The 57,671-nt window shown below is 60.0% G+C and carries 44 protein-coding genes and 2 tRNA genes (2 of these 46 only partly in view); 22 read left to right on the forward strand and 24 right to left on the reverse strand.

Going from position 1 to position 57,671, the window contains the following annotated elements; genetic code table 11:
- The 6 genes from leuB to ilvA all read left to right on the forward strand — a co-directional run.
- Positions 1 to 418, forward strand: the 3' portion of a protein-coding gene (gene leuB, locus DDQ68_RS20785; RefSeq protein WP_109658011.1) for a 3-isopropylmalate dehydrogenase. Its footprint begins 704 nt before the window's first position; only the last 418 of its 1,122 coding nucleotides appear in the window; the start codon falls outside the window, past its left edge; its stop codon occupies positions 416 to 418.
- A 241-nt stretch (positions 419 to 659) separates the two neighbouring features.
- Entirely contained in the window at positions 660 to 2,381 is a 1,722-nt protein-coding gene (gene ilvD, locus DDQ68_RS20790; protein ID WP_109658012.1) for a dihydroxy-acid dehydratase, read from the forward strand.
- Positions 2,344 to 4,089 carry a biosynthetic-type acetolactate synthase large subunit gene (ilvB, locus tag DDQ68_RS20795; protein ID WP_109658013.1) on the forward strand — a complete coding sequence of 582 codons (1,746 nt, stop codon included), beginning with the start codon at positions 2,344 to 2,346 and terminating at the stop codon, positions 4,087 to 4,089. Before ilvD ends, ilvB begins: the two co-directional genes overlap by 38 nt.
- 139 nt (positions 4,090 to 4,228) lie before the next feature.
- The gene (ilvN, locus tag DDQ68_RS20800; RefSeq protein ID WP_109658014.1) at positions 4,229 to 4,834 is read left to right on the forward strand and encodes an acetolactate synthase small subunit; all 606 of its coding nucleotides are present in this window, start codon (positions 4,229 to 4,231) and stop codon (positions 4,832 to 4,834) included.
- Between the two features lie 103 nt (positions 4,835 to 4,937).
- Positions 4,938 to 5,999, forward strand: coding sequence for a ketol-acid reductoisomerase (gene ilvC / locus DDQ68_RS20805; protein WP_109658015.1), 1,062 nt, complete (start codon positions 4,938 to 4,940; stop codon positions 5,997 to 5,999).
- A gap of 139 nt (positions 6,000 to 6,138) precedes the next feature.
- The gene (gene ilvA, locus DDQ68_RS20810) at positions 6,139 to 7,422 is read left to right on the forward strand and encodes a threonine ammonia-lyase IlvA (protein WP_109658016.1); all 1,284 of its coding nucleotides are present in this window, start codon (positions 6,139 to 6,141) and stop codon (positions 7,420 to 7,422) included.
- An 81-nt stretch (positions 7,423 to 7,503) separates the two neighbouring features.
- Here ilvA and DDQ68_RS20815 read toward each other — a convergent pair whose 3' ends face one another.
- The 7 genes from DDQ68_RS20815 to DDQ68_RS20845 all read right to left on the reverse strand — a co-directional run bounded on the left by DDQ68_RS20815 (position 7,504) and on the right by DDQ68_RS20845 (position 13,759).
- Complete coding sequence (locus DDQ68_RS20815; protein WP_109658017.1) at positions 7,504 to 8,361, reverse strand: dienelactone hydrolase family protein; 858 nt, start codon at positions 8,359 to 8,361, stop codon at positions 7,504 to 7,506.
- Positions 8,362 to 8,764: 403 nt separating this feature from the next.
- On the reverse strand, positions 8,765 to 9,577 hold the full coding sequence (locus DDQ68_RS20820; RefSeq protein WP_109658018.1) for a molybdopterin-dependent oxidoreductase: 813 nt from the start codon (positions 9,575 to 9,577) through the stop codon (positions 8,765 to 8,767).
- An 11-nt stretch (positions 9,578 to 9,588) separates the two neighbouring features.
- Positions 9,589 to 10,311, reverse strand: coding sequence for a cytochrome b/b6 domain-containing protein (locus DDQ68_RS20825; RefSeq protein WP_109658019.1), 723 nt, complete (start codon positions 10,309 to 10,311; stop codon positions 9,589 to 9,591).
- Positions 10,312 to 10,374: 63 nt separating this feature from the next.
- Positions 10,375 to 11,700: a Xaa-Pro dipeptidase gene (locus DDQ68_RS20830; protein WP_109658020.1), complete on the reverse strand. Its 1,326-nt coding sequence runs from the start codon at positions 11,698 to 11,700 to the stop codon at positions 10,375 to 10,377.
- A 309-nt stretch (positions 11,701 to 12,009) separates the two neighbouring features.
- Positions 12,010 to 12,426, reverse strand: coding sequence for an ACT domain-containing protein (locus tag DDQ68_RS20835; protein WP_109658021.1), 417 nt, complete (start codon positions 12,424 to 12,426; stop codon positions 12,010 to 12,012).
- On the reverse strand, positions 12,426 to 12,800 hold the full coding sequence (locus DDQ68_RS20840) for a cupin domain-containing protein (protein ID WP_109658550.1): 375 nt from the start codon (positions 12,798 to 12,800) through the stop codon (positions 12,426 to 12,428). The genes DDQ68_RS20835 and DDQ68_RS20840 overlap by 1 nt, the downstream gene beginning before the upstream one ends.
- A gap of 20 nt (positions 12,801 to 12,820) precedes the next feature.
- Entirely contained in the window at positions 12,821 to 13,759 is a 939-nt protein-coding gene (locus DDQ68_RS20845; protein WP_109658022.1) for a GNAT family N-acetyltransferase, read from the reverse strand.
- A gap of 169 nt (positions 13,760 to 13,928) precedes the next feature.
- Between DDQ68_RS20845 and DDQ68_RS24485 the strand changes: the two genes are divergently transcribed.
- Together DDQ68_RS24485 and DDQ68_RS20855 are read left to right on the forward strand one after the other, a co-directional pair.
- Positions 13,929 to 14,363 carry a CsbD family protein gene (locus DDQ68_RS24485; RefSeq protein WP_109658023.1) on the forward strand — a complete coding sequence of 145 codons (435 nt, stop codon included), beginning with the start codon at positions 13,929 to 13,931 and terminating at the stop codon, positions 14,361 to 14,363.
- Positions 14,364 to 14,523: 160 nt separating this feature from the next.
- Complete coding sequence (locus DDQ68_RS20855) at positions 14,524 to 14,796, forward strand: YtxH domain-containing protein (RefSeq protein ID WP_109658024.1); 273 nt, start codon at positions 14,524 to 14,526, stop codon at positions 14,794 to 14,796.
- 273 nt (positions 14,797 to 15,069) lie between these two features.
- Here DDQ68_RS20855 and lysS read toward each other — a convergent pair whose 3' ends face one another.
- The 6 genes from lysS to DDQ68_RS20885 all read right to left on the reverse strand — a co-directional run bounded on the left by lysS (position 15,070) and on the right by DDQ68_RS20885 (position 23,226).
- Positions 15,070 to 16,599, reverse strand: coding sequence for a lysine--tRNA ligase (gene lysS, locus DDQ68_RS20860; RefSeq protein ID WP_245897149.1), 1,530 nt, complete (start codon positions 16,597 to 16,599; stop codon positions 15,070 to 15,072).
- Between the two features lie 275 nt (positions 16,600 to 16,874).
- Positions 16,875 to 17,966 carry a hypothetical protein gene (locus DDQ68_RS20865; RefSeq protein WP_211320185.1) on the reverse strand — a complete coding sequence of 364 codons (1,092 nt, stop codon included), beginning with the start codon at positions 17,964 to 17,966 and terminating at the stop codon, positions 16,875 to 16,877.
- A 231-nt stretch (positions 17,967 to 18,197) separates the two neighbouring features.
- Positions 18,198 to 20,315: a carboxy terminal-processing peptidase gene (locus DDQ68_RS20870; RefSeq protein WP_245897151.1), complete on the reverse strand. Its 2,118-nt coding sequence runs from the start codon at positions 20,313 to 20,315 to the stop codon at positions 18,198 to 18,200.
- Between the two features lie 279 nt (positions 20,316 to 20,594).
- Entirely contained in the window at positions 20,595 to 21,320 is a 726-nt protein-coding gene (locus tag DDQ68_RS20875; protein WP_342767419.1) for a hypothetical protein, read from the reverse strand.
- Positions 21,321 to 21,463: 143 nt separating this feature from the next.
- Positions 21,464 to 21,832, reverse strand: a complete 369-nt coding sequence (locus tag DDQ68_RS20880; RefSeq protein WP_109658553.1) for a hypothetical protein — start codon at positions 21,830 to 21,832, stop codon at positions 21,464 to 21,466.
- 200 nt (positions 21,833 to 22,032) lie between these two features.
- Positions 22,033 to 23,226, reverse strand: a complete 1,194-nt coding sequence (locus DDQ68_RS20885) for a proline dehydrogenase family protein (RefSeq protein ID WP_109658026.1) — start codon at positions 23,224 to 23,226, stop codon at positions 22,033 to 22,035.
- A gap of 121 nt (positions 23,227 to 23,347) precedes the next feature.
- Between DDQ68_RS20885 and DDQ68_RS20890 the strand changes: the two genes are divergently transcribed.
- Positions 23,348 to 24,469, forward strand: coding sequence for a chorismate mutase (locus DDQ68_RS20890; protein WP_109658554.1), 1,122 nt, complete (start codon positions 23,348 to 23,350; stop codon positions 24,467 to 24,469).
- A gap of 89 nt (positions 24,470 to 24,558) precedes the next feature.
- Here DDQ68_RS20890 and DDQ68_RS20895 read toward each other — a convergent pair whose 3' ends face one another.
- A complete protein-coding gene (locus DDQ68_RS20895) occupies positions 24,559 to 26,169 on the reverse strand; it encodes a SusD/RagB family nutrient-binding outer membrane lipoprotein (RefSeq protein WP_109658027.1) in 1,611 nt (536 codons plus the stop codon).
- 13 nt (positions 26,170 to 26,182) lie between these two features.
- Complete coding sequence (locus DDQ68_RS20900) at positions 26,183 to 29,452, reverse strand: SusC/RagA family TonB-linked outer membrane protein (RefSeq protein ID WP_109658028.1); 3,270 nt, start codon at positions 29,450 to 29,452, stop codon at positions 26,183 to 26,185.
- 281 nt (positions 29,453 to 29,733) lie between these two features.
- On the opposite strand from DDQ68_RS20900, the gene DDQ68_RS20905 reads away from it, so the two are divergent.
- Complete coding sequence (locus DDQ68_RS20905; protein WP_109658029.1) at positions 29,734 to 30,774, forward strand: 3-dehydroquinate synthase; 1,041 nt, start codon at positions 29,734 to 29,736, stop codon at positions 30,772 to 30,774.
- A gap of 147 nt (positions 30,775 to 30,921) precedes the next feature.
- Positions 30,922 to 32,085 (forward strand): 3-phosphoshikimate 1-carboxyvinyltransferase, encoded by a 1,164-nt coding sequence (locus DDQ68_RS20910; protein ID WP_245897153.1) that lies wholly within the window; start codon positions 30,922 to 30,924, stop codon positions 32,083 to 32,085.
- On the opposite strand, the gene DDQ68_RS20915 is transcribed toward DDQ68_RS20910, so the two are convergent.
- The 6 genes from DDQ68_RS20915 to DDQ68_RS20940 all read right to left on the reverse strand — a co-directional run bounded on the left by DDQ68_RS20915 (position 32,063) and on the right by DDQ68_RS20940 (position 41,547).
- The gene (locus DDQ68_RS20915) at positions 32,063 to 32,878 is read right to left on the reverse strand and encodes an ABC transporter substrate-binding protein (protein WP_245897155.1); all 816 of its coding nucleotides are present in this window, start codon (positions 32,876 to 32,878) and stop codon (positions 32,063 to 32,065) included. The genes DDQ68_RS20910 and DDQ68_RS20915 overlap by 23 nt on opposite strands.
- Before the next feature lie 167 nt (positions 32,879 to 33,045).
- Positions 33,046 to 34,116, reverse strand: a complete 1,071-nt coding sequence (locus tag DDQ68_RS20920) for a M42 family metallopeptidase (RefSeq protein ID WP_109658031.1) — start codon at positions 34,114 to 34,116, stop codon at positions 33,046 to 33,048.
- Positions 34,117 to 34,238: 122 nt separating this feature from the next.
- Positions 34,239 to 35,807 carry an acyl-CoA carboxylase subunit beta gene (locus tag DDQ68_RS20925; protein WP_109658032.1) on the reverse strand — a complete coding sequence of 523 codons (1,569 nt, stop codon included), beginning with the start codon at positions 35,805 to 35,807 and terminating at the stop codon, positions 34,239 to 34,241.
- Between the two features lie 77 nt (positions 35,808 to 35,884).
- Positions 35,885 to 38,023 (reverse strand): S9 family peptidase, encoded by a 2,139-nt coding sequence (locus DDQ68_RS20930; protein ID WP_245897161.1) that lies wholly within the window; start codon positions 38,021 to 38,023, stop codon positions 35,885 to 35,887.
- 127 nt (positions 38,024 to 38,150) lie between these two features.
- Complete coding sequence (locus tag DDQ68_RS20935) at positions 38,151 to 40,754, reverse strand: ATP-dependent Clp protease ATP-binding subunit (protein WP_109658033.1); 2,604 nt, start codon at positions 40,752 to 40,754, stop codon at positions 38,151 to 38,153.
- Between the two features lie 157 nt (positions 40,755 to 40,911).
- Positions 40,912 to 41,547: a WbqC family protein gene (locus DDQ68_RS20940; protein ID WP_109658034.1), complete on the reverse strand. Its 636-nt coding sequence runs from the start codon at positions 41,545 to 41,547 to the stop codon at positions 40,912 to 40,914.
- A gap of 139 nt (positions 41,548 to 41,686) precedes the next feature.
- On the opposite strand from DDQ68_RS20940, the gene DDQ68_RS20945 reads away from it, so the two are divergent.
- Positions 41,687 to 42,547 (forward strand): hypothetical protein, encoded by an 861-nt coding sequence (locus DDQ68_RS20945; protein ID WP_109658035.1) that lies wholly within the window; start codon positions 41,687 to 41,689, stop codon positions 42,545 to 42,547.
- Positions 42,544 to 43,449, forward strand: coding sequence for a lysophospholipid acyltransferase family protein (locus tag DDQ68_RS20950; protein WP_245897163.1), 906 nt, complete (start codon positions 42,544 to 42,546; stop codon positions 43,447 to 43,449). The genes DDQ68_RS20945 and DDQ68_RS20950 overlap by 4 nt, the downstream gene beginning before the upstream one ends.
- Before the next feature lie 98 nt (positions 43,450 to 43,547).
- Here the strand turns inward: DDQ68_RS20950 and DDQ68_RS20955 are convergent, their stop codons facing one another.
- Positions 43,548 to 44,183, reverse strand: coding sequence for an L-threonylcarbamoyladenylate synthase (locus DDQ68_RS20955; RefSeq protein ID WP_109658036.1), 636 nt, complete (start codon positions 44,181 to 44,183; stop codon positions 43,548 to 43,550).
- Between the two features lie 183 nt (positions 44,184 to 44,366).
- Here DDQ68_RS20955 and mltG point away from each other — a divergent pair, with 183 nt between their 5' ends.
- The 9 genes from mltG (at position 44,367) to DDQ68_RS21000 (ending at position 53,373) form a co-directional block, all read left to right on the forward strand.
- Complete coding sequence (gene mltG / locus DDQ68_RS20960; protein WP_109658037.1) at positions 44,367 to 45,455, forward strand: endolytic transglycosylase MltG; 1,089 nt, start codon at positions 44,367 to 44,369, stop codon at positions 45,453 to 45,455.
- 310 nt (positions 45,456 to 45,765) lie between these two features.
- On the forward strand, positions 45,766 to 46,254 hold the full coding sequence (locus tag DDQ68_RS20965) for an acyl-CoA thioesterase (protein ID WP_109658038.1): 489 nt from the start codon (positions 45,766 to 45,768) through the stop codon (positions 46,252 to 46,254).
- 10 nt (positions 46,255 to 46,264) lie between these two features.
- The gene (locus DDQ68_RS20970) at positions 46,265 to 47,242 is read left to right on the forward strand and encodes a YihY/virulence factor BrkB family protein (RefSeq protein WP_109658039.1); all 978 of its coding nucleotides are present in this window, start codon (positions 46,265 to 46,267) and stop codon (positions 47,240 to 47,242) included.
- A 103-nt stretch (positions 47,243 to 47,345) separates the two neighbouring features.
- Positions 47,346 to 47,432: transfer RNA gene (locus tag DDQ68_RS20975), tRNA-Ser, on the forward strand.
- Between the two features lie 72 nt (positions 47,433 to 47,504).
- Positions 47,505 to 47,589 (forward strand) — tRNA-Ser (locus DDQ68_RS20980).
- Between the two features lie 207 nt (positions 47,590 to 47,796).
- Positions 47,797 to 49,068 carry a zinc dependent phospholipase C family protein gene (locus DDQ68_RS20985; RefSeq protein WP_109658040.1) on the forward strand — a complete coding sequence of 424 codons (1,272 nt, stop codon included), beginning with the start codon at positions 47,797 to 47,799 and terminating at the stop codon, positions 49,066 to 49,068.
- Between the two features lie 145 nt (positions 49,069 to 49,213).
- On the forward strand, positions 49,214 to 49,846 hold the full coding sequence (locus DDQ68_RS20990; protein WP_109658041.1) for a (2Fe-2S)-binding protein: 633 nt from the start codon (positions 49,214 to 49,216) through the stop codon (positions 49,844 to 49,846).
- 91 nt (positions 49,847 to 49,937) lie between these two features.
- Positions 49,938 to 50,921 carry an FAD binding domain-containing protein gene (locus DDQ68_RS20995; RefSeq protein WP_109658042.1) on the forward strand — a complete coding sequence of 328 codons (984 nt, stop codon included), beginning with the start codon at positions 49,938 to 49,940 and terminating at the stop codon, positions 50,919 to 50,921.
- A 115-nt stretch (positions 50,922 to 51,036) separates the two neighbouring features.
- Complete coding sequence (locus DDQ68_RS21000; RefSeq protein ID WP_109658043.1) at positions 51,037 to 53,373, forward strand: xanthine dehydrogenase family protein molybdopterin-binding subunit; 2,337 nt, start codon at positions 51,037 to 51,039, stop codon at positions 53,371 to 53,373.
- Positions 53,374 to 53,472: 99 nt separating this feature from the next.
- Here the strand turns inward: DDQ68_RS21000 and DDQ68_RS21005 are convergent, their stop codons facing one another.
- Positions 53,473 to 54,837 carry a TolC family protein gene (locus DDQ68_RS21005; protein ID WP_109658044.1) on the reverse strand — a complete coding sequence of 455 codons (1,365 nt, stop codon included), beginning with the start codon at positions 54,835 to 54,837 and terminating at the stop codon, positions 53,473 to 53,475.
- Between the two features lie 89 nt (positions 54,838 to 54,926).
- Positions 54,927 to 57,671, reverse strand: the 3' portion of a protein-coding gene (locus tag DDQ68_RS21010) for an efflux RND transporter permease subunit (RefSeq protein WP_109658045.1). 375 nt of this gene lie beyond the right edge of the window; the window shows 2,745 of its 3,120 coding nt (coding positions 376-3,120); its start codon lies beyond the right edge, outside the window; its stop codon occupies positions 54,927 to 54,929.

Consider the following 57,671-nt stretch of genomic DNA (forward strand, 5'->3'; position numbering starts at 1 on the left):
GTTTGATGTGATGCTGACCGAGAACATGTTCGGCGACATCATTTCGGACGAGGCTTCGGTGATTGCCGGCTCGATGGGCCTGCTGCCTTCCGCCTCGGTGGGAGCCGCCGTGGCAGTGTTTGAGCCCATCCACGGCTCCTACTCCCAAGCTACGGGCAAAGGAATTGCCAACCCGCTGGCGGCAATCCTCTCGGCAGCCATGCTACTTGACCACCTGGGCCTGGTGGCCGAAGCCGAGTTGGTGCGTGAAGCGGTGGACGAAGCGTTGACCAATAATATTTTGACCCCCGAGCTGAACCCCACTGCGCCCTACACCACCGAGCAGGTAGGCAGCTACGTGGCCTTTTGGATTGCCGACTCGAACGAGCAGCAGTGGAACGCCCATAACATCGCGGTGGGCGTGAGCACGATTATTTAAGTGTGGCGTGGACTCTGCGAGTCCGCGCGTTGAACGATACTAAAAACGACCTGCGCGTGGACTCGCAGAGTCTACGCTACTCTCCGCCATGCGCCCTTTCCTACTACCCGTTATTTCCGTGGTCATTATACCTATCCTCGCGGGCTAGCAGGTATTTCTTACCCCAAAGAAAACCTTCCTAGCTCGCGGCTCAGGAAGGTTTTTTTAGGGCCAAACCGAATTTATTTGCCGCAATAATACCATGATAATCAACAAATTCAGCCGTATCTACACCCAGGACGACAGTTTGCCGGCTTCGCAGGCCATGCTCATCGGCGCGGGCTTGTCGGATGCGGATTTGCGCAAGCCGTTCGTGGGAATCTGCTCCACGGGCTTCGAGGGCAATACTTGCAATATGCACCTCGACGGGCTGGCCGACGAGGTGAAGCGCGGCGTGACCGCCCAGGGGCTGGTGGGGCTGCGCTTCAACACAATTGGCGTGAGCGACGGCATCACCAACGGCAATCCTGGGATGCGTTTCTCGCTAGTATCCAGGGAGATAATTGCCGATTCGATTGAAGCCATGGCGGGCGCGCACTACTATGACGCGTTGGCCACGGTGGTAGGCTGCGACAAAAATATGCCGGGGGCCCTCATTGCCATGGCGCGGCTCAACCGGCCGTCGCTGATGGTGTATGGCGGTACCATTCGGGGAGGCGAGTTCAAAGGGCAGCAGCTCAACATTGTGTCGTGTTTTGAAGCTTATGGTAAGAAAGTTAACGGAAATATTTCGGAGGAAGACTACCAGGGTATCATCCACAATGCCTGCCCTGGGCCGGGGGCCTGCGGCGGCATGTACACGGCCAACACCATGGCCGCTGCCATCGAAACGCTGGGCATGACGGTACCCGCTTCGTCGTCGCTGCCGGCCGAGAGCCGCGCTAAAATCCAGGAGTGCCTCGATGCCGGGGCCTACCTGCGCAACCTGCTGGAACTGGACCTAAAGCCGCGCGATATCCTTAATCGTGAGGCGTTTGAGAATGCTATGGTGATGATAACCGTGCTCGGCGGCTCGACCAATGCCGTGCTGCACCTCATTGCCATTGCCCACGCGGCCGGTGTGCGGCTGACGATGGAGGACTTCCAAGCCGTGAGCAACCGCGTGCCAGTGCTGGCCGACCTCAAGCCCAGCGGTAAATATCTCATGGAGGACCTATCGAAAATCGGGGGCGTGCCCGCTGTGCAGCGCACCCTGCTCGACCTCGGCCTGCTGAATGGCGACCTGATGACCGTAACCGGCCGCACGCTGGCTGAAAACCTGGCCCATGTGCAACCACTTGGCCCTGAGCAGGATTTGCTGCGCCCGCTCAGCAACCCACTCAAGGCCGACGGGCATATTCAGATGCTGTACGGCAACCTCGCTACCAAGGGCAGTGTAGCCAAAATCAGCGGTAAGGAAGGGCTGCGGTTTGAGGGGCCGGCCATCGTTTTCAACTCGGAAGAGGAGCTGAACCAGGGCATTATAGCTCACAAAATCGAGGCTGGGCAGGTGGTCGTCATTCGATATGTGGGGCCCAAGGGCGGGCCGGGCATGCCTGAAATGCTCAAGCCGACCTCGGCCATCATGGGCGCGGGCCTGGGCGACAAGGTGGCGTTGATAACCGACGGGCGCTTTTCGGGCGGTACGCACGGCTTCGTTATCGGCCACATCTGCCCCGAGGCCTACGACGGCGGCGGCCTGGCCCTGGTGCAAAACGGCGACTGGATTATCCTCGACGCCACCAACAATACCATCGATGTGCAGCTCGACGAGGCTGAGCTGGCCGCCCGCCGCGCCGCCTGGCGGCGGCCGCCGCTGCCCGTCCGGCAGGGCGTGCTGCTCAAGTATATCCGCACTGTGAGCGACGCCAGCCACGGTTGCATAACTGATTTACTAGAAGAAGATTATGTTTCAGAACCTGCCTTCAGCCCTGCTCGCCGCTAGTCCAGCCGTGCCGGTCCTCGCGCCTGCCACAGGCGCGGTAGCCACGCTGCAAGCCCTGGTGGCCGAGGGCGTCGACACGATTTTTGGCTATCCCGGCGGGGCCATCATCCCGATTTACGACGTGCTTTACGACTTCAAGGAGCAGCTGAACCACGTGCTGGTGCGCCACGAGCAGGGCGGCATTCACGCGGCGCAGGGCTATGCGCGCAGTTCGGGCCGGGTGGGCGTGGTGCTCGCCACGAGCGGGCCGGGTGCCACGAACCTCGTGACCGGGCTGGCCGATGCGCTGATTGACAGTACGCCGCTGGTATGCATCACGGGGCAGGTATTTGCGCATTTGCTGGGCACCGATGCGTTTCAGGAGACGGATATCATCAACATCACTACCCCCGTTACGAAGTGGAATTACCAGGTAACCAACGCCGAAGAGATTCCGGAAGCGCTTGCCAAGGCGTTTTACATTGCGCGTAGCGGCCGGCCGGGCCCTGTGCTAGTGGACATCACTAAGAACGCGCAAATCCAGACGTTCGACGCGCCGGAGTATCAGCCGTGCCACCATATCCGCAGCTACCGGCCCGCGCCGGTGGTACGCCCCGAGTACATCGAGCAAGCGGCGGCGCTGATTAATAACGCCCAGCGGCCGTTTATTCTCTGGGGGCAGGGCGTGGTGCTGGGTTCGGCAGAGCAGGAATTCCGGGAGTTTGTGGAACACAGCGGTATCCCGGCGGCCTGGACCATCCTGGGCGTGGGGGCCCTGCCCACCGGCCACCCCCTGAACGTGGGCATGCTGGGCATGCACGGCAACTATGGCCCCAACGTACTCACCAACGAGTGTGACGTGCTGATTGCCATTGGGATGCGCTTCGACGACCGCGTGACCGGCCGGCTGGATAAGTATGCTAAGCAGGCCCAGGTCATTCACCTCGACATCGACCCGACCGAGATTGACAAAAACGTGAAGGCCACCGTGCCGGTGTGGGGCGACTGCAAGGAAACTCTCCCCTTGCTCACGGCACTCGTTGAGCCCAGGCAACATACGGCTTGGCTCGCCCGCTTCAACGACCATACGGAGCAGGAGGTGAATGCCGTGATTCGGGAGGAATTATTTCCGACAACAGAAGAGTTGACGATGGGCGAAATCATGCAGCAGCTCAACGAAATCACGCAGGGCGAGGCCATTATTGTATCGGATGTGGGTCAGCACCAAATGATTGCTTGCCGCTACGCGCAACTCAATCACTCGCGTAGCAACATCACGAGCGGCGGGCTGGGCACCATGGGCTTTGCGCTGCCGGCGGCCATCGGGGCCAAGCTGGGGGCCCCCGACCGCACCGTGGTGGCCGTCATCGGCGATGGCGGTTTCCAGATGACCATCCAGGAGCTGGGCACCATTATGCAGACGGGTGTGGACGTGAAAATCATGATTTTCAACAACCAGTTTCTCGGCATGGTGCGGCAGTGGCAGGAGTTATTTCACCAGCGTCGCTACTCGTTTGTGGATATTCAAAGCCCTGATTTTGTAGCTGTTGCCGCCGGCTACCGCATTGCCGGCCAGCGCGTAGACGCCCGCGCCGACCTGCGCCCCGCGCTGGAACGGATGCTGGCGCACCCCGGCTCGTTTCTGCTGGAGGTAATGGTCACCAAGGAGAACAATATCTTTCCAATGGTGCCGCAGGGGTGCAGCGTAGCGGAAATAAGGCTGCGGTGAGGCAATTGAATATAAAAAGAATGTCGTGCTGAGCGCAGCTGAAGCATCTCTACCGCGGCAGTAATCATGATCAGCTGAGCAGTAGCGATGCTTTGATAAGCTCAGCATGACGGCCCATACTGATTAAAACCTAATTGCCATGAGCACCGAACCCGTTGACCGCCAAGAGTACAACATCACCGCGTACACTGAAAACCAGGTGGGCCTGCTCAATCGCATTGCCATCATCTTTTCGCGTCGTAAAATCAATATTGAGAGCCTCAACGTGTCGCCTTCGGAGATTGAGGGCATCCACCGCTTCAACATCGTGATTGTGGAGACGGAGGAGGTCGTAGAGAAGCTCGCCAAGCAGATTGAGAAGCAGGTGGAGGTGCTCAAAGTGTACTACAACACCAACGCCGACGTGATTTGGCAGGAAATGGCGCTCTATAAAGTGCCCACCGACGTGATTGCCGAAAAAGTGCTCGTGGAGCGCCTGCTGCGAGAAAACGGCGCCCGTGCCGTGGTGATTCGCAAGGATTACACGGTGTTTGAAACCACTGGCCACCGCGAGGAAACCGACAGCTTAATCAAGGCTCTGCAGCCTTATGGGCTGATTGAGTTTGTGCGCTCGGCGCGCATTGCCATCATCAAGGCCAGCGACGGCTTTCACCATAAGCTCAAGGATTTTGAGCGCCGCGAGCCGAGCGAAGAAGTGGCCGAGAACGAGTTTTTGAATGACCGCGAGCAGGTTTTTACGATGTAAGAATGTAGCGTGGACGCTGCGAGTCCGCGCGTTGAACGACACCCTTTTTTAAACCCACGCGCGCAGACTCGCAGCGTCTACGCTACAACAACCCCCAATCCCCATGGCTACCATCAACTTCGGCGGTGTACCCGAAACCGTTATTACCCGCGATGAATTTCCGCTCGCCAAGGCCCTCGATTTCCTGAAGGACGACACCATTGCCATAATCGGCTACGGCGTGCAGGGCCCCGGCCAGGCGCTGAACATGCGCGACAACGGCTTCCACGTCATCGTGGGCCAGCGCGAGGGCACGCCGTCGTGGGAGCGCGCCCTCAAAGACGGTTGGGTGCCAGGCGAGTCGCTGTTCAGCATCGAAGAGGCGGCCGACAAGGGTACCATCATCTGCAATCTGCTCTCGGATGCGGGCCAGATTGCGCTGTGGCCCACGCTCCAGAAATACCTCACGCCGGGTAAAACGCTGTATTTCTCGCACGGCTTCGGCATCACGTTTAATGAGCAAACTAACATCATCCCGGCCAAGGATATTGACGTGATTTTGGTAGCGCCGAAGGGCAGCGGCACCAGTCTGCGGCGCCTGTTTGTGGCTGGCGGCGGCCTGAATTCGTCGTTCGCCGTGTTCCAGGATGCTACGGGTAAGGCCTGGGAAAAGGCCATTGCGATGGGCATCGGCGTGGGCTCGGGCTATTTGTTCGAAACCGACTTTAAGAAGGAAGTGTACTCCGACCTTACCGGCGAGCGCGGCGTGCTAATGGGGGCCCTGGCCGGCATCATCGAGGCCCAGTACCAAGTGCTGCGCCAGCGCGGCCACTCGCCCTCCGAGGCCTTTAACGAAACCGTGGAAGAACTCACCCAGAGCCTCGTGCCACTGGTGGGCGAAAACGGCATGGACTGGATGTTTAGTAACTGTTCGGTAACCGCCCAGCGTGGGGCCCTCGACTGGAAAGGCAAGTTCCGCGACGCTGCCCTGCCCGTACTTAATGATCTGTACGACAGCGTGGCCAGCGGTGAGGAAGCCCGCCGTACCATTGAGCGCGGCAGCACGCCCAACTACCGCGCCGAGTTAGAAGCCGAGCTGAAAGAAGTGCGCGACTCGGAACTCTGGCAGACGGGCGCCACCGTGCGCGAGCTGCGTTCGCGCACGAGCGAGAACGTGGAGGCGTAGTCCGCTTCTGCGCTGACTCAGAACGTCATGCCGAGCAAAGCGAAATAGCTCTACCGCGCCGCAGGGTTTTCCAACCTAACGAAGCGGTAGAGCTGCTTCACTGCGCTCAGCACGATGTTCTTTTTTAAGCTGTTAATCAATGCCCTACTCCATGCCCGACCTGGAAGCTCCGGCGGCTACCGCCGTTACCCTGGAAAATGTAGAACGTGCCGCGCGCCGTCTCAAAGGCGTGATTACCAAGACGCCCTTGATGTTGAATCTAGGGCTTTCGCGCACGTACGACGCTACTATTCTGCTCAAGCGGGAAGACTTGCAGGTGGTGCGCTCCTACAAAATCCGGGGGGCTTACAACAAGATTTCGACGCTGCCCACCACCGTGCCGGGCCGCCAGATAGTGTGCGCCAGCGCCGGCAACCATGCCCAGGGTGTAGCCTACGCCTGCCAGCTGCTGGGCTTGCAGGGCGATATTTTCATGCCCGCTCAAACGCCCGCGCAGAAGGTGGACAAGGTGCGCCTATTCGGCAAGGATATGGTGACGGTGCACCTCACCGGCCGCACGTTTGATGACTGCTACCACGCGGCGCAGGCGTTTTGCGACGCGCGCGGCAGCACGTTCGTGCACCCGTTTGACGACCTGGCCATTGTGGAAGGGCAGGCCACGGTGGGCCTGGAAATTCTGAAAGCCACCAAAGCGCCGATTGATTTTTGCTTCATGCCCATTGGCGGCGGCGGGCTGGCCTCGGGCTTATCAAGCGTGTTCCGGCAGCTTAGCCCGCAGACGCGGCTTATCGGCGTACAGCCACTAGGGGCCCCGAGTATGCACGATGCCCTCCGGGCCGGGCAGCGGCAGGCGCTGGCCAGCCTCGACACTTTTGTGGATGGCGCGGCCGTGAAGTGCCCCGGCGAGCTGACGTTTGGCATTTGCCAGGCCTTGCTCGACGAGGTACACCTCGTGCCCGAGGGGCAGGTGTGCGAAGATTTGCTGAAGATGTACAACGAGGAAGGCATGGTGCTGGAGCCGGCCGGCACGCTCGCCATCTCGGCCCTGCACGCCTACGCCGACCAGATACGGGGCAAAACAGTGGTGTGCATCGTGAGCGGCTCCAACAACGACATCACCCGCATGGAGGATATCAAGGAACGCGCCCAGCGCCACCAGGGCCTCAAACACTACTTTATGGTAACCTTCAACCAGGCACCGGGCGCGCTCCGCCGCTTCGTGAACAACGTGCTCAACGAGGGCACCGACATCATTCAGTTTCAGTACATCAAGAAGAACAACAAGGAAAAAGGCCCCGTCTTCATCGGCGTCGAGGTCAAAAACCCGCACGACGTAGAGGGTATTAAGGTCCGCATGGCCGACGAAGGGTTTGGGTTTGAGTACCTGAACGGCAAGCAGGATTTTCTGAGTTTGCTGGTGTGATTTTTATGGAATGGCTTATAAATCAGGGGCCCCGCTACTGCCAGCAGCGGGGCCCCTGATTTATAAATGCGGGAGAATTGCCTACGCTAGCTTATCCTTGAACAGTTTCAGCGTGCGCTCCCAGGCCAGCTTGGCGGCCTCGGCGTTGTAGCGGGCGGGGGAAGTGTCGTTGTTGAACGCGTGGTTCACATTAGGGTACACGAACAGCTCGTAGGGCGTGTGGTTAGCCTTGAGCGCGGCTTCGTAGGCCGGAATGCCGGCGTCGATGCGCTCGTCGAGGCCGGCGTAGTGAAGCATCAGGGCGGCCTTGATTTGGGGCACGTCCTCGGCTTTGGGCTGCTGGCCGTAGTAAGCCACGGCGGCGTTCAGCTTGGGGTCGTGCACCGCCAGTTGGTTGGACAGGCCCCCGCCCCAGCAGAAGCCCACGCAACCGGTGCGGCCGTTGCAATCGGGCCGGGCGCGGAGGTAAGCGAGGGCGGCGAGGTAGTTGTTCAGGTTTTTGGCGGGGTCGAGCTGGCCGATGAGCGTGCGGCCCTGGTCCTCGTCGGTGGGCGTGCCGCCCAGGGGCGACAAGGCATCGACGCCCAGGGCCAGGTAGCCGGCCTGGGCCACGCGGCGCGTCACGTCCTTGATGTGGGGCGTGAGGCCCCGGTTTTCGTGGATGACCACTACGGCCCCGCGCTTTTTGCTGCCTTTGGGGCGGGCCAGGTAGCCCTTCACGGGGTCCCCGTCGCCGGGCCAGGTCACGTCTTCGAGCACGAGGTCATCGGCCGAAGTGCTCACGGTGGCGGCCTGGGCGTAGCCGGGCTCTAGCACGGCCAGGGCTGCCAGGGCCAGGGCCGTGCCGCCGGTCAGCTTGGCCAGCCGGTCCAGAAAATTTTTCCGGGTGAGCGGAGCGTGAGTGTACTCGTCGAACAGGTTGATGATGCGCTGGTCCATACGGCGGAAGTAGGGTGAGAAAGAAAAGGAGGCTCCGGCAGGCGTTTCGCCAGGTAATAACTTACTGTGCAATAGTAGCTATTAATGTCTCAATTTCAATTGCTTAGAAGCTGCCCGAATAAACAAGAAAAGCGCCGCCGAAGCGCCGCCGCTGCACAACTATACTCGTCACGAAGTAGGGTGCGGGGTTTGTCCCTACCCGTCGTTGAACGAAAGCCGACCGAACCGTTCAAGGACGGGCGGGGGCAAGCCCCGCACCCTACTTCGTTTTCGCATTCCACTTCGTGAGCAGTATAATCCAGTCAGCAGGATTACTTGCGCGGGAGAGAGGCTTCGCCTGCGCGGACGCCAGATGAGCATAATAGTTCTTATTCGGACGGGCTCTTGGCAGAGGGCCCCGGCATCAGTGGCCCGAGTCCCAGTCGTAGCCTTGCTCGGCCCAGAAATCAGCCGGCCGCTCGTCCACGAAGGCAATGGTACCGATGCGCTTGAGGTGCTTGATGCCGTATTTGAGCGGGATGACCAGGCGTAACGGCGCGCCGTGGGGGCTCGTCAGGGGCTGGCCGTTCATCTCATAGCACAGCAGCGTTTGGGGGTGCACGGCGTTGGACAAATCCAGGCCCACGTAGTAAGCCTTGTCGGGCGTGACGACGCTGACGTAGCGGGCTTCCCGGCCGTTGGCGGTGGCCAGCGGGTACTTTTCGAGGAAGTCGGAAAACCGGGCCCCCACCCAATTCACCTTGATACTCCAGCCTTCGATGCACTTCAGCTCGGTGGTCATGTCCACGCGCGGCAGGGCTTTGATGTCGGCCAGCGTGAATTCCTGCACGCGCGCCGGGGCCCCGGCCGGGGCGTAGGCCTGCACCCGCATGCGCCAGTCGGCGGTTACGAAAGATTCCTTGAGGCCGATGTTACCGTTTTGGCGGCTAGTGGCCATCGACTTAGGAAACGTAGGCGCCAGCCGGGTTTCGCGGAAGTAGGCCTGCGAGAGACGCCCGTTGGCGTCGAGCACCCGGCGGAAGGGCCACGGCGTGCCCTCGTCGGCGGGGCGCGTGAGCAGCCAGCGCCAGCCGCCGACGCCAGCCAGGGCTGCTAGTCCGCCCACAATAAAGGCCCGGCGCGAGCGGCCGGCCGCTTCCCGGGCCACGTCGGTTTCGGGCGTGTCGGCGGATGAGGTGGGTAGCGGCGGGGCGGAATAATCGGGATTGTTGTCCATTACAAAACGAGCTAGGCGGGTAGGGTAGGAGAGGTAGGCCGGCCCGGGGCCCCGGCCACCGGATCACCGACCACCGGGTGCTGCGCGTCCACAATTTGGAAGCCGGCCACCATCGAGCGGAAGTTGTTCCAGCCGGCCCGCGTTACTTGCGCGATGTGTACCACAAAGAACAATACGTAGCCGATGGTGAGCGCGAAATGCTCGGCGCCGGCCCACTCGTAGCCGCCGAGTAACTTCGTGAGCCAGGCAAACTGCACCGGCTTATAAATGGCCAGGCCCGTGAGCAGTGAACCCACGCCCATGAGCACCACGGCGGTGTAGGCAATCTTCTGAGCCCCATTGTACTTCACCACCGGCGGCGCGCCCTTGCGCAGGCCCAGGTCGTGGAGCGTCACCAATATGGCTTCGCGAAAGGAGTTGCGGTCGGGCAGCAGGTGGCGCCATTCGCCCGAAACCAGCGTGTAGCCCACGTACAGCAGGCCATTGAGCAAGAATAGCCACATCAGGGCGAAGTGCCAGTTCATGCCCTGGGCGAGCTTTTGGGGCATGCCCAAGGCCTTGTAAAAGCCGTCGGGAAAAAACTTGAACAGCGTGGTAGAGCCCCAGCCGATGCGGTACACATCGTTGGCCCAGTAAATGAGCAGCCCGCTCCAAATCATGAGCGTGAGGATGGGAAAGTTCAGCCAGTGGAACCAGCGGATGGCCAGCGGGTGCTTCTCGACGAGGCGTTTCATAGCGAATAAAAAATGGGTCAGGGAAATTCTTAAGCGAGATACTGGGGCCCCGGTCGCCGCCGACTAACGCTTCGGCTCGTTCCGGTACACTTTGCCGTCCTTCATCACGAACTGCACTGTTTCCAGGGCCTGCACGTCGTCGAGCGGGTTACCGGGCACGGCCACGATGTCGGCCAGCTTGCCGGCCGTGAGCGAGCCGGTGCGGTCCTGCCACTGCAACAACTCTGCCGCCCGAATAGTGGCCGACTGAATGGCTTGCATGGGCGTAAGACCAAACTTTACCATGTAGAAAAACTGCTTGCCGTTGCCGCCGTGCGGGTACACCGCGGCGTCGGTGCCGAAGGCCACTTTCACGCCGGCCCGCACGGCTTTCTGGAAGTTCTCTCGCTGCAACTTGCCCACGCTGCGTTCCTTCTCGATTATTTTTTCAGGAAAGCCCTTCTTGGCGTATTCGCTCAGGATGTAGTCATCGTCGTAGAGGTCGGCTACCAGCCAGGTGCCGTTTTTCTTCATCAGCTGGATGCCTTCGTCGTCGAGCAGCGAGCCGTGCTCGATGCTGGTGACGCCGGCACGCACTGCTAGCTTGATGCCCTCGGCCCCGTGGGCGTGGGCCGCCACCTGGCGGCCCCAGCGGTGGGCCTCGTCCACGGCGGCTTTCAGCTCCTCAAACGAGTACAGGGCCGCGCCCGCGCTGCCTTCCTCCGAGAGCACGCCGGCCGTAGCCAGCACCTTTATCCAGTCGGCCCCAAATTTTACGTTGTTCCGCACGCGCTTGCGGATTTCCTCGGGCCCGTCGGCAATGCCCGTGAAATCGGGGTTTTCGCCAAATTTCAGGCCGGGCGCGAAGCCGGTGGTGGGGTCGCCGTGGCCGCCGGTGGCGCTCAGGGCGAAGGTGGCCACCAGCATCCGGGGCCCCGGCAGGGTGCCAGCGTTGATGGCGTTGCGCAGGCTCACGTCGATGAGGCTGCCGCTGCCCAGGTCGCGCACCATCGTGAAGCCCGCCTGCAAGGTGCGCGCCGCGTACACCGGGGCCACCACCGCCCGGTCAATCGGCGACTTGCGGAACATGTCCTCGTAGTAGTTGTCGCCCGGCTCGCCGCTGAGGTGGGTGTGGCAGTCCATGAGGCCCGGCAGCACCGTGGCGTTGCTCAGGTCGACGACGGTGGCGCCAGCCGGAATGGCCAAATTAGGGCCCACGGCCGTGATTTTGTCGCCGCTGACCAGAATAATTTGATTGGTGAGCAGCTTGCCGCCCACCACATCCACCAGCCGCCCGGCCCGGATGGCCGTGACGGTGGGCGCGGTGGGGGCCGGCGCCGGGGCGCTGGGGGTTTGGGCGGCGGCGGCTACGGAAACGGCCAAGCACAAGGCGAGTAGGAATTTTTTCATCGATTAGAATTTACAAAGGAGAGTTGTTCTCGAAAAAACTGCACAAAAAAAGAATGTCATGCAGAGCGTAGCGAAGCATCTTTCCGGCGCCAGTAATCAGGATTATACTGCTCACGAAGTGGAATGCAAAAACGAAGTAGGGTGCGGGGCTTGCCCCCGCCCGTCCTTGAACGGTTCAGTCGGCTTTCGTTCAACGACGGGCGGGGACAAGCCCCGCACCCTACTTCGTGACGAGTATAGTTACGCGGGAAAGATGCTTCGTCTCTGCTTGATGCGCTGCATGACTTCTGCTTCTTCTCTAATTCAAGATTAAGTCTGGGCGGCCGTGGCTGTGGCCGACAGCGTGCGCAGGGCCTCCAGGGCCCGGTCGGCGTCGGCGCGGGCCACAAATAAATGGTCGTGGTGGTACGCAGCCACCACGTTGCAGCTAATGTTTTCCCGGGCCAGGGCCCCCGCCACAGCGGCCGTCAGCCCCACGGCGGCCAGCGACGAGTGCACCGTCAGCGTCAGCCAGGCGGCCACGTATTCGTAGGGGAGGCCTTGGGCGTCGGCCTCGGCCCGGGGCAAAATGAGGGTGACGCCCTCCGCCTCCCGGAACCAGCCCAGAGACCCCGCCGGCACGGGCTCGCCGGGCCCCACCGCGCAGAACACGTAGTCGCCGGGGTGCAGCGCGGGCTGCAAAGTGGCCAGCAGGCGCGCCAGGTCGGTTCCGCCGGGGGCCCGCATCAGTCGTCCTCGCGGTTCACCGTGTCGGGGCTGAACGCCGGCACGCAAATCGACCAGTATTCGCACTCCTCATCGAAGGGGTTGGCGTAGCGTACCCGGGCCCCGCCCTTGATGAGCAGGGCCTGCCCGGCGCGCAGCTCCACGGTGTCGCCGTCGATTTCGAACCGTTTGCGGCCGCGCACCACAATGGTGATTTCGTCGAACGTGGGCGTTTGGTAGGGCTCGCTCCAGTGGGGCGGGGCCACCATGTGGGCTAGGCTGTAGGCGGCCGTGCCGGTGCTGGCCTGGCCCACGTGCTCCTCAATGAGCTTGCCGTCGGTGGTGGGCACCACGAAGGGCGCGGGGTTGAGGACGTAGCGTTTTTCGGTAGCCATAAAGGGCATCGGTGAAGAGGTTAGTTTTTCAATTTGTCCAGCCATTCAAACAGGCGGGAATGGTATTTCCAGACGAAAAAGTACGGCGTTTGGACTGCTCCGAACCGCACTCGCATCCGCGCGACGCCCGGTAGCATGCTGCCCTCAAAATCGAAACAGTTGAGCCCCAGTACTTCGGCGGCGTAGCAGATGCACGTCCAGGCCAGTAAAATGCCCGCGCCGCTGGCTCGCAGCGCGGGGTCGTCGCCGGTCAGGTGGTAGTAGGCTGTAGTAGCATCCCAAATCAGGTAAGCCACCGAGTGCACCCGGCCCTGGGTATCGACGGCAAAAAATAGCTGCCGGGCCCCTTGCGCCGCCAGGGCCCCGTCGAGCCGCTGGAACTGCGCTTCCGAGTACGGCACGGCCAGGCCCTGGCGCGCGAAGCTCAACCGGTTCACCGCCCAAAAAGTGGCTAGCCCCAGGTCGTGCACCACGCGCACCTTGCGCCGCGCCCGCCGGATGTCGCGCCGGATGCCCTGGTGCAGCCCGGCCTCCACCCGCGCCAGGTCGCGCAGGGGCCCCAGGCGGTAGGTATAAGCTGTGGTGTGGCCGAAGCCCTGCCCGCGCAGCAGCTGCCTGTCGGTGAGCGTGGGGTAGCAGTTTTGCTTAAAGGCAGCCAGCGGCGGTAGCTGGGCCAGTAGCGCCGTCAGCGCGGCCGCTTCGCGGGGCGGATCGGCACGCAGCTCGGGCAGCAAATAGGGCCCTAGCCACTTCACAAAGGGCGGCATGGTGGCGTAGCGCCAGGGCCCCCGCCGCTTGTGGAAATAGGGCCAGGCGGCCACCACGCGGCCGTTTTCGCGGGCCAGTACCGCATCCCAGGCGCCGCCCGCAGCGCAGGCGTCGAGGTACCACGGCTGGGCAAACACCGGCAGGTCGGGGGCGGTGCGGCAGAAGGTGCGGTAGTCGGCGTGGGCGGGCATGGGGCGGGGGCGGGGCGAAAATACGCGCCACCGGGCACAGGCCCGTAAAATTTGCGGCCACTATCTCAACCCTCGCCGCGCCGTAGCGTATTAGGCTCTGACACACCCCGCCGGGGCCCCGGGCCCGCGGCTTCTTCACGATTCTTTCACTCTCTTTCATTCCTTCCCCATGTCGTACCAAGAAGAAGACAACAACGCCGGCAAAATCCTCCTCGCTGCCCTCGCCGGTGCCGGCGCTGGCATCATCGCCGGCATCCTGCTGGCCCCTGACAAAGGTTCGAACACCCTCGAAAACTGGAAAGGCGCTGCCACCAAGTACAGCGGCCAGCTGGGCGAGCAAGCCACCAAAATTAGCTCGGACCTCGAAGCCAAATTCAAAGAGTATTCGGACAAGCTCGAAGATATGACCGGTGCCGGTGGCCTACGCCTGCAAGGCAACTGGGATGAGCTGAAAGGCAAACTGAAGCAGCAGTACGCTCAGCTCACCGACGAGGACCTGGTCTTTGCCGAAGGCAAAGGCGACGAGCTCATTGGCAAGCTCCAAGACAAACTCGGCAAAGGCAAAGCCGAAATTATCAAAATGCTAAACGACCTAAAAGCCTAAGTGCTTTTTAATTAGTTAGTTTGAAAAGCCCCGTGCCACCCAGCACGGGGCTTTTTTCATCGCCGATTTCGACTGACTAACCGTGATTTCGCTGGTTCCTGGCAAGCTGGAGAACGGGTTTTGACGGTGGCTTTTGACCGGCTATTTTCTTTGGATTATTATGAACGACGACAAAGGCAAAGTGATCTTCTCGCTGCTGGTCGGCGCCACGGCCGGCATCGTGGCCGGCCTGCTGCTGGCGCCCGAAACCGGCGACGACGCCCGCTCCCAAATTCGTGAGTCGGCCACTAAGTGGGCTGACGACCTGAAAAAGCGCGCCCAACGGGCCCTGGGCCAAACCCCCGCGGTCCCCGCGCCCGGCACCGGCGATCAGGCCGCCGCCGACGCCCTCCTGCGCTCGATGAGCCAGGAAGCGGCCGAGGCCCTCGATTGAGCGGGCCTCCGCAAAAAAAATAGTACAACTGCGCAACCCTGCCTCAGCAACTGCGTAATACTCTCTACAACAGCTTTAAAAGAAGGCTGCCCGCGCTATTCGTAAAATTGCCGGTCGTAGGAGCTTCTATTGAAATTGGTCAAACACTTCAGTAGCAAAATCAGACGTACCCATCGCAAACTTCCCATAGCTAAAGCTGCCCCATTGGTTAAGCTGACGTAAAAAGGCCCGCACGATTCGTCGTGCGGGCCTTTTTTGCGTTCTGCGCTCGGGCTAGTCCAGCTTTTCGGCCTTCATCTGCGGGAAAAACAACACGTCCTGGATGGATTTGGAGTTGGTCATGATCATGCTCAGGCGGTCAATGCCGATGCCCAGGCCGGCCGTGGGCGGCATCCCGTACTCCAGGGCCCGCAGGAAGTCTTCGTCGAGCACCATCGCCTCCACGTCGCCGCGCTTGCCCAGCTCCAGCTGGTCCTCGAAGCGCTTGCGTTGGTCAATTGGGTCGTTCAGCTCGGAGAAGGCGTTGCAGATTTCCTTGCCGTTGCAAATGGCCTCGAACCGCTCCACCAGGCCCGGGTGGTCGCGGTGCTTCTTGGCCAGCGGCGACATTTCCACCGGGTAGTCGGTGATGAAGGTAGGCTGGATGAGCTTGGGCTCCACGTATTCCCCGAAAATCTCGTCGATGATTTTGGACTTGCCCATGCTGGGGTCCAGCTTCACGTGCAGCGTGTCGGCCACGGTGCGCAGGGCCGCCTCGTCCAGGGCCCCAATGGCGTGGCCGGTGAACTTCTCGATGGCCTCGAACATCGTCAGGCGCTGCCAGGGGCGCTGGAAGTTGATGACGTTTTCGCCCACCTGCACCTCGGTTTTGCCGTGCAGCGTCATGGCCACGCGCTCCACCATTTCCTCCACCAGGTCCATCATCCAGTTGTAGTCCTTGTAGGCCACGTACAGCTCCATCTGGGTGAACTCGGGGTTGTGGAACCGCGACATGCCCTCGTTGCGGAAGTCCTTGCTGAACTCATATACGCCGTCGAACCCGCCCACAATCAGCCGCTTGAGGTACAGCTCGTTGGCAATGCGCAGGTACAGCGCCATGTCCAGCGTGTTGTGGTGCGTTTTGAAGGGCCGTGCCGCCGCGCCGCCGTACAGCGGCTGCAAAATCGGCGTTTCCACCTCCAGGTACCCTTTGTCGTTCAAGAAGTTACGCATAGACTGCACCAGCTGCGTCCGCTTGATGAAGGTGTCGCGCACGTGGGGGTTCACTACTAAGTCTACGTAGCGCTGGCGGTAGCGCTGCTCGGGGTCCGTGAAGGCGTCGTACACAACTTTCTCGCCGGTGGCCTCGTCCACTTTTTCCTTCACCACGGGCAGGGGGCGCAGGGCCTTGGCCAACAATTTTAGCTCCGTCACGTGGATGGACGTTTCGCCCACCTGCGTCACGAACACGCGGCCCTTCACACCGATGAAGTCGCCCAGGTCGAGCAGCTTCTTGAATACGTTGTTATACAGCGTCTTATCATCGCCAGGGCATATTTCGTCGCGGTTGATGTAGAGCTGAATGCGGCCCGAGGTGTCCATCAGCTCCGCAAACGAGGCCTTGCCCATCACGCGCTGCGACATCAGCCGGCCCGCCAGGCTCACTTCCTGGAAGTTATTGAGCTCGGGGTGGTAGTTGTCGAGGATTTCCTTGGCGTAAAACGTCACGTCGAACAGCTCCGACGGGTAGGCTTCCACGCCCAGCTTTTCCAGCTCTTCGAGCTTATGGCGACGCTGGAGTTCTTGTTCGCTTAAATGAATCACGGATTTTGCGGATTAAGGCGGATTTTTCGGATTTTGGGGACGGCAGCCGGGGTTCTGTGGCCGCTAGGGCCCCACGCCCAGGGCTCTAGCGGGCAGGCAGGCGGCGGGGTAATGCCGCCGTAAAAGTAGCCAATGAAAAAGCCGCTCCTAAAAGAGAGCGGCTTTTCAGTAATAAAACTCCGGTAAGCGCGACTGGTTCGCTCGTCAAAAATAATATTGCGAACGGTCGTTCCCAGAATCTGCAAAATCCGTCCCTAATCCGCAAAATCCGTGATTTAGGCGGCCATGCGGTAGGTGGGGGCCTCCACCGCCACAGCCGGGGCCGTGGGCGGCGTGGGGGCCAGCACGGGCTCGACGCGGGTGCGCAGGCGCTCCTGCACAAAGCCGGCCTGCAAGTGCGCGGGCAGCTCGGCCACTAGTTGGCGGTAGCGCTCCAGGCCCAGGGCCTTGGCCACGTAGGTTTCGTGGATGCCGTTGAGGTAGCTCACAATGTTGAGCAGCGAAGCGTGGAAGAGCTTAAAGTCAATGTCGGCCTCCACATAGCGCTCAATCTCGCGGCTGCTCTGCGAGATGCGCAGGCGGCCCAGCAAGTCGAAGATGGTGGTGTAGCCCAGCCGCCAGGTAATCTGCTGCCAATGCGCGCTGGTCCACTTGTCGAGGGGCCGGCCAGTTTTCTGGCTACGGATGGCCGTGTTGGGGTTGGCCTGCACCTGGGCGCGGGTCCACTGAGCCTTCATCTTGCGCGTGGTGCGCAGGAACTGGCCGATCTGGGCCTGGGCGTCAATCCCTTTACTGGCAATGTGCAGCCCGGCCTTGTAGCCCGCCAGCGGCAGCCGGTGAATGCTGAAGTCGCCGTAGGCCCCCGCGGCGTAGAACGAGACCGGGCGCGGGTAGGCGTTCTTCACCACCAGCCGGCCTACCTCGCGGCGCACCAGCTGGTTGTTGTTGCTGCGCACGCCGGTGGTGTACAGGAAAGCCTGGAGGCCCGAAAGAATGGCGTGGTAAGCCTGCGGGAACGTCCAGTGCAGGGCGTTGCGCAGGAAATTGTCGTCGCCCAGCTCAGCCGTGGCGCGCAGGGCGTACTCCGTGCTCCAGCACGTGTGCAGCAGCTTAGTGAGGGCCCCCGCATCGGCATCGCCCAGCTCGGCCGCGTGGTTGCGGAAGAACGGCAAGTTCTGCAAGCCGCCCAGCACGTCGTCGCTTTCCTGGATGTGGTAGTTGATGGCAAAGAAGTAGTTCAGGAAGACCTGCGCCGGAATAGACTTGCGCCAAGCCTCGTCGGCCACCAGTTGCTGCGGCTCAGGGGCCCCCAGGTCGGCCTGCGGGATGAGCGGAATGATGCGGGTTTCTTCGTGCGTCGTCGTCATACCAGATAAACACCCGATGGCAGCTTTTTAGTTGCCTGTTTACTAACTAATTTAACGATCCTTAATATTTAGTATAATGCTGATTGTTAACAAGTTGAAAAGCGCATTTGGCAGTTATTAAAAATTATTTTTAGCAGGCAATTTACTAATTTTTATAGTAGCTAAGGAAACGTAAAAAAAAGCCCTCAACCGCAAGGTTGAGGGCTTTGAAAACGGTAGGCGCCAGGGGCCCTACAACTGGTCTTCGATGATTGAAACGGCCTCGCCGATGATAATATCTTTCTTAAGGTTCTTAGTGAAGCGCTGGTCGCGGTTCACCTTTACCGTGTCACCGTTAGCTGCTTGCACATCAGCACGCAAGGGCGAAAAAGCCAGGTTAGTGGTTGCCTTCTGTGCAGCTTCGTACTTGTCTGCCTCCACCTTATTCTGGCGCTGCCTGACGCGATACGCCACCAGGTTTAGCGGCTCGATGGACTCTTTCTTGCGCGCCAAGGACATCTGGGTTACTTCGCTCATCACGTTAAAGCTTGGGCTTGCGGCCACGCGGGCTTTGCTGGCAGCACGCAGCTTGTCGTAGGCTGGCTGGGTATTCCAGGTGCGGTAGCGGGCGGGGGAAATCTCGTCCCACTTCAGTGGATAATCAGAGCCCTTTTCGCCTTCCTCCAAGTACGAATACATATCAGGAAGTACAATATCGGGCACCACGCCCTTGAACTGGGTCGAGCCCCCGTTCACGCGGTAGAATTTTGAAGTAGTGAACTTCAACGAACCGAACGGCTTGAGGTTGTTCAACTCGTTTGGCAGGCTCTCATCCAGGTCCACAATGCGCTGCACAGTGCCTTTGCCGTACGTGCTGGCCGAGCCCACAATCACGGCGCGCTTATAGTCCTGCATGGCCGCAGCCAGGATTTCCGAAGCCGAAGCGCTGTACTTGTTCACCAGAATTACCAGAGGCCCGCTGTACTGCACCCGGGGATCTTTGTCTTCCAGCACGGTGGTGCGGCCGCGGCCGTCGCGAATTTGTACGATGGGGCCACTGTCAATGAACAAGCCGCCCATGTCCACGGCATCGTTCAGCGAACCGCCGCCATTGTAGCGCAGGTCCAGAATCACACCCTTTACGCCTTCCTGGTTCATTTTAGCCAGCTCCTTCTTCACGTCCTGCGACGAGTTGGGGCTGCCGTCGTTGTTGAAGTCGGCGTAAAACGTCCGCAAATCCAGGTAGCCAAACTTCTGGTTTTTGCTGGTAATGGCCGCCGAGCGGGCATATGCTTCGTCGTTGATTACCACATCGCGGATAATGGGCACCACTTTGGTAGTACCATCGGCCTTGCGTACGGTGAGGCGCACTTCCGAGCCTTTTTTGCCTTTGATGAGGGTTACGGCTTTCGTGATGCGCCAGCCCTCGATGCTCACCGGCTCGGCAGCACCCTGGGCCACGCGCAGAATAGCGTCGCCTTTTTTCAATTCGCCCTGCCGGGCCGAAGCCGAACCGGGGATAATGTCCTCTATGTAAATCAACCCATCTTTTTCCCGCAGCTGGGCCCCAATGCCTTCAAAACGGCCGGTGAGCTGGTAATCAAAATCCTCCTTGGCCTTGGGCGCGAAGTAGTCGGTGTGCGGGTCGTAAGTGTTGGCGATGACGTTGGCATAGCTGGCCAACTGCTCGCTAGCGTTCACTTCCAGCAAGTCAGCAAACTGGTCATCGTAGGTCTTTAGTACGCGCTTGCGGGCCTCGGCTTCCATTTGGGCGGGCGTACGTACTGGTTCGGGGGCCGTGGGGGCCTTGGCGTTGGCCGCCGCAGGGGCGGCGGTGGCGGCCGAGGGCTTTGCCGTTTTAGCTTTTTCCTGGGCGTCCATCATCTCCGATACCCGGCTTAGGGTTTCAAACTTCAACATCTTACGCCACGACTCGCGCTGAACCGCCTTGTCGGCCGGCCAGGTAGCTTTTTCAAAGTCGGTTTGGAACATCTCGTTCGTTGTGAAGTCGAAGGGTTTAGCTAAGATTTCGCGGTAGAGAAGCTGCATTTCCTTCACCCGCTGGGTCATTAGTTGGGTGCTGAGGTCGAAGAAGTCGCGCCGGCCAGTTTTTACTTCATCGTCGATGTCGTTCTGGTAACGGCGCAGGTTCTCGATGTCGCTGGCCAGCAAAAAAGTCTTGCGGTAATCGTCGCGCTTCAGCGATAAGTCAAACACCCGTTTGGAGAACATGTCGTCCAACTTTTCGGGCTGGTAATGGGCACTATTCAGACCCTGCACCATGGTGCCAATGAGCACTTGCTCCTTGGTGGGACCCGCCGAAGTGCTGCGGCGAAACAGCCGGTACGAAGCCAGGACAAATACTGCCATCACCAGGAAGGCATATAATCCAATTTTTAGGCGAGGAAATGACATCAGCGAAGAGAAAACGATAGAAAAATCAAATATACGCGAAATCATCAGCGGCCTTGCGGCGTAGCCGTTCGCCTTACAAACGCCCACAGCAAGTAAATAAGTGCCCCGCCCCAGCCAACTAAAAACCTCTGTTAGCTCTACGTAAGGTTCCTTTTTGCGGATGCCGTGGCACAATAAAAAAGGCCACTCCCAGAGGGAGAGGCCTTTTTACTAGGGCAGTATACTACCAGAAAACTAGTACCGATAAATTTTGTCGCCGTTGTTGCGACGGAACTCATCTTCAAAGTATTGGGCATCTTCGGCGTTACGGGGTTTTACGCCCATCACGATTCCACCGTTGTTGACGCCTTCTTCGTATTCAGCCGCGTGCTCTTCGGGAATGCCCGAGCCAACGAGTGCGCCCACCAAACCGCCGGTGAGGCCCCCAGCCCCGGCACCAGCTAAGGCTGCGGCCAACGGACCAGCAATGATCAAGCCCAAGCCGGGCAAGGCTACCGACGTGCCAATGGCCGCAATGGCCCCGATGATAGCCCCGGCCGTACCGCCGATGGCCGAGCCTACGCCCGCACCTTCCATGGCTTTATCACCTAAGTCCGTGTGAAAGTTGTCGTCGCCGAAGTGGGTCTTACGGGTTTCGTCCGACATGAGCAGGTTTACGTCATCTTTGCCGTAGCCGCGCGAATGCAGGGAGTTGTAGGTTCTTTCGGCGCTATCACGGTCACGGAAAATACCGCTCATTGTGCTGCCCTCGGTGTAGCTACTGCCGGCCGGATCGGTACCATAGGAAGTAGTGGTGCTGCTGCTTGCGGCAGGGTCGACGCCGGTGCCAGCGTTGTAGACAGTACCCTCATTGCTGAGGCCACTGCTGTTGCCTACGCCCGTACCTGTGGCGGCCGAACCGTAGTTGGCGCCGGCGCCAGTGCCTGAATTTTGCGGGTTGTTCCGATCGTTGGTATTCATAGTAGCGTGGGAGTTGTGAATGAAGAAAAACAGGGCCCCGGCACAGCCGCGGGCCGCGTTTGTAACGGGGTAGCCCCGTGAGGGGTTGCGTTATCCTTCATTGTTCGCTGTGCGAACGGTCCTGCGCCATCCCTGCGCCGGGCTTAGGCAAACTCTTGAAAAATAGCGTCATCAAGCCAGAAGTCCCGGCACGCACGCACAAGATTTTTTAGAAACTCTTCGTCTTGCTTGAGAGTACGCCACTCGCCCATGCCGAGCTTCTCGCACAATTTGTAAAAATTATCGCCTTGGCCTTTGGAGCCGGGTACTTTCACCAGGCAGCTTAGCAGGGGCCTGCCTTCGGCGTACTCAGTAGCGGATATTTCCGCGAGCATTTCATTCAGGCGCGATTTTTCGTGCGCTATGTCGAGGTTCAGGCCCAATTCGGCTTCCTGCACCAGGGTGAGGTAACTAGCGGTGCCGGTTTGCTGGCGGGCGTAGCGGATGAGGTAGGTTCGGATGCGACCAGTCATAGTAAACGAAAAGGGGGCAGCCTGTGCGAATGAAAACAGGGGGCCGGCGTGCCAGTCCATGAAAATAGCCGAACCGGGTGGTGCCACCCCACGCAGGGGTATGGCACCACGGTTCGGAAACGGAGCGGCCGGACGATTCCGGCCGCGACCGGCGCATTACTGAAGGCAATTGTGATGCCAAGCTACGCGCTGGGGCCCCGTTACCGGCCCCGGCGGCGGCGCAACTCGCGCCGCACCAGCAAAAACTCACGGCTGCTTTGGCCAGCAATGGCCGTATTTTCGTTGGCGCGGCGCAGCAAGTACGGCATTACCGATTCGATGGGGCCATAGGGTAAGTACTTAGCTACGTGGTAGCCAGTATAGGCCAGGTTATAGCTGAGGTTGTCGCTCATACCGTAGAGCTGGGCAAACCAAACGCGCACGTCGCCCGGGGCCAGGCCCGCCTCTTGCATCAGTTGGGTGAGCAGCAGCGAACTAGCCTCGTTGTGGGTACCAGCGCAAAAGCTGATGCGGGCCACGTGCTGCACGCAGTAGCGTAGGGCTTCGTTGTAGAGGTCGTCGGTGGCCTGCTTGCTGGGGTTGATGGGCGTGGGGTAGCCACGCTGCCGAGCCACGCGGGCCTCTTTTTCCATGTAGGCCCCGCGCACCAGCTTGGCGCCCACGTAAAAGCCCGCTTGGGCCCCCGCGTCGTGGGCGGTTTGCAGCGCCTCCAGGCGGTCGTGCCGGTAGAACTGGTAGGTGTTCCACACAATGGCTTGCTCGCGGTTGTACTTGGCCATCATCTCATCGGCCAGCGCGTCGATGGTGTGCTGGAACCAACTTTCTTCGGCGTCAACAAACAGCCGGATGCCGTACTGATGGGCCCGGTCGCAGAGGGTTTCCACGCGGGCCACAGCGCGGGTGTGGGCCGTTTGCTCGGCAACGGTCAGGGCCTGCCCCGCCTGAATCTTCTCCAGGATGGCTGCGCTGGCCACGCCCGTTACTTTGAACACCGAAAAAGGGATGTGCGCCGAGCGGTTCGCCTCTTCAAGGGTGGCCAGCAACTCGTCGCGGGTGCGGTCGTAGCTGGCGTCGTTGCCCTCGCCTTCCACCGAATAATCGAGGATGGTGCCGATGCCGTAACGCCCCAGGGCGGCCACTACCGGGCGGCATTCGGCGATAGTTTCGCCCCCGCAAAACTGTTCAAAAATGGAGTGCTTGATGAGAAACTTGGTGCCCGGCAGGCCCCATTTCAGCGCGGCTTGCATCAGGCCGCTGCCGGTCTTAACGAGGTCGTTGTTGTTCATGGCCGCAAACAACCCGTACATTTTGCGCAGCTGGGCGTCTGATTTAGCCGCGAAGGCAATCTCGGTATTGTCGAACGAGACGGGGGAAACCAGGGTGGGAGTGGTCATACAGTAGCAATTGTGGCGGGTAGCGAGAGGCCCCAGCGGGTACGAAGATAGCCGCTAAATAGCAGCCTGGTAGCCGAACGTTTCACGGGTAGGGCCCCATCTTTGCGGTGATATGGAAATCATGGCGTCCCCGACTACTTTTTTTACGCGTTTGCTGGCCCGTAAGGGCCGGCCGCTTCTCATTGCCGGGCCCTGCTCGGCCGAAACTGAGGCCCAAACCCTGGCCACTGCCCGCGGCGTGCAGGCCCTGGGCAACATCGATTTGTTCCGGGCCGGGGTGTGGAAGCCGCGCACCCGCCCGGGCTCGTTCGAGGGCGCCGGGGCGGCGGCGCTGCCGTGGCTGCAACGCGTGACGCAGGAAACCAGCCTGCCCGTGGCCATTGAAGTGGCCACGCCGCGCCACGTGGAAGAAGCCCTGGCCCACGGCATCCAGGTGCTCTGGATTGGGGCCCGTACTACCGCCAACCCCTTCGCGGTGCAGGAATTGGCCGATGCATTGGCCGGAACCGGGGTGCCGGTGATGGTGAAAAACCCGGTGAACCCCGACGTGTCGCTGTGGGCCGGGGCCCTGGAGCGACTGGCGCGCGCTGGCATCACCGATGTGGCGGCCATCCACCGCGGGTTCAGCACATTTGCGCCCAGCAAGTACCGTAACCCGCCCACTTGGATGCTGGCTATCGAGTTGAAAACCCGCTTTCCGCACATCCCGCTCATCTGCGACCCCAGCCATATGGCCGGCCGGCGCGACTTGCTGCTGCCCATTGCTCAAAAGGCGCTGGACTTGGATTACGACGGCCTAATGATCGAAACCCATCCCGACCCCGACCACGCCCTCAGCGATGCCGAGCAGCAGGTGACGCCCGTGCGACTGGGCGAAATCCTCAGCGAGTTAAAGTACCGCCGCCGCTCTTCCAGCAACGAAGACTACCAAGCCAAAGCCGACGAGCTACGACAGAAGATGGACGTGGCCGACCGCGAAATAATAGAGGCCCTGGCCCGCCGCATGGCTTTGGTCGAGGAGCTAGCTGAGTACAAGAAAGCCAATGACGTCAAGATTCTCCAGTTCGACCGCTGGAAGGAAATCTTCGCGACCCGTTCGGCCTGGGCCGAAACGCTGCACCTGAATAAGAACTTCGTGGGCGAACTCTACAAACTGGTTCACCTCGAAAGCATCCGCAAGCAAACCGAAGTGCTGAACGGCCCCCCCGCCGAGGGCTCTCTGCACTTGGGCCCCGGGCTGTAATAAAGAGCCAAGTACTTATGCGCAAAACAGGTAAAAAAAAGGGCTGCTCGTGAGAGCAGCCCTTTTTTATTTAAGCAAGTACCAGTACGTTAATCAACTACGTCCCAGAAGATTTTCGTGAACTGAGTAGTGCCGGTCGGAATGTTTGACAGGTTAGTGTTCACCTCAGTTTGCGGATAGAACAGGCGTTTGGGGAATGGGTTAGAGCCAGCTTGCAACGAAATCTCAATTTTAGGTTGTGCAGCGCGGCGATAATCATTCCACGCCTCAGTACTAGCGACGGTATTTTCAGCGAGATATTTTTGGTAAAGAATAACCGACTGTTTACCCAAGCTACCATTGGTAGCAGCTAGTTCGTAGTTCACTAACGGGTTGGTGGTATTAGCTGCTATGTACGTGTTATATTGTACTACGCCGGGGGTTGCCGTGGTCGCGCCGGCTATCGTACCAGGAGCGGTAACAGCATCCCGATAAGTAGACAAAAACGACGCTTCAATACCATTGAGGTAATCCGTTTTGGCAGCGGCTTGGCCGCCCGCCATTAGGTTGCGCGTTTCGGCTTCAGCCTTCGAAAGAAGGTGCTCTGATAAGAGCATGAGCACGGTTGGAGCATTGGGGCCTAGTAAGAAAGTGCCGCCCTGTAGAAAGCGCGAACCAACGATGTCATTAGTAGGAATAAAGGTAGGAGAGGTGCCTTCGCCTGCATTAGCTCCAACGTAAGTAGTGGCGCCGTAGCCAGGACTCTTGCCAGTGTTATAGAGCTGCGAGATGCGTGGGTCTGCGTTTAGGGTATCCTGCCGGATGACATAGCCGGTGGGCATTACAAAGCTGTACTCCGTGGTGGGAGCAGTGAGGCCTACACTGAACCCATAGCGGTCATAAAATGGGTTCTGCTGATTCGAGTTGGCCGCATAGCCGGGTTGGACCACCACATCTGTCTTAATGAAGCCATCAGCTGCGCTTTGCAGAGCCATCATCTCCGTTGCAACAGATGCATTTATTGTGGCGTCAGTGGTCTGAGACTCACGAAGCAGGATGCGAAGCAGGAGACTGTTAGCAAACTGTTTCCACTTCGTCATATTCCCCTGAAATACAATGTCTTCAGACCCCACCGTGCGAGCGCCGGTAACGGCAGCTGCCGCATTAATATCCGCAACTGCACCTTTCAGCTGCACAATAAAATCCTTGTAGATATCGGATGCTTTATCGTAGGAAGGAGCTGTATTTCCTGCTGCTTGCAACGCATTCGTGTAAGGAATATCCCCGTACTCGTCCACTAGTAGCAAAAAGTTATACACTTTCATAATGCGGGCGATTGCTGCGTGGTTGGGGTAACCGTTTGCAGTGCCGCTTTGCTGAATAAGATTGTAGTTGTTCAGGTTACCGTAGGTACCACTCCACAAGCCTTGGTAGTAAGTGGAAGAGTAATTGTACGTTCGCTCCTCAGAGAAACCACTAACCGTACCCGACTTAGCCCAGTAATCAGCAGCAAAGCTTGCGTAACTGTTGTAGCTAACACCAGTGCTAGGGTTTGAGCCTGTATAATTCGCGGCAGTGGTGGCCAGCGCGGTAGCCAAGATTGCGTCCGGGGTTACCGAGGTTGGCTGGTTGGGGTTAGTGTTAATGTCAAGAAACGTCTTACAACCGGTCACTGCGGCGGTAAGCGCCACGGCCATTAAAGCTCTAGAAAATATTTTCATTGGACAGATCAGATTAAAGAGTTACGTTGATGCTAGCCCCGTAAAACTTGGTAGGGGGAGTTTGCAAAATAGTGTTGATACCAACTGCGTTGCTGCCAACGGCCGCACCGCTGAACTCAGGGTCGGTGTAGATATTCTCTTTCGGCACATACGTGAATACGTTTCGTCCAAAAATATTTACCGAAGCTCCCTTCACCAAACCAAATTTCGATACCAAGGCAACCGGAACTATATAACTCAACGACACTTCCCGAATCTTAAAGAACATACCGGAAGTAACGTAGTTTTCAGCTACTCCTGTGTTCCAGTTGGGAGTATTGGCCCAGAACTCTGAGCCGCCCGGGGTCAAGCCAGCCGTATTGCGGACGTAAGTGACTCCGCCGTCGTTAGAAATGGCCGAGTTTGGGTAGACGAAATCCTTCCGCCCGTATGTTACACTACGCTGACCACCTCCCGTAAAGTCGAGGTTTTCACCGATAGCATTGTATACCACGTAACCCGTGCGAAGTTCGCCCTGCCCAGCCAACGTTAACCCTTTGTAAGTAAAACTGGTGTTGAAACCATACTTATACTTGGGCTGGGTGTTGCCAAAGATTTTGGTATCGGCAGCCTTCACAGGGGCATAGCGGGTTAAGGTGCCATCGCTCCGGTCGGTTACTTTCATCATCTTGACGAGGCCATCACTGGTGCGTTCGTAGTACGTTCCTTGTATTACAGGGAAAGGCTGCCCAGGAATGGCGTATAAGTCGGCGTTGCCAGTTTGTCCGCCAACGCCGCTGCCAGACAGATTCAGTTGCGGGAGTCCGTTGGGCAGCGAAATTACTTCGTTGTTATTGTAGTTGAAGTTGCCACCAACCGTAAAGCTGAAGCCATTGTCAAGGCGAATTGGCGTGATGTTCAGGTCAGCTTCAATACCCCTATTTTGTACCTCACCGGCGTTGAGCAGTAAAGTGCTGTAGCCAGTCGCCGTTGAAATACTTGTCGTAATCGTCTGGTTGACGCTATTTTGGGAGTAGTAGGTGACAGCACCCGCAACCCGGTGCTTAAGAAAGCTGAGTTCAATGCCGGCTTCAATCGAGCGTGTTTGTTCGGGTAGAAGGCCCGGCTGTACCAAACCGTTGTTGGCCGAGTAAGAGGCTACATTACCGAAGGGGAAACCGCTGCCGGGTGCATAGGTAGAATTAAGTGCGTAGGCACCACCCGTCTGGTAGACGCCAATACCCGTTGCACTGGGCAAGTTAATTTGACTAACCTTGGTGATGCCGCCCCGAATCTTACCGTAATCCAAGAAAGAAACATCTTTCAGCGCTGGAATGGCATTGGTGAATATGAATGACGCGTCGACCCCGGGATAAAAGAAGCTACGGTTCGAAGCGCTAAGTACTGAGGTGTTGTCATAACGCCCCGACCCATGTAAATATAGAAAGTCCTTGTAGCCTAAGGTAAGGTCGGCATAGAAGGCGTATAAACGGCTTTGAGCCCGTCCATCGCTGCCATCTAGGTTACCAATACGGTTTGCCAGGTTAAATCCATCTCCTACAACTGGTACGGCAAGTGCTGTAGAAGCCACGTAGCCGTAACGGCTATCAAGCTGTTGCACGTTGTTGCCCACAATAGCTTGCACGCTGTAGTTACCGAAAGTTTTATCAGCACTAACGAATAAGTCCGAGTTGAGGCGCGTCAGGTTGCTGCTCAAGTCTTGCACGAAGCCGGAGTAGCTGGAGATTTGCTTGGGCGAATTGGGGTCAAGTGTAAACTTGTTCTGAGTAGTTAAGCTTGTCTGGCCGGTGGAAGTGGTGCCTAAGCGGTACTGCACGCGCAGCCAGTCGGACACTTTGTACGACAAGTTGATGTCGCCTTGTACCGTATTCCGGCGGTCCTTTTTGCGGTTAGCATCCAGGATGAAGTACGGGTTGTAATAGTAAGCGTTGAAGTAGCCATAGTTCGGCTCAGAATATTTGTCGTTCACGTAGTCTTTGTACGACGTAAGCGGAGCCAGTACCGTGGTGTTGAACACATTCCAATACACCGAGGTATTTCGATCAAGATTCGAAGCGACATCGGTTACCTGCTGCGAGTACGAAATGTTGAAACCAACTGTCAAACGTCCTAACTCACGCGAGGCGTTGAAACGAAAGCTGTTGCGATCAAACTTGTCCTTAGGGACGATGCCATTGTTGTGCACGTTCTGGTAAGAGGTGTAGAACTTGGTTTTCTCGTCGCCACCCGAGAACGTCACGCCGCTTTGCTCCTGATAGCCCGTGTTAAAAAAATTGCGTTTCTCATTCGGCCGGGCCTCGTAAGCTAGCATTTGTACGCTTCCATCGGCCAGGGTTTGTCCAAAAGGTCGTAGAGAACCGTCGAAGCGGGGCCCGTACTGCTGGTTTTCGAAGCCCTGGTATTGGTACCCATAACCATTATCCGGAGTATTATCTGGCCTGAAGAATACTCCCGCCTTACCGTTAGCTGAATTGTTGTACCAGTCGGGAGACCCAGGACCGAATTCCGTCTGGAACTTGGGTAGAAACGAAATAGATTCGAGCTGCGAGGTGTGCGAGAAAGTAGTCTGAGGAGTGATGCCTCCTTTCTTGGTGGTGATAACCAGTGCGCCGTTAGAGGCCTGCGAACCGTACAATGCCGCCGCGTTAGCCCCTTTCAGTACAGAAATAGAAGCAACATCGTTAGGGTTCAGGGCTCCCAGCACGTCGTTTGTCGAAATAACACCGTCAATCACGATCAGAGCTTCGTTATTACCAGTCAAGGAGCGGCTGCCACGCAAGGTTACGCGGGGCGTCGGGTTGACTCCGTTGTCTAGGGTTTGAATCTGTAAGCCCGATACCTTACCAGTCAAGCCATTGACCACATTAGTTGGCTGGGCTTGGGTGATTTCTTTACTGCTAAGGTTAGCAGTGGCATAGCCTATTTGACCGGATTGCCGCTGAATGCCCAAGGCTGCTGTTACAACCACTTCGCCGAGTTCCTTGGCATCGGGGGCCAGCGTCGCGTTGATGGTGGCGGAAGTGCCGATGGGCTGATCAATTGTCGTGTACCCTACGAAGCTGAACGTGAGGGTGGTCGCCGTTGCCGGCAGGCTCAGTACAAAGATGCCGTCGCTATTGGTTGACGTGCCAATGGTCGTGCCTTTGGCCAGCACCGTTACTCCAGGCAGACCTTGGTTGTTAGTGCGGTCGGTTACTCGGCCGGAAATACTCCGATTCTGGGCGAAAGCCTGCTGCAGCAAGCTGGTCATCGCCAGAAGGAATAAAAGAGTAAACTTCTTCATTATGAATGAAAAAAAGTGAGAAAAAGGAAGGTCATACCTCTAAAATTTGAGGGCAAATTATCACTTGTTTTCTATTCGGGGACTACCCTGGACAAATTTATTAAAGATTACCTTTTGATTTGATAACACTTTTATTAATCAATTGCTCGAATATCAAGGATATAGCTATTTTAGTAACGGGGTAAATACCTGGTAAACACAACATGGCCTTACCCGCCTGTCCGCTAAGTATTGCGGTACAGCTTGAGAATATTGCCAGGTTTTGTGCGGACTTTTACCACATGAACGCCTCCGTCACCATTGGTTCCGCTGCCCTGGCCGAGCTGGCCGCCTATCTGCGCCGCTCGGCTTTCAGCCAGGTATTCGTACTGGTTGATTCCAACACCGCCCGCCTGTGCCTGCCGGTGCTGGAAGCGCAACTGCCCCCGGGCCACCAAATAATTGAAATTCCGGCCGGCGAAGAATTCAAAACCCTGGCCACCTGTGACTTAGTGTGGGACGCGCTTACCCAGCGGCAAGCCGACCGCCACGCCCTGCTGGTGAACGTGGGCGGCGGCGTGGTGACGGACCTGGGCGGGTTCTGTGGGGCCCTGTACAAGCGGGGGCTGGCCTTTGTGCAAGTGCCCACCACGCTGCTGGCCCAGGTAGACGCCAGCGTGGGTGGCAAAACGGGCGTTGATTACCAAGGATTTAAGAACCAACTGGGCGTGTTCCAGGAGCCGTTGGCGGTATTCATTGCGCCGGTGTTGCTTGATACCCTCGACCCGCGCCAATTGAAGGCCGGCTACGCCGAGGTGCTGAAGCACTGGCTGATTGCCGACGCCGACGCATTTGAGCGGCAACGCCGCCTGGGCTGGCTCACTGACGACTGGACGCCCATTATCCGGGAGTCGGTGGCGCTGAAGCAGCGCATTGTGGCCAGCGACCCGCTCGAAGCGGGGCCCCGCAAGCTGCTCAACTTCGGCCACACCGTGGGGCACGCCCTCGAAAGCTACCTCCTCACCCAGCCCGGCCGCGAAGTGCTGCACGGCGAGGCCGTGGCCGCGGGCCTGGTCTGCGAAAGCTGGCTCTCGGTGCAGCGCGGCCTGCTGAGCGCCGAGGAGCTGGACCGCATCGAAACCTTCGTGTTCTCAGTATTCGACAAAATCCAGTTCGTGCTGCTCGAAACCGAAGCCATTGCGGATTTTGCCCGGCAAGACAAAAAGAACGCCGGCGGCGTCATCAACTGCACGCTGTTGCAGGGCATCGGCCACGGCGTGTACGACCAGCCCGTGACCGAAGCCGACATCGTGGCCGCCCTGCGTTACTACCACAAGTTGTAGGGCCCCGCGGCTCGCTACTAATCCATCATCTATACGAATCCCATCGACGCTTCCATCTCCCTGCGCTGGCCCGGGCGCCCCCTGCGCGGCCTGGCCCACCTGCCCGCCTCTAAAAGTGAGGCCAACCGCGCCCTTATTCTGCACGCCTTGGCCGGCGGCGGCCAGCTCAGCAACCTGTCCGACGCCCACGACACCCAGCTGATGCAGGCCTTGCTGGCCGCTGCGCCCGGCACCGACCAGCTCAGCGCCGAAGACGCGGGCACCGTCATGCGGTTCCTGACGGCCTACTTGGCCGTAACTGGCTGGCGCGGCGAGCTGACCGGGACCCCGCGAATGCAGGAGCGGCCCATTGGCGTGCTCGTGGGGGCCCTGCGCCAGGCCGGGGCCGACATTGCTTACGAGGCCAACGACGGGTATCCGCCGCTGCGGCTGGGCGGGTTTGCGCCCGGTACGGCCGTGGCGGGGCCCACGTGCCTGAGCGTGCGCGGCGACATCAGCAGCCAGTACATTTCGGCGCTGCTGATGGTGGGGCCCTACCTGCCCGGTGGGTTGGAGCTGACTCTGACTGGCGCCGTCGGCTCGCGGCCTTACATAGCTATGACGGTGACGCTGATGGCCCGCTTTGGGGCCTTGTGCCGGACCAACGCCGACGCTACCCAGCTAACTGTGGCCGCGGGCCGCTACCAGGCCGCCGACTACACGGTGGAAAGCGACTGGTCGGCAGCTAGCTACTGGTACGCGCTGGTAGCTCTGGGGCCCGTCGGCTCCGAGATTATGCTGCCGGGCCTGCGGCGGCACTCATTGCAGGGCGACCAGGCCATTGCGGGCATCATGGCGCATTTTGGCGTCGAAACCACGTATTTGCCTGCTGAGCAGGGCGTGCAACTGCGCCAGGGGCCCCGGCTGGGTGGCCCGGAAATTCTCCGCCTGGATTTCACCGATTGCCCCGACTTGGCCCAAACCGTGGCCGTGGTGGCCACCGCTCTGTCCCTGCCCGTCGATATGACCGGGCTCGAAAGCCTACGCATTAAGGAAACCGACCGCATCGCCGCCTTGCAAACCGAGCTGGCCAAGTTTGGCGGCGATTTGCAGGAGGTGGAGCCCGGCGTGTTCCGGGCCGTATCCACTGGCTTTCGCGTGGCGGGCCAAACCGTGGCCACTTACCACGACCACCGCATGGCCATGGCCTTCGCGCCGCTGGCCATGCGGGGGCCCCTGGCGGTAGCCGCGCCGCAGGTGGTGCGCAAGTCGTACCCGCAGTTTTGGAGCGAGCTGGCTGGCGCTGGCTTTATGGCTGGCGAAGCTGGCTGAGGTAAGCGGCCGAGTGCAGCAGCCGGCTGCCGTACCAGCTAAATAATTCGCCATCAACTAATTGAATACGGGCCGATGGGCAGATTGCCTGAAGCTCGGCCATGTGCTTCTCCTTAAATGGGTACGGCTCTGAGGACAGCAGAATGCGCTGGGGCGCGGCGCTGGCCAGTTGCTCCGGCGCGATTTCGGGGTAGCGCCCCAGGGCCCCAAACACGTTGGTAAAGCCGGCTCGTGCCAGCAGGTCGTCGATGAACGTGCCGGCGGCAGCCGCCATGTAGGGCTTGCGCCAGATGAGGTAAGCTACCGGCTCCGGGGCCGCCGCCGATAGGGCCTCGAACCGCTCGGCCACGGCAGCGGCCATGGTATCGGCCGCCGGGGCTCTGCCCGTGATTAGGCCTATTTGCTTGATCATGCGCAGGGCCCCCGGCAAGTTGGCCACGTCGCTCAGCCACACCGGGCATTGCGCGGCCAGCTGCTCAATGCCCTCCTGGTAATTTTCCTCCTTGTTGCCGATGATGAGGTCGGGCTGGCAGGCAGCAATCTTGGCAAAATCAAAGTTTTTGGTGCCGCCGATGACCGCTGCTTGTTGGCGGGCCTCCGGTGGGTGAATGCAAAACTTGGTGACGCCCACCACCTGCTGGCCTAGGCCTAAATCGAACAACAGCTCCGTTTGAGACGGCACCAGCGACACGATGCGCCGCGGTGGAAACGGCACCACTACCCGCCGGCCCAGCTGGTCGGTAACAGCAAGCGGTGTCTGAACCACGGATTTATCGGATTGGTCGGATGCCACGGGTTTTGGGGACGATTGGTAGGAAATGCAATTTTCGTTGGTGCGCTGTTATTTAAGGTGTTTGGAGATGGATGCAACAATAGAAAGGCCGCTAAAGAAGCGGCCTTTCCTATAATCAATTAGCCAGAATCGTCCCCGAAATCCGATTCATCCGATAAATCCGTGGTTTAGACGAAATACCGGAAATCGTGGCCGTCCTCAATTCGCAGCAAGGTTTCGTAGATTAATTGGATAACCGCTTCCACATCGTCCTTATGCACCGTTTCAACGGTGGTGTGCATGTACTTAAGGGGTAGTGAGATGAGGGCCGAAGCCACGCCCATGCCCGAGTAGGCAAACGCGTCGGTATCGGTGCCGGTCGAGCGGGTGGCGGCGGCGCGTTGGAAGGCAATGTCTTGCTCTTTAGCCGTATCGATGATGAGGTCGCGCAGGTTGTTCTGCACGGCAGGGCCGTAGGTGATGACGGGGCCCTTGCCGCAGGAAATGTCGCCGGCCGTCTTTTTGTCGTACATCGGCGACTGGCTGTCGTGGGTCACGTCCGTCACGATGGCCACGTCGGGGTTGATGCGGTGGGCTACCATTTCGGCCCCGCGCAGGCCAATTTCCTCCTGCACAGCGTTTACGATGTACAGGCCGAAGGGCAGCGTTTTGCCGTTTTCCTTCAGCAAGCGGGCCACTTCGGCAATCATGAAGCCGCCCATGCGGTTGTCGAGGGCCCGGCCTACGTAAAACTTGTCGTTCAGCACCATAAGCTCGTCCTCGAACGTGACGACCGAGCCCACGTGGATGCCCAGTTCCTCCACTTCGTCGGCGCTGGCCGCCCCGCAGTCCAGGAACACTGTTTCGATGGTGGGGGCCTTGTCCTGGTCGGCTTTGCGCACGTGAATGGCCGGCCAGCCAAACACGGCCTTCACAATGCCCTTGGTACCGAAGATGTTGACGCGCTTGCTGGGGGCCACTAACGGATCGGAGCCGCCGTTGCGGCGCAGGTACAAGTAGCCTTCCTTGGTGATGTAGTTGACGAAATAAGAGATTTCGTCGGCGTGGGCCTCAATAACGACCTTGTACTTCGCCTCGGGGTTGACGACGCCCACCACCGTGCCGTACGTATCAACGAAGTAGCTGTCGGTGTAGGGCTTAATGTACTCCAGCCACAGTTTTTGGCCTTCTTTTTCGAAGCCGGTGGGGGAGGGGTTATTAAGGTATTTCTGGAGAAAATCGAACGATTCGGGGCGCATAAGAAGCAGGTTGTCAATGACTGACGGAGAAATTAGCCAGCGGAACTAGTTGAAGGGTGAAAAAAATTCGCGCAAAAGCCATTTATCGGGATCGAATGCGCAGGCGGCTAGCAAATATCAAACTACAAAGGAATGTTTCCGTGCTTCTTGCGTGGTAGGGTATCCACTTTGTTCTCCAACATTTTAAAGGCGCGGATGAGCTTCTGGCGAGTTTGCGAGGGCAGGATTACTTCATCTACAAAGCCGCGGTGGGCGGCGCGGTAGGGCGTGGCAAATTTTTCCTGGTAATCGGTTACTTTCTCCTGAAGCTTGGCGGCGGGGTCGTCGGCGGCGGCTATTTCGCGCTTGAAAATAATTTCGGCCGCGCCTTTGGCGCCCATCACGGCGATTTCGGCGGTGGGCCAGGCAAAGTTCAGGTCGGCCCCGATGTGCTTGGAATTCATCACGTCGTAGGCCCCGCCGTAGGCCTTGCGGGTGATAACGGTGATGCGCGGCACGGTGGCCTCGCAGAAGGCGTAGAGCAGCTTAGCCCCGTTGGTGATGATGCCGCGCCACTCCTGGTCGGTGCCAGGTAGGAAGCCGGGCACGTCCTCCAGCACCAGCAGCGGGATGTTGAACGAGTCGCAGAACCGCACGAAGCGCGCGGCCTTGGTGCTGGCGTTGATGTCGAGCACGCCGGCCAGCACCGCCGGCTGGTTGCCCACAATGCCGAGGCTACGGCCCGCTAGCCGCGCAAAGCCCACCACGATGTTCTCGGCAAAGTTCTTGTGCACTTCCATGAACGAGTCGCCATCCACCAGACCCTCAATTACTTCGCGGATATCATAGGGCTGGTTGGCATTGTCCGGAATGATGGTATCCAGCACCGGGCGGCTTTCGTCGCCCTGGGCCGCGTAGGGTTGGGCGGGGGCCGTTTCCTCGCAGTTTTGGGGCATGTAGCTCAGCAGCTGCTTGAGTTGCTGGATACACACGACCTCGTTGGCGGCCGTGAAGTGCGTGACGCCGCTCTTGGTGCTGTGGGTGCTGGCGCCGCCCAGCTCTTCGCTGGTCACGTTCTCGTGGGTTACGGTTTTCACCACGTTGGGGCCCGTCACGAACATGTAGCTCGTGTCTTCCACCATCAAGATAAAATCGGTAATGGCCGGCGAGTACACCGCGCCGCCCGCGCAGGGCCCCATGATGGCCGAGAGCTGCGGCACCACGCCGCTGGCCAGCGTGTTCTTATAGAAAATGTCGGCGTAGCCACCCAGGCTCACCACGCCTTCCTGGATGCGGGCCCCGCCCGAGTCGTTCAGGCCAATCACGGGGGCCCCATTCTTCAGAGCCAGGTCCATGATCTTCACGATTTTCTCGGCGTGGGTTTCGCTCAGCGAGCCGCCGAATACCGTGAAATCCTGCGAGAAAACATATACCAGCCGGCCATGCACCGTGCCGTAGCCCGTCACCACGCCATCGCCCAGGTAGTGCTCTTTATCAAGGCCGAAATCGCGGGCGCGGTGCATTACAAATTTGCCAATTTCTTCAAACGAGCCCTCGTCGAGCAGTAAATCCAGCCGCTCGCGGGCCGTGAGCTTGCCTTTTTTGTGCTGCGAGTCGATGCGGGCCTGGCCACCGCCGAGCAAAGCTTCCTCGTTCTTGCGGGCTAGTAAATCGGTTTTGGAAAGGGCGTCGTGAACGTGCGGGTCGGGCATTGTGGGTGGGAGCGAAGCGAGAAAAGCAGGGCCCCAAAGATAGGCGGCGGGCCAGGCAAAACCACTGGAATGCTGGCTTAGGAATTCAAACCCAGCACCAGCAGCAGGAATGCGAATTGCCGGGCCGTGTCGTCAATGGACTTGAATCGGCCGGAGGCCCCACCGTGTCCGGCGGCCATGTCGGTGTGCAGCAACAGCAGGTTGTGGTCGGTTTTGGTGGCGCGCAGCTTGGCCACCCATTTGGCCGGCTCGTAGTATTGCACCTGCGAATCGTGCAAGCCAGTGGTCACCAATAGGTTGGGGTACGCCTGGGCCTTCACGTTATCGTAGGGCGAATATGAGAGCATGTATTTAAAGTAGAGTTCATCGGCGGGGTTGCCCCACTGGTCGTATTCGCCGGTGGTGAGCGGAATGCTGGGGTCCGACATGGTGGTTACCACGTCCACAAATGGCACGGCGGCGATGACGCCCTTGTACAAATCAGGCCGCAGGTTCACGATGCCACCCATGAGCAGGCCTCCAGCGCTGCCGCCCATGGCAAAGAGCTTAGCCGTGGATGTGTACTGGCGCTGGCCGGCATCGCTGGGCGAGGCGTGGGGCTTGGTGAGGTATTCCGAGCAGTCGATAAAGTCGTTGAAGCTGTTCATTTTGTGCAGCATCCGCCCGTCTTCAAACCACTGCCGCCCCATTTCCTGCCCGCCCCGAACGTTGCAGATGGCATACACAAACCCGCGGTCGAGCAGGCTTAGGCGCGCCGCGCTGAAAGTAGGATCGGTGGAATAGCCGTAGGAACCGTAGGCGTACTGGAGCAGCGGCGCGCTGCCGTCGAGCTTCGTGCCCTTTTTGTACACGATGGACATGGGGATCATCACCTTGTCGCGGCTCTTTACAAACAGCCGGTCCGTCACGTAATCCGCCCGGTTGAAGCCGCCGAGCACGGCCTGCTCCTTGCGCAGCGTGCGCTTGTGCGTCACAAAGTCGTAGTCGTACACCGACGACGGCGTGGTGAGCGACGTGTAGTTGTAGCGCAGCGTCGGCGTATCAAACTCCGGGTTCACGCCAATGGTGGCCGTGTAGGCCACTTCGTCGAAGTTAATTTTCTGTTCCTGCTTGTCCTTCCAGCGGATGGTGCGCAGCTGTAACAGGCCATCCCGGCGCTCATTCAGCACTAGATAGTCCTTAAATAAGTTGAAACCATCTAGGAACACTTCGGGCTGGCGCGGCAGGGCATCCTGCCAGCCGGTCTTGGCGGGGCTGGCCACGGGCGCCATCACCAGCCGGTAGTTGGGGGCCTGCCAGTTGGTGCGGATGTAAAACTTGTCGCCCATGTTTTCCACCTCATACAGGTGGTCGGGCTCGCGGGGCGCCAGCACTTTGAAGGTGCCCGCCGGGGCCCCCGCGTCGAGGTAGCGGTACTCCGACGACAGCGAGCTGGCCAGCTCAATACCAATGTACTTCTTTGATTTCGTGCGGCTTACCTCCACGCTGAAGGTGTTATCCTTCTCCTCGTATACCAGGGTATCCTGTTGGGGGTCGGTGCCCAGCGTGTGGCGGTATACCTGGTAGGGCAGCAGGGTGGTGACATCCTTTTTGGTGTAGAACACTGTTTTGTTGTCGGCGGCCCACACCGCTTCGCCGCCGGTGTTGGTAATGCTCTCGGGGTAGAGCTTGCCAGTAGCCAAGTTCTTGAAGCGCAGCGAATAAAGCCGTCGGCTCACCACGTCGTCTGAGTACGCCAGTACTTGGTTGTTGTCGCTCACGGCCCAGCCCCCAAGCTGGAAGTAAGGCTTGCCCTGGCCCAGTTGGTTGGCATTCAGCAACACTTCCTCGGGGGCCCCCAGGCTGCCTTTTTTGCGGCAGTAGATGGGGTACTCGCCGCCCTGCTCGAAGCGGGTGTAGTAGTAGTAGCCGTTGTCGCGGTAGGGCACCGAGGTATCGTCTTCCTTAATGCGGCCCTTAATTTCGGCCACCAGCTTCTGCTGCAACGCTTTGGTGCCGGCCATTTGCTGGTCGTAGTAAGCGTTTTCGGCGTTCAGGTGGGCCAGCACTTCCGGGCTTTCCGGCTGGTTGAGCCAGTAGTAGTCGTCCGTTCGCGTGGTGCCGAAATTGGTGAATACCTTGGGCTTAGGAGCCGCCACGGGGGCCATCTGGGCCAGGGCCCCGGTGGCCAGGGCTGCGCCTGCGCCGGCCATGGCCGCTCGTTGTAGAATCCGCATAAAATCAGAAAAATTAGGATGTAATCAATGCGGCCGCTACCGGTCAATGACGCGTCAAGATAACAGCGGCGCAACAAAAAAGCCGGCTCCCTCACAGGAGCCGGCTTCTTAATGTTGCGCTTAGCGCTTACTTCTTGTCCGTGTCGGGCGACTCGGGGGCCTCGGCGGGCCGCTCGTCGCTGGCCAGGTTGGGCTTTTGGTCGCTCTTGCTCACCGAGAAGTTGAGCTCGTCCTTGCCATCCTCGTAGTCGGCGGTGATGATGTCACCGTGCAACACTTGGGCTTTGAGGATTTCTTCAGCAATCGGGTCTTCGATGTACTTCTGAATCGCACGGTTCAGCGGCCGGGCCCCGTACTTGGGGTCGTAGCCTTTCTCCGCCACGAAATCCTTGGCTTTCTCGGTCAGCTCCACTTGGTAACCCAGGGAAGTGACGCGCGTGAATAGCTTGCGGAGGCTGATTTCGATGATTTTGTGGATGTCTTTCTTGTCCAGCGAATTGAAGACAATCACGTCGTCCAAGCGGTTGAGGAACTCGGGCGAGAAAGTCTTCTTCAGGGCATTGGTGATGGTGCCCTTGGTTAGCTCGTCCATATTGTCCTGCCGGGCCTTGGTGCCAAAGCCGATGCCAGCGCCAAAGTCCTGCAAATCACGGGCCCCGATGTTCGAGGTCATGATGATGATGGTGTTGCGGAAGTCCACCTTACGGCCCAGGCCGTCGGTCAGGATGCCGTCGTCCAGCACTTGCAGCAGCAGGTTGTACACGTCCGGGTGAGCCTTCTCAATCTCGTCGAGCAAAATCACCGAGTACGGCTTGCGGCGGATTTTCTCCGTCAGCTGGCCGCCTTCTTCGTAGCCCACGTAGCCGGGAGGCGCGCCCACTAGGCGCGACACGCTGAATTTCTCCATGTATTCCGACATGTCGACGCGCACCAGCGAGTCTTCCTTGTCGAACAAGTACGTGGCCAACACCTTGGCTAGCTCCGTTTTGCCTACGCCCGTAGGGCCCAGGAATACGAACGAGCCAATTGGCTTTTTGGGATCTTTCAAGCCCACGCGGGTGCGCTGAATGGCTTTCACCAGCTGCTTGATGGCTTTTTCCTGGCCAATCACTTTGCCTTGCAACTCCTCGTTCATGTTGAGGAGTTTCTGGCTTTCGTTCTGGGCCACGCGCGAAACGGGGATGCCGGTCATCATGGCAATCACCTCGGCCACGTTTTCCTCTTTCACTGTGTAGCGCTTCTTCTTGGTTTCCTCTTCCCAGCCCTTTTTGGCCGTTTCGAGTTGGTCCAACAGCTTCTTTTCGGTGTCGCGGAGCTTGGCGGCTTCCTCGTATTTCTGCGACTTCACCACGCGGTTTTTCTCGCCTTTGATGTTCTCAATCTGCTCTTCGAGCGTGAGAATATCCTCGGGCACCACGATGTTATTGATGTGCACGCGGGCCCCGGCTTCGTCCAGAATATCAATGGCTTTGTCCGGCAGGAAACGGTCGCTCATGTAGCGGTCGCTCAGCATCACGCATTGCTCAATGGCCTTGTCCGTGTACACCACGTGGTGGTGGTCCTGGTACTTGTCCTTGATATTGTGCAGGATTTCAATCGTCTCCTCGGGCGTGGTGGGGTCCACCATCACCATCTGGAAGCGGCGGGCGAGGGCCCCATCCTTCTCAATATACTGGCGGTACTCGTCGAGCGTGGTGGCGCCGATGCATTGAATTTCGCCGCGGGCCAGGGCCGGTTTGAACATGTTCGAAGCGTCGAGCGAGCCCGAGGCACCACCGGCGCCCACAATGGTGTGCAACTCGTCAATGAACAGAATCACGTCGGGCGACTTCTCCAGCTCGTTCATCACGGCTTTCATGCGCTCCTCGAACTGGCCGCGGTACTTAGTGCCGGCCACCAGCGAAGCCAAATCCAAAGTCACGACGCGCTTATTAAACAGCACGCGGCTTACTTTTTTCTGGATAATACGCAGGGCGAGGCCTTCGGCGATGGCCGTTTTACCCACGCCGGGCTCGCCGATGAGGATGGGGTTATTCTTTTTGCGACGACTCAGGATTTGAGCGACGCGCTCAATTTCCTTTTCGCGGCCCACGATGGGGTCGAGCTTATCGTCTTCGGCCATCTTGGTAAGGTCGCGGCCAAAATTGTCGAGTACCGGGGTGCGCGACTTCTCGCCGACTTTTTTGGCGCCGCCGGGGGCATTGCCAGCGCCCTGGCCACGGCCTTGCTGGCCACCAAAAAGACGGTCGTTATCGTCGTCGTCGGTGTCCGGGGCCTTGGCGGCGGGCGCGGCGTTGCCGTGATAATCCAGCGAATCGCGGACGGTTTCGTAGTTCACGTTGAATTTGCTGAGAATTTGGGAAGAAATGTTATCCTCGTCGCGCAGAATCGAGAGGAGCAGGTGCTCGGTGCCAATGACTTCCGACTTGAAAATCTTGGCTTCGAGGTAGGTGATTTTTAAGACTTTTTCCGTCTGCTTGGTGAGCGGAATCGAGCCAGTGATGCTGTTGCCCTGCGTAGCGGTATTGCGGGTGGCCTGCTCAAGCGAGAACTTTAGCTCGTCGAGGGCCACGCCCAGCTTGCGCAACAAGCCGAGGGCCGTGCCTTCGGCTTCGCGGATCATGCCCAGCAACAGATGTTCCGTGCCGATGTAATCGTGGCCGAGGCGGATGGCCTCCTCCCGGCTCAGGGAGATGACTTCCTTGACGCGGTTTGAGAATTTAGCTTCCATGCAGATAAACGTAATGAAAAAAATGGATAGTCCCGCGTCGGGAATAGAAATAATTGACGAAAACGGGCTGGGCCAGGGTAGCTTGAAAACAAGCTAATTCGGGCGAAGGTTCGGGCAAAATAGAAACGAAAACGGGCGGGCGAAGTTTGCTAAACTTTCAATCTAAATATGCGCCCGCCGCCGGCCCTTGGGCGAACAGCAAATCCAGGACGCTCAACCCGGGCTCAAAACCTGGGCCAAACACCTGCGGATAGGGCCGCACTAGGCCCAAAGCTGCCGGACTGTCAGGCTCGGGGCTACCGGCCTTGGGGCTCAGCCAGTCGCGCCGGTCGAGGCAACCCGGGGGAGCAGGCTGCCCGGGGAGGCAGTAATCGGTGCTAAACTTAATGGGCAACGTAAGGCGGAAGCAGCGCATTTCCAGGTGTAAGAAGGCCAGGTTCAGCTCAAAAAGCCGGGCGGGCTTTGTGCGGTAGATGTCGTGCAGGTAATCGGCGTAGTACTCGAAATACGGGCTGTTGCCGTAGGCGGTTTGCAACGTGCGCCAGTGGCGGTGCACCCAGTTTTGGCGATAATCAATTTCAATATCGGACGTTTTGACTTTTCCGGCGCGGTTGCCGTCCACTACTGGCACCGTGAGGGCCTGCACACCCTGCGCCGTGCGGATGAGGCAGCGGTTGCGGTAGGTTTGCTTGCGGTAGTTTTCCTGGGCTTCCAGCACCAGGCCATCGGCCTGGAGCAAGGCGGCAAAAAACGCCGCTGGCGGGTGGTACGGCAGTTCAGAAAGGACGAGCATTTATTAGTGAACAGTTATCAGTGAATAATGACCAGTGAGCAGTTGCCTGTGGTCAATTTGTGATAAAAGTCAAAGATGTCTACTTTTTAACATTCACTGATAACTGCTCACTGCTAACTAAGGGTTTTACTTTTGCACCATGCGTTTCCTTCTAATTTTATGGGCTTGCCTAGCCCCGGCGCTGGCCGCCCAGGCCGGCCCGCCGCGTCTGCTGCTCGACGTGGCTCGCTTTCGCAACCTGAACCAGGTGGAAAAAGGCGCCGAAGTGGAGGTGTACGTCACGGTGCCTACCCAGTCGCTCACCTACCGGCAACGGGCCCCCCGGGCGTTTCAGTCGGCGGCCACCGTCACGCTCGAAATCCTCAGGGCCGACGGCAAGCCGGCCTACAAGGAAACGGTCATTTTGAAGCCGCCGGTCATCAATGACACCACGCTGGCCCTGAAGAACCCGGTCAGCTTCCTCAAGCGCATTCCACTGCCCGACGGCCACTACACGCTGCGCGGCACCGTGCGCGACCAGTACCGCGCCGCCAACGGCGAGGCCGTGGTGGAGCGCCCGCTGGTGCTGGAGGCCCCCGTGGGCCCCACGCTGAGTGACGTGCTGCTGCTGGCCCGCCCCGCCGTGAAAAGCAACGGCGACGACACTTTCCTGCGTGGTGGCTACCTGCTGACCCGGGCTCCCAGCGGCTTTTTCGGTCGCGGGGCAGATAATCTGTACTTCTACACCGAGCTGCAAGGGGCCCCCGCTGGCCAGCCGCTGCGCCTGCACTACCACCTGGCCGCCCCCGACGGCACGGCTGCCGACGCCGACGCGCCCCTCACGCCCCAGGCCGGGCGGCCCACCACCATCATCGGGCAGCTACCGTTTGGGCCCCTACCCGAGGGCGAGTTCACGCTGCTGGTGGACGTATACAGCGGCAAAAAGCTGCTCACCAGCCACCGCGCCACCGGCCAGCGCAGCACCACCGAGTACGCCCCCGCCGGGGCCGCGTCGCGGTGAGGGGCCCCCAGGGCCGACCCTACCCCTGGTACTACGCGCCGCTGAATTGGCTGCTGCTGGCCCTGGCCCACCTGCCGCTGGGGGCCCTGTACGTGGTGGCCGACGGGCTGTGTTACCTGCTGGCCCACGGCCTGCGCTACCGGGGCCGGGTGGTGCAGGAAAACCTACGGAACTCCTTCCCCGATAAGAGCGAGGCGGAAATCCGGCGCGTTACCTGGGATTTCTACCGCCATTTCAGCCAGCTCGTCGTTGAAATTCTAAAGCTGGCCGCCATCAGTCCGGCCGAGCTGGCGCGCCGGGCCACCTGGGTGAATCCTGAGTTGATGGCCGGGGCCCTGGCGCGGCAGCGGCCCGTCATCACGCTGGGCTCGCACATGGGCAACTGGGAATGGATACTGGGCAGTGGGGCCCTGGCGCTGCCCGGCGTGATGGCCGGCGTATACAAGCCCTTCAAAAACCCGTTTGTTGAAGCCTTCATGCGGCGGGTGCGCACCCGCACCGGGGCCGAGGCCGTGCCCATGCTGGGCACCCTGCGTTACCTGGTGCAACACCGCCGCGGCGGCCGCAACATCAGCCTGCTCACCGACCAGGCCGCGGGCCCCGAAGACCGGCCCTACTGGACCACCTTCTTGCACCAGGATACCGGCTTTTACAGCAGCGCCGAGCGGTTGGCGGCGCAGTTCGATTGCGCTGTGCTGTACGTGGGCATCCGGCGGCTGCGGCGGGGCTACTACGAAATTAAGTTCACAGAAATGCCCTCGGGGTCCGCCGTGGCGGCGGCTCCCGAGGGCATATTTCCCATTACCGAGGCGTTCGCCCGGCAGCTGGAGCTGGATATTCAAGCCGCGCCCGAGCAATATCTCTGGACGCACCGCCGCTGGAAGCATAAGCGGCAAATATGAATTGTGAAAATGTGGGAGGAATGTGAAAATGAGAAAAAGTGCGAAACTACTGTCTCATTCATTTTCACATTCCTCCCACATTTTCACATCTCTCACATTTATTGTAAGTACTGCTCGATGTCGCCGGCGCCTTGGCGTATCAGCTCGAAGTCGTCGTTGGTGCAGTCAATAATGGTGCTGGGTACATTGCCACCAAAGCCGCCGTCGATAACCAGGTCCACCAGGGCCCGGTATTTTTCGAAAATCAGGTCCGGGTCGGTCACGTATTCTTCGAGCGTGTTCTCGTCGCTGCGCACAGAAGTGCTCACGATGGGGTTGCCTAGCTCCTTCACTAGGCTCAGGATAATCTGGTTGTCGGGCACCCGGATGCCCACCGTTTTGCGCTTCACGCCGCCGTGGCGCGGGGCGCTTGCGCTGGCCTCGAAGAGGAACGTGAAGGGCCCCGGCAGGGCCTTCTTGATGACCTTGTAGGTGGTGGTGCTGATGCCGTGGGCGTAATCGCTGATGTGCGACAAATCCTGGCAGATGAAGCTCAGGTTGGCTTTTTCGGGGTTGAGGCCCTTGATGCGGCACACTCTATCGACGGCCTTGGCATTAGTTACGTCGCAGCCGATGCCGTACACCGTGTCGGTGGGGTAAATGATCACGCCGCCCTTGCGGAGAACGTCCACAGCCTGCTGGATGCGGTTGAGGGGCGGGTTGTCGGGGTGGATGCGAAGGAGCGTGGCAGACATATGGTTAGGAGTGGTGAGCAAGGGAGGAGCGGACCGCGAGGGCCCAGAACGAGCGGAAAAGTAAGCAACAACTTCGTTTCATCCCAGCATAAAGTTCTGGGCCGGGGCCCCGGGGCCCGCCGGAGACCCGGCTAGCAGGTGCGTACTTTTGGGATTGCACTTCTGCTGCCCCCCGTTTCTCCCATGCCCGAACCTGCCAAACTGTCAAGCATTGAGCGCCGCGACCTGTCGGTGCGCCGCCGCAACCGCAACGCCGCCGTCGTCTCCATTCTGGGCCTGACCCTGGTATGCTTCTCGTACTATTTCTACCAGATTTTTTTTACGGCCAACATCGAAACCAAGGGCCAGCCCACCTACGTGCTCGTGCACCGGGGCGAGAACTGGAAGGCCGTGCTCGACTCAGTGGACAAGACTAACACCGTGGTGGACCGGCTCTCAATGCACTTCGTGGCCAAGCTGATGAAGTACGACCGCCCCGGAGCCGTGAAGCCTGGCCGCTACGAGCTGAAGGACGGCTACACCAACCGCCAGCTCATCGGCGTGCTGCGGGCCGGCATTCAGTCGCCGCTCAGGCTCACGTTTGCCAACGTGCGCCTGCGCCAGGAGCTGGCCGCCAAGCTGGCCCGCCAGATCGACGCCCGCCCCGCCCACATCGACTCGCTGCTGAGCAGCCCGGCCTACACCCGCAGCCTGGGTTTCGATACTACCACGGTGCTCACCATGTTCATTCCCAACACGTACCAGATTTACTGGAACACGTCGGCCGAGAACCTAATGCAGCGCATGAAGAAGGAATACGAGAAGTTCTGGACTCCCGCCCGCGACGCGGCCCGCGAAAAGGAGCACCTCAGCCGGGCCCAGGTGAGCACCCTGGCCAGCATTGTGGAGGCCGAGCAGCAGCAGCACGCCGACGAACGCCCCCGCATTGCGGCCGTGTACCTCAACCGCCTCAAAAAAGGTATGAAGCTGCAAGCCGACCCCACGGTGGTGTACGCCAACCGCGACTTCACCATCAAGCGCGTGCTGAACGTGCACCTGCAAAAAGACTCGCCTTACAACACCTATAAGTACGCCGGCCTGCCCCCGGGGCCCATCAACCTGCCCAGCATCGCCAGCATCGACGCCGTGCTGCACCCCGAGGAAAACGATTACCTGTACTTCTGCGCCAAGGAGGATTTCAGCGGCTACCACGCCTTCGCCACCAATGAGCGCGACCATATCCTGAACGCCCGCCGCTACCAGGCCGCCCTGAACCGGGCGGGTATTAAGTAGAAATTTGGCGGTTACACTCGTCACGAAGTAGGGTGCGGGGCTGTCCCCGCCCGTCGTTGAACGAAAGCTGATTGAACCGTTCAAGGACGGGCGGGGACAGCCCCGCACCTTACTTCGTTTTTGCATTCCACTTCGTGAGCAGTATAGTTGTTTGACAAATTAAAAGAACGTCATGCTGAGCGCAGCCGAAGCATCTCTCCCGCTGACTATATATTGATTACTGCCGCAGTAGGGATGCTTCGGCTGCGCTCAGCATGACGTTCTTATTGATCTAATAAACAGCTTTCAAATAGCCAGAAAACAAAAAAAAATGTACACTTCCGATATCCAAATCCGCGTGCGCTACGCCGAAACTGATCAGATGGGCTACGTGTACCACGGCAACTACGCGGCGTTTTTTGAGGTGGCGCGCACCGAGGCGTTTCGGCAGTTGGGCATTCGCTACAAGGACCTGGAGGCCGACGGTGTGGGGATGCCGGTGGGCGAGCTGCGCACGCGCTTCCGCCGCCCGGCCCGTTACGACGACCTGCTCACCATCCGGCTGCTGCTGAAGCAGCCCGCCGAGGGCTCGCGGGTGCTGTTCGAGTACGAGATTTACAACGAGGCCCGCGAGCTGCTCACCGAAGGGCACACGCTGATGGTATTTGTGAGCACCACCACCGGGCGGCCCGTGCCGGTGCCAGCCACTATTGCGAGCAAGCTGGCCCCGTATTTTAGCGACGACGAAACGGCGGGGCCCCTCGGCGGTGTTCAGTCCGTGCCGACGGACGCGCCCGCGCCGGCTGCCTTTGGTAAGTAACGCCCCGCCCATGCACTCGCCCGCCCTCCGTCGCCGCGCCCATCTGCCCGACCTGCGCCAGCAGCGGCCGTACCGGCGCGTCATCGTGGGGCTGAAGCGGTTCCGGCTTTTTGGCGGCCAGGCCTCGCTGTACGATGTGCTGGACTGCGTGCTGCTGGAGCTGCGCCTCGACAGCTTGGAAAAGCGCGCCGCCTACATGGCCTTCAACCTCACGGTGGCCCTGTTCCCGACCATTATTTTCCTGTTCACGCTCATCCCGTACATCCCGGTGCCGAACCTGAACGTGGACATTTTGCAGTTCCTGGGCGACTTTATGCCGCCTGAGCTGTACGCCGCCACGGCCTCCACCATCGAGGATATCGTGAACATTCCGCACGGGGGCCTGCTCTCGTTCGGGTTTGGCACGGCCCTGGTGCTCAGCTCCAACGGCATCATGGCCCTGCTCGACGCGTTCGAGAAGAAGTATCCCAACTTTAAGCATCGTAGCTACATTCGCAAACGACTGATTGCCACGGCGCTGACGTTTGTGCTGGCGTCGATTCTGGTGTTGGCCATTGCCGGTATTTTCTTCGGTACTTACCTCATCGACGGGTTGGTGTTCTACGAGATTGTGCCCGAGCGCTACACCGACCTCGTGCTGACGGCGGTGCGGTTTGGCTCGCTGTTGGGGCTGTTTCTGAGCACGACGTGCGTGATCTACTACTTCGTGCCGCCCGTGCATGATAAGTGGCCACTGCTCTCGGCGGGGGCCGTGGTGGCCACGCTGCTCATCTTTTTGGTGTCGTTCCTGTTCACGCTCTACGTGCGCATCTTCAATTCGTACAACCATTTCTACGGCTCCATTGGGGCCCTGGTGGGCTTCATGGTGTGGCTTGAATTTGTGTGCATGACGCTCATCATCGGCTTCGAGGTGAACGTGAGCGTGGACGCGGTGACCGGCCGTTTCAAAAAAATAACGGCCAAGGAACCGCTGAAAATGAACCGGTAAGCGCACCCCGCCGGGGCCCGGGCGATAAAAAATGCGCGCGCCTTATTGTTCGCGGCGCCCTGGTTCTTACTTTTGCGTTCCCCGAACCACTCGGGGGCCCGATAGAGAGGTGGCAGAGTGGTCGAATGCGACGGTTTCGAAAACCGTTATACCGGCAACGGTATCGGGGGTTCGAATCCCCCCTTCTCTACAAAAGGCTTTTTCTAATGCAGAAAGAGCCTTTTTTGTTGTCAGCAACCGGCTTTGTAGCCTTTTCTTATCCAGAGAAGTGGCAGAGTGGTCGATTGCGGCGGTCTTGAAAACCGCTGACTGTAACAGGTCCGGGGGTTCGAATCCCTCCTTCTCTGCACCGTCGCTTGCTGGCAGCCTTTATCCCCGTTTCCGTCCCGGAGGCGGGGAATTTTTTTGGGTACTGCTTTTGGCCGGGGCCCCGGGGCAACGCCGGGCGGCGCTTTGCCGTTTGGGGCGTTTTGGGGTTCTGTGCTGCGGTTAAGGCTTATTTCTACGCTTTCGTCAGCGCTATTCTCACGTTTTCCTCGCGCCCCAGGCCAGCTATGTTCCGATTCTTTGTGCTATTGCTACTAGTGAGCGCCCTGGGCCTCGCGCCGGCCGCCGCCTACTCCGTGCTCACGCACCAGGCCAACGTCGATTCGTGCTGGAAGCCCTGCCTGGTGCCGGCCCTGGAGCGCCGCTACCCCGGCGCGACGGCTGAGGACTTGCTGAAAGCCAAGGCGTTTGCCTACGGCGGGGCCATCATCCAGGACATGGGCTACTACCCGCTGGGGGCCTCCTTATTTACTAACCTCACTCACTACGTGCGCTCGGGCGACTTCGTGCGCAACCTGCTCGACGGGGCCCACGACCGCAACGAGTATGCGTTTGCCCTAGGGGCCCTGGCCCATTACGCCGCCGACTTGCAGGGCCACGCCGAGGGTACCAACCGCGCCATGCCCCTAGTCTACCCCGAGTTGAAGGCTAAGTTTGGCAACGTCATCACCTACGAAGAGGGCCCCAAGCAGCACATCCAGCTCGAGTTTGCTTTTGACGTGACGCAGGTGGCTGCTGGCCGCTACCGCACCGAGGACTACCATAACGCCATCGGGTTCGAAGTATCGAAGGAACTACTGGAGCGGGCCTTTGAGAAAACCTACGGCCTGGCGCTGGGCAAGGTGTTTCTCAACACCGATGTGAGCATTGCCACGTTCCGCTTCACCGTGCAGCGCATCATTCCGCTGGCGTCGCGCTCGGCCTGGTATTACCAGAAAAAGGAAATCCGCAAGCTCACCCCTGGCATCAAGCGCCGCACCTTCGTATACCACCAAAACCGAAAAGAGTACCGCCACCTCTACGGCCATAAGTACGAGCGCCCCGGGTTTGGGGCCCGGGTGCTGTCGGTATTCGTGGGCATTTTACCCAAAGTGGGGCCCCTGAAGCCGTTCGCGTTCCGCCCGCCCACGCCCGCGGCCCTAAAGATCTTCCGGGCCAGCTTCGCCATCGTCGTCAAAACGTACTGCGGCCTGCTGGGCCAGCAAGGGCCCCGGGCGCCCGCGCCCGCCCTGGCCAACCAGGACTTCGACACCGGCAGCAACACCCGCTTTGGCGAGTACGCGCTGGCCGACAAAACCTACAGCGAATGGGTGCGCAAGCTGGCCCGCGAAAAATTCGCCGGCGTTACGCCGCCCGTGCGTACCAACATCCTCACCTTCTTCGCATCGGCCAAAACAACGCCTGCCGACAAGGAGGAACAAGAAGACGACAACCGCAAGGAAACCGCGCAGGCCCTGGCCGAACTGAAAGCCCTGCCGGCCGCGGAAACAGGGAAATAAGATATTGATTAATTGGTTATTAAGACAGGATCTAAATTGTAAAAACTGGTAACTATTTGGGTATGCTACTTGTCAAGTTAGGTATTGCATGTATATACTGCGCCGGCCGTAGTGCCAGCACTTACCGCTTAATCTCCCTTTTCTGATGAACCACGACCTTACCCCCGGCGCGGCCGCCGACGGTGCCGCACCCGACGGTTCGCGCCGCTCGTTTGTGAAGCAGGCCGGGGGCCTGCTGGGCCTAGCCCTGGCCCCACCCCTCACCGGCTTTGCCGGCCGGCTGGCCGGCCCCGCCAGCACCCTGGAGGGCCCCACCGACCTCACGCTGCGCATCAATGGTACGGCCCGTACCTTGCGCGCCGAGCCCCGCGTGACGCTGCTCGACGCCCTGCGCGAGTACCTGGACCTGACCGGCACCAAAAAAGGCTGCGACCACGGGCAGTGCGGCGCCTGCACCGTGCTGGTGGACGGCCGCCGTATCAACTCCTGTCTCACGCTGGCCGTGATGAACCAGGGCAAGGAAATTACTACCATCGAGGGTATTGCCAAGGGCGACGAGCTGCACCCCATGCAGGAGGCGTTCCTCAAGCACGACGGCTTCCAGTGCGGCTACTGCACGCCGGGCCAGATTATGTCGGGCGTGGCCTGTGTGAAGGAAGGCCACGCCACTTCCGACGACCAGTGCCGCGAGTGGATGAGCGGCAACCTATGCCGTTGCGGTGCCTACCCCAACATTGTGGCTGCCGTGCGGGAGGTGGCCGGCGGAGTTAAAAATTAAAAATTATGAATTATGAATTGGGGAACCGGCTATTGCCGCCTGTCCTCCTTTCAGCCGCAATCTTTAATTCATAATTCTTAATTGATTTAAGATGAATAACTTTAGCTACACCCAGGCCAAAACGGCCAAGGAGGCCACCGGCCTCCGCCAGGGGGCCCCCCAGGCCGCCTACATTGCCGGCGGCACCACGCTGCTAGACTTGATGAAGGCCAATTTGGAGGAACACTCTCAACTAGTGGACATCAATTTGCTGCCCTTCAAAGGTATTGAGCAGACCAGCGACGGGCTGCGCATCGGTGCGATGGAGCGCATGAGCGACGTGGGCGAGCACCCGCTGGTGTTGCAGCAGTACCCGGCCGTGTCGGAGTCGCTGCTGCTGGCGGCTTCGCCGCAGTTGCGCAACATGGCCAGCATCGGGGGCAACATCTTGCAGCGCACGCGCTGCGGGTACTTCCGCGATGCGGCGTTTCCGTGCAACAAGCGCGTGCCCGGCTCGGGCTGCCCGGCCTTGGAGGGCGACAACCACAACCTGGCCATCCTCGGCACCAGCAGCGCCTGCATTGCCACGGCCTACCCCGGCGACTTATCGGTGGCCCTGGCAGCCCTCGACGCCGTGCTGACCCTGGAAAATGCCAAGGGCAAGCAGCGCCGCGTGCCCGTCACGGAATTCTATGTGCTGCCCGGCAAAGCGCCGCAACGCGAAACCGTACTGGAGCCCGGCGAGCTGATTGTGTCCGTGACCATCCCGGCCGCCGCCCACGCCCGCCGCTCAACCTACCTGAAGGTGCGCGAGCGCGCCAGCTATGCCTACGCCTTGGTCTCGGCCGCGGTGGGGCTCGACGTGCAGGGCGGTACCATCCGCTCGGCCCGCGTGGCCCTGGGCGGGGTGGGCACCAAGCCCTGGCGCAGCCCCGAGGCCGAAAAAGTGCTGACGGGGGCCCCGGCCACCGAGGTCACTTTCCGCGCCGCCGCCGCCGCCGCGCTGCGCGGGGCCCAGCCCCGCGCCGACAACCGTTTCAAAGTGGAGCTGGCCCAGAACACCCTCGTGCAGGCCTTATTAGCTGTTAGCGCTTAGCTTGATAGCTTTTAGCTTTCGGCGAGCGCGCCCCGGAAGCCATTTTATTGCAACCTAATAAGCCAACCGCCAAGGGCCGCCTGAAAGGCCCCCGCTAACAGCTAACAGCTTAATCATGGATACCGAACCGAAATTTTTTGAAACCAACCCCGCTGGTGGCGTGGTGGGGCAGCCGCTAAGCCGCATCGACGGCTACGCCAAGGTGACGGGACAAGCCAGGTACTCGGCCGAGTACAACAACCTGCCCGGCATCGTCCACGCCGTGCTCAAAACCAGCGACGTGGCCAAAGGTCGCATCACGGGTTTCGACACCAGTGCTGCTCAGAAGCAGCCGGGCGTGCTGGCCATCCTCACCCACCAGAATATTCCAAAGCTGGCCAAAACCCCCAACGACGCCGAGGGCAAGAAGGCCATTGGGGCTCCCATGGGCTTTCTGCCGCTTACCGGCGACCAGATTTACTACGCCGGCCAGCCCGTGGCCGTGGTAGTGGCCGACACGCTGGAGCACGCCCAGTACGCCGCCACGCTGCTGAAAGTGCAAATAGCGGCCGAAAAGCCGCTGGCTTCTTACGAAGACCCGAAAGCCCAGCTATATGACCCCGAGAAGGTGCAGGACGGCAAAACCGACGGCCATACCAAGCGCGGCGACGCGCGGGCGGCCTTCGCGGCGGCCCCGGTGCAACTCACCCACAGGTACATCCACGCCATCAACCACCACAACCCGATGGAGCCCGGCGCCACCACCGCGCACTGGGAGGCCCCCGACCGGCTGACGGTGTACGACTCGACGCAGGGCGTGACGCGCACCCAGAAGTCGCTGAGCGCCATGCTGGGCCTCTCGGCCGAGCAGGTGCGGGTGGTGACCAAGTACCTCGGCGGCGGCTTCGGCTGCAAGGGCTCGTGCTGGCCCCACACCATCCTCACGGTGCAGGCCGCCAAGGCGGTGGGCCGGCCGGTGAAACTCTCGCTCACGCGGCCCCAGATGTTCACGAGCATGGGCCACCGCGAAGACCAGGAGCAAACCCTGAAAATCGGGGCCACCAAGGACGGCAAGCTCACGGCCCTCATCCACGAGAAAACGTCCACGACGTCGCCCTGGGATAACTATGCCGAGCCCAACAGCAAGATCATCAACATGCTGTATGAGTGCCCCACCTTCGAGTCGACGTACCAGTTGGCCCGGGCCAACGTGATGACATCCACGTTTATGCGGGCCCCGGGCGAGGGCCCCGGCTCGTTTGCCATCGAGTGCTCGATGGACGACCTGGCCGAAAAGCTGGGCATCGACCCGCTGGAAATTCGCCTGCGCAACTACGCCGAGAAGGACCCCAGCACCGGCCAGCAGTGGAGCAGCAAGAGCCTGAAGCAGTGCTACGCCCGTGGTGCCGAACTGTTTGGCTGGAGCAAGCGCAACCCCAAGGCCGGCGCCACCCGCGACGGTAAGCTCTTGGTGGGCTGGGGCATGGCTACGGCCAGCTACCCGGTGCACAACTCGCAGGGCACGGCCCGCGCCCGCCTTTACGCCGACGGCCACGCCGTGGTGCAAAGCGGTGCCACCGACCTGGGCACCGGTACCTACACCGTAATAACCCAGGTGGCCGCCGACGGCTTGGGCCTGCCGATGGAGAAAATCCGTTTCGAATTGGGCGATACCAAGCTGCCCACGGCCCCCAACTCGGGCGGCTCGGTAGCCGCCGGCACGGTGTCGTCGTCGGTGTATTTGGCTGTGCAGGACGTGTGGCAGAAGCTCATCAAAGTAGCGGTGCTCGACAAGAAATCACCGCTGTTCAAGGCCAAGATTACCGACGTGGAGGCCAAAATGGGCCGTTTGCAGCTGAAGGCCAACCCCAGCAAGGGCGAAGGCTTCGCCGACGTAATGAAGCGGGCCGACCTGAGCGACATCGAAGGCAACGGCCAGGGTCGCTACGGCAGCGGCTACGAAGACGCCCAGGCCGCCGCCAACGCCGACCCCACCAAGAAGGACGAAGTGGGCCACCACTCCATGCACTCCTTCGGGGCCCACTTCTGTGAAGTGAAGGTGGACCCCGAGCTGGGCACCGTGCGCGTGACCCGCTGGGTGAGCGTGCACGCCGCCGGCCGCATCCTGAACGCCAAAACGGCCCGCAGCCAAATCATCGGCGGCAGCATTTTCGGCATCGGCTGCGCGCTGATGGAAAACACTGTGCGCGACCAGAACCTGGCCCGCTACACCAACGCCTCACTGGCTGATTACCACATCCCGACCAACGCCGACATCCCGGAAATGACCGTGGAATTTGTGGACGAGCACGATCCCTATATCAACGCGATGGGGGTGAAGGGTATCGGCGAAATCTCGATGGTGGGTGTGTCCGCCGCCGTGGCCAACGCCGTGGCCCACGCCACCGGCCGCCGCGTGCGCAGCCTGCCCATCACACCCGATAAGGTACTGGGCGCCAAGGCGGTATCGTAGAAAGTGCTTCTACTAGGAACAATAAAAAAGGCCGGCTCCAGGAATGGAGTCGGCCTTTTTGCTGAGTAACGGTGGGGCCCCTAGGGCCCCCGCATCGCCTTACGGCGTAAGCAGCGCCGCTAGTTGCTGCAAAGTAATTTCGGCCGATTTGGCGTTGTAGCGGTAGTTTACCAGGCGGTAGCCGGCGTCCTCAAAACTCTGCTGGGCCAGCTTCACGTCGACCAGCGTCGAGAGGCCGGCGTCGAGGCGCAATTGCACTAAGTTAAGGAGCTTTTTGGCAGTGGTGTAGCTTTCCTGGGCCGTGTTCACCAGGGCCAGGGTTTGCTGATAGGCCTCCCAGGCCTTCAGGGCGTTGGTGCGATAGTTGCGCTCTAGCGCAGTGCGTTGCAGCTGCGCGGTTTGGGTGTTGAGCTGGGCAATTTTCACCAGCCGCTTGTTGATGCCGCCCGTGTAGATGGGCACGCCCAGGCTGAGGCCGGCGTAGGGCCCGTAGCTCTGGTTGAAGAGCGTGACGCCCACCGCGTTCTGGTTGCGGGCGAAGTTGGTACCCGAGTTAATAGACAGCGACGGGGAGCGGTTGGCGCGGGCCACGCGCTCAAGCAGCTCATTCACGCGCACCTGGCGCTCGGCGGCCAGCAGGTCGGGGTTTTTGGTGAGCGAGGCGTCGATGTCTTCCCAGCGCAGGTCCTGGTCCACCGGAATGGTGTCCTCCACGGCCATGCGCGTATCGAGGTCGAGGGTCAGGGAGCGGAGCAAATCGGCAGTGGCCTGCTGGGCGGCCAGGGCCTGCTGCTGCTTGGTTTGCAGCTGCGCGTTCAGGTCGAGCTGGGCTTGGAACAGGTCGGCGTTGTTGGCCAGGCCCACGCTCTGGCGCGCCTTGATGAGGGCCAGCTTCTGCCGCGACACCTCGGCCGACGCCTCCAGGGTGCGGATGTAGCGCTGCTGCTGCACCACGGCGTAGTACTTCAGGCTCACGTCGGCCAGCACGTTCTGCACCGTCGAGTTCAGCTGGAGCTGGCTGATTTGCTCCAGCTCGCCGAGGCGGGCGCGGGTGGCCACCACTCGCCCCCCGTTGTAGAGCAGGTAGGAGCCCGTCAGGCCTACGTTGTACTGCGAGGACCGGGCCCCCACGCGCGTCACGCCCAGGCCGGTGTTAAACTCCTGCTGCGTGTTGTTAATCACCACGTTGTTGCTGGCCGCAATACCCACCGTGGGCAGGCCCCCTGCGAAGCCCGCCGAGTTATATAAATCCTGCACTGCCACGTTAGTCTGGCTGATCTGGATGTCGAGGCTGTTCTTGAGGGCCGTTTGCAGCGCATCGCGCAGCGTGAGGGTGGGGGCCTGGGGGCGCGCCACGCTGTCGGCCGACGGCAGGGCGGGGGGCGGTTTTAGCTGCGTCTGGGCCCCGGCGGGTTTCAGCGCGCCGCAGGCAATAAGGAAAAGCCAGGCAATAAATACTTTCATCGAATCGGATGGGCGGATGGACGAATGCCGCCCGCTGCTTAGGGAATCGTTTTAACTGCGCCGGGGCCCCCGGCGCTTACCGGGCGGCGCTACGCCACCGCCTCGGCTGGCTCGTGCGCCGCCACTGCTTCGCCCGCGCCTTCAGCCGCTGGCTTGGGCTCCTTGGCGATGAATGTATAGATGGCGGGGATCACCAATAGTGTGAGCACCAGCGAGAACAGAATGCCGCCCACGATAACGGTGCCCAAAGGCTTGCGGCTGGTGCTGGCCGCGCCCAGGCTCATGGCAATGGGTAGGGCCCCCAGCGCGGTGGCCAGCGAAGTCATCAAAATAGGGCGCAGGCGCTGCTGGGCCGCCAGTTGCACGGCCTCGCGCAGGGGTAGGCCTGCCGCGCGCTGTTGGTTGGCAAACTCCACGATGAGGATGCCGTTTTTGGTCACCAGGCCAATCAGCATAATCATTCCGATTTGCGAGAAGATGTTGATGGTCTGCCCAAAAGCCCACAGGCTGAGCAGGGCCCCCGCCAGCGCCAGCGGCACCGTGAGCAGGATGATGAGCGGGTCGCGGAAACTCTCAAACTGCGCCGCCAGCAGCAGGTAAATCAGCACCAGCGCCAGCAAAAAGGCAAATGTGGTGTTGCCCGCGCTCTCGGCAAAGTCGCGTGATGAGCCGGTGAGCGCTGTCTGGAATACGTCAGGGTCCAGCACTTTATCGGCGATAGCCTGCATGGCGCGCACGCCATCGCCCACGGTTTTACCTTCGGCCAGCTGCGCCGAAATGGTGGCCGCCTTGAAGCGGTTGAAGTGGTAGAGCGTGGCCGGGTTGGAGTTTTCCGTCTGGTGTACTACCGCCGAAAGTGGAATGCTCTCGCCCCGGCTGTTGGTGACGTAGAGGCGGCTGATGTCGTTGGGTGCGCTGCGGGCGCTGCGGTCCACCTGCCCGATGACCTGGTACTGGCGGCCATCGCGCAGGAAGTAGGCCATGCGCCGGCCCCCAAACGCGCCCTGCACGGCCGCCGCCACGTCCTGCGTAGTCAGGCCCAGGTCCCTGATTTTCAAGCGGTCGAACGTGAGCTGCACCTCGGGTTTGTTGAACTTGAGGTTGGCGTCCACATTCTGGAATGTGGGGTCTTGCTGGGCAGCGGCCAGGAACTTGGGCAGCGCTTCGCGGATGCGTTCAAGGTCGGTGGTTTGCAGCACGAATTGCACCGGCACGCTGCTCTTCGAGCCCGAGCCCACGGCAATGGTTTGCTCCTGCACCACGAAAATGCGGGCGTCGTTGAAGCGTTTAGTGTTGTGGGTCAAATACTTGGCTATCTGGTCCTGGGTGCGCTTGCGCTGGTCAGGTGGCACCAGGCCGGCGCGCACCTGCGCCGTGTTCACGCTGCCACCGGCGGGCGTGCGGGAAAATACAAAATCATTTTCGGGCACCGAGTCGTTCACAAATGCCGCCACCTGGTCGCTGATTTTCTCCATTGCCCCAAAGCTCGTGCCCTCCGGCCCGGTCAAAATCAGGCGCACGCTGCTACGGTCTTCAATCGGGGCCAGCTCGGTGGGCAAGCCCTTGCCAATGAAGTAGATGAGGCCCGCGCAGGCCGCCACCACCACCCAGGCCAGGGAGCGCACCCGCAAAAACTTGCCCACGATGCGGCCGTACCAGCTCTCCATGCCCCGGAAAAAGGGCTCGGTACGGTCGTACAGCTTGCCGTGGCCGCTGCCGCCCTCCTTGCCGCTTTCGCGGTGCAACACTACGTTGAGCACCGGCGTGATGGTGAGCGACACGAAGGCCGAAATCAGCACTGCGCCGGCCACCACCACCCCAAACTCGCGGAACAAGCGCCCGGTAAAGCCTTCCAGAAATATCACCGGCAAGAACACCACCGCCAGCGTGAGTGAGGTGGCGATAACGGCGAAGAAAATCTCTTTGCTGCCCTCGCGCGCCGCGTCCTTGATGTTCATGCCCTCTTCGAGCTTGCGGAAGATGTTCTCCGTCACCACAATCCCGTCGTCCACCACCAGGCCGGTGGCCAGCACAATGCCCAGCAGGGTGAGGATGTTGATGGTGAAGCCCGCCAGGTACATGATGAAAAACGTGGCAATCAGCGAAATCGGAATGTCGATGAGCGGGCGCAGGGCCGTGAGCCAGTTGCGGAAAAAGAAGAAGATAACCAGCACCACCAGCCCGAACGAGATGGCCAGGGTTTCCTCCACTTCCTCAATCGAGCCGCGCACAATCTTGGTGTTGTCCACTATCACCTTCATCTGAATGTCGGACTTGTTCTCCTTCTGCACCTCGGCCAGGCGCTTGTTGAACTCGTTGGCAATCTCGACGTAGTTGGAGCCCGGCTGCGGGATGATGGCCATGCCCACGGCGTAGGCGCCGTTCAGCTTCCAGCTCTGCTCGTAATTTTCGGGGCCCAGCACAATGCGCGCTACGTCGCCGAGGCGCACAATGCCGCTTTTGTCCTCGCGCAGAATGAGGTTGCGAAACTGCTCCTCGGTAGAGAAGCGGGCCATGGTGCGGATGGTCAGCTCGGTGTTGCCGCCGTAGATTTTGCCCACCGGCACCTCCACGTTTTCGGCGTTCAGGGCCTGCTGTACGTTGGTGAACGACACGTGGTAGGCGTCCATCTTGGTCGGGTCGAGCCACAGGCGCATGGCGTAGCGCTGCTGCCCAAAGATGTTGATGGCCGACACCCCGTTGATGGTCTGGAAGCGTTGCTGCAAGTTGTTCTCGGCAAAGTCGCTCAGCTCCAGTAGGCTCTTGGTGTGGCTCTGCACGGCCAGGATGAGGATGAAATCGGAGTTGGCGTCCGACTTCGATACCACCGGCGG

The organism is Hymenobacter nivis (assembly GCF_003149515.1).
In the GTDB taxonomy this organism is placed as follows: domain Bacteria; phylum Bacteroidota; class Bacteroidia; order Cytophagales; family Hymenobacteraceae; genus Hymenobacter; species Hymenobacter nivis.

Coding starts and splice junctions, on each gene's coding strand:
- ilvD (WP_109658012.1), top strand. CDS start 660: ATGATAATCAACAAATTCAGCCGTATCTACACCCAGGACGACAGTTTG.
- ilvB (WP_109658013.1), top strand. CDS start 2,344: ATGTTTCAGAACCTGCCTTCAGCCCTGCTCGCCGCTAGTCCAGCCGTG.
- ilvN (WP_109658014.1), top strand. CDS start 4,229: ATGAGCACCGAACCCGTTGACCGCCAAGAGTACAACATCACCGCGTAC.
- ilvC (WP_109658015.1), top strand. CDS start 4,938: ATGGCTACCATCAACTTCGGCGGTGTACCCGAAACCGTTATTACCCGC.
- ilvA (WP_109658016.1), top strand. CDS start 6,139: ATGCCCTACTCCATGCCCGACCTGGAAGCTCCGGCGGCTACCGCCGTT.
- DDQ68_RS20815 (WP_109658017.1), bottom strand. CDS start 8,361: ATGGACCAGCGCATCATCAACCTGTTCGACGAGTACACTCACGCTCCG.
- DDQ68_RS20820 (WP_109658018.1), bottom strand. CDS start 9,577: ATGGACAACAATCCCGATTATTCCGCCCCGCCGCTACCCACCTCATCC.
- DDQ68_RS20825 (WP_109658019.1), bottom strand. CDS start 10,311: ATGAAACGCCTCGTCGAGAAGCACCCGCTGGCCATCCGCTGGTTCCAC.
- DDQ68_RS20830 (WP_109658020.1), bottom strand. CDS start 11,700: ATGAAAAAATTCCTACTCGCCTTGTGCTTGGCCGTTTCCGTAGCCGCC.
- DDQ68_RS20835 (WP_109658021.1), bottom strand. CDS start 12,426: ATGCGGGCCCCCGGCGGAACCGACCTGGCGCGCCTGCTGGCCACTTTG.
- DDQ68_RS20840 (WP_109658550.1), bottom strand. CDS start 12,800: ATGGCTACCGAAAAACGCTACGTCCTCAACCCCGCGCCCTTCGTGGTG.
- DDQ68_RS20845 (WP_109658022.1), bottom strand. CDS start 13,759: ATGCCCGCCCACGCCGACTACCGCACCTTCTGCCGCACCGCCCCCGAC.
- DDQ68_RS24485 (WP_109658023.1), top strand. CDS start 13,929: ATGTCGTACCAAGAAGAAGACAACAACGCCGGCAAAATCCTCCTCGCT.
- DDQ68_RS20855 (WP_109658024.1), top strand. CDS start 14,524: ATGAACGACGACAAAGGCAAAGTGATCTTCTCGCTGCTGGTCGGCGCC.
- DDQ68_RS20865 (WP_211320185.1), bottom strand. CDS start 17,966: ATGACGACGACGCACGAAGAAACCCGCATCATTCCGCTCATCCCGCAG.
- DDQ68_RS20870 (WP_245897151.1), bottom strand. CDS start 20,315: ATGGCAGTATTTGTCCTGGCTTCGTACCGGCTGTTTCGCCGCAGCACT.
- DDQ68_RS20875 (WP_342767419.1), bottom strand. CDS start 21,320: ATGAATACCAACGATCGGAACAACCCGCAAAATTCAGGCACTGGCGCC.
- DDQ68_RS20880 (WP_109658553.1), bottom strand. CDS start 21,832: ATGACTGGTCGCATCCGAACCTACCTCATCCGCTACGCCCGCCAGCAA.
- DDQ68_RS20885 (WP_109658026.1), bottom strand. CDS start 23,226: ATGACCACTCCCACCCTGGTTTCCCCCGTCTCGTTCGACAATACCGAG.
- DDQ68_RS20890 (WP_109658554.1), top strand. CDS start 23,348: ATGGCGTCCCCGACTACTTTTTTTACGCGTTTGCTGGCCCGTAAGGGC.
- DDQ68_RS20895 (WP_109658027.1), bottom strand. CDS start 26,169: ATGAAAATATTTTCTAGAGCTTTAATGGCCGTGGCGCTTACCGCCGCA.
- DDQ68_RS20900 (WP_109658028.1), bottom strand. CDS start 29,452: ATGAAGAAGTTTACTCTTTTATTCCTTCTGGCGATGACCAGCTTGCTG.
- DDQ68_RS20905 (WP_109658029.1), top strand. CDS start 29,734: ATGAACGCCTCCGTCACCATTGGTTCCGCTGCCCTGGCCGAGCTGGCC.
- DDQ68_RS20920 (WP_109658031.1), bottom strand. CDS start 34,116: ATGCGCCCCGAATCGTTCGATTTTCTCCAGAAATACCTTAATAACCCC.
- DDQ68_RS20925 (WP_109658032.1), bottom strand. CDS start 35,807: ATGCCCGACCCGCACGTTCACGACGCCCTTTCCAAAACCGATTTACTA.
- DDQ68_RS20930 (WP_245897161.1), bottom strand. CDS start 38,023: ATGCGGATTCTACAACGAGCGGCCATGGCCGGCGCAGGCGCAGCCCTG.
- DDQ68_RS20935 (WP_109658033.1), bottom strand. CDS start 40,754: ATGGAAGCTAAATTCTCAAACCGCGTCAAGGAAGTCATCTCCCTGAGC.
- DDQ68_RS20940 (WP_109658034.1), bottom strand. CDS start 41,547: ATGCTCGTCCTTTCTGAACTGCCGTACCACCCGCCAGCGGCGTTTTTT.
- DDQ68_RS20945 (WP_109658035.1), top strand. CDS start 41,687: ATGCGTTTCCTTCTAATTTTATGGGCTTGCCTAGCCCCGGCGCTGGCC.
- DDQ68_RS20955 (WP_109658036.1), bottom strand. CDS start 44,183: ATGTCTGCCACGCTCCTTCGCATCCACCCCGACAACCCGCCCCTCAAC.
- mltG (WP_109658037.1), top strand. CDS start 44,367: ATGCCCGAACCTGCCAAACTGTCAAGCATTGAGCGCCGCGACCTGTCG.
- DDQ68_RS20965 (WP_109658038.1), top strand. CDS start 45,766: ATGTACACTTCCGATATCCAAATCCGCGTGCGCTACGCCGAAACTGAT.
- DDQ68_RS20970 (WP_109658039.1), top strand. CDS start 46,265: ATGCACTCGCCCGCCCTCCGTCGCCGCGCCCATCTGCCCGACCTGCGC.
- DDQ68_RS20985 (WP_109658040.1), top strand. CDS start 47,797: ATGTTCCGATTCTTTGTGCTATTGCTACTAGTGAGCGCCCTGGGCCTC.
- DDQ68_RS20990 (WP_109658041.1), top strand. CDS start 49,214: ATGAACCACGACCTTACCCCCGGCGCGGCCGCCGACGGTGCCGCACCC.
- DDQ68_RS20995 (WP_109658042.1), top strand. CDS start 49,938: ATGAATAACTTTAGCTACACCCAGGCCAAAACGGCCAAGGAGGCCACC.
- DDQ68_RS21000 (WP_109658043.1), top strand. CDS start 51,037: ATGGATACCGAACCGAAATTTTTTGAAACCAACCCCGCTGGTGGCGTG.
- DDQ68_RS21005 (WP_109658044.1), bottom strand. CDS start 54,837: ATGAAAGTATTTATTGCCTGGCTTTTCCTTATTGCCTGCGGCGCGCTG.